The sequence below is a fragment of the Frigoribacterium faeni genome, assembly GCF_007988805.1.
GTDB classification, from domain to species: domain Bacteria; phylum Actinomycetota; class Actinomycetes; order Actinomycetales; family Microbacteriaceae; genus Frigoribacterium; species Frigoribacterium faeni.
The window spans coordinates 1-56,741 of sequence record NZ_BJUV01000020.1 but is presented as its reverse complement, the minus strand read 5'-3'; the positions used below and the strand labels follow the sequence as shown (position 1 = coordinate 56,741).

The following is a 56,741-nucleotide window of genomic DNA, read 5'->3' as shown; positions in this document are numbered from 1 at the left end:
AGGGCCCCGTCGTTGAGCACCGCCACGGAGTCGTCGGCGAGCTGGATCGTCACCCTCTCGGCCTGCGCGTGGCGCAGCAGGTTCGTCGTGGCCTCGCGCACCGCGTGTCCGAAGAGGTCGTCGGCGGGGTGCCCGACGGGGGCCGTCCCCTCGACCGTCAGGTCGATGCCGGCCGCGCGGATGAGCTCCGTCGAGTTCGCGAGCTCGCCGGCCAACGTGAGCCGGCGTTCTCCGAAGGCCAGCCGCCGCGTCTCGGCGATGGTCTGGACGATCAGCTGCTCGGCCTCGCGCAGGTGGGCCCGGGCGGCCTCGGGGTCGCGGTCGAGCGTCTTGTCGGCCAGCTGCAGCTGGAGCCGGCTGACGTGGAGCGCCTGACCCTGGATGTCGTGCAGGTCGACCGAGAACCGGTAGCGCTCGCGCACGACGGCCAGCTCGGCCGTGGTCTCGCGGGCGGCGTCGATCTCGAGGTAGAGGTCGAAGGCGTAGCGGTTGAGCCGGAACACCACGTAGATGCTCGTCATGACGGCGGCCGTCACGATCAGGAGGAACGACAGGGTCCCGACGTCGTCGCGCTCGGCGACGACCACGGGTGCGACCGCGACGGCGAGCCCGATCGCGAACCACCACCACGACGCGAACGGCGGCGTCGTCGTGGTCAGGCCGACCGCCACCCCGAAGTAGAGCAGGAGACCCGCGGTCTGACCGTCGAACGGGACGAGCAGCCAGAGGGCGGCCGACGAGATCAGCGACAGGGCGGTGAGCCACCAGGGTCCGCCGCGCTCCCAGAAGGCGGCATGGACCGCCACGACGACGGACACGGCGATCATCGCCGCCACGACCCCGATGGATCCGCCGTCGCCGACGAGGGTCGCCCCGAAGAAGAACGCGAAGAAGGCGACCATCGCCACGAACGATGCCGTCACGTAGCGGCGCATGCGCGTCAGCGCGGGCAGGCGGTCGCGGGTCGAGCGGGGCATGCCACCCACGCTAACGGAGCCGCCCCACCGCCGGACCCGTCCGATGTCACGCCTGTGGATGACCGATGTCACACGGAAGACGTGTCAGAGCGGCACTACGCGCCTCCCCTCGGTCACGGCATCGTCGACGACATGACGAACCCCACCGACACCACGCCCCGTCCGGCCGTCACGGCCGACTCCGCCGAGAGGGCCGACGCCGTGATCTCGACGCTCGGGCTGAGCTGCGCCTACGGCTCGTTCACCGCCGTCGACGGCGTCGATCTGGTCGTCCGCCGCGGCGAGCTCTACGCCCTGCTCGGCACCAACGGCGCCGGCAAGACCACCACGCTGGAGGTGCTCGAGGGGCATCGCGCTGCCAGCGCCGGCCGCGTCGAGGTGCTCGGCGGCGACCCGGCGGACCGCCGCCGCACCCGACCGCGCATCGGCATGATGCTGCAGGACTCCGGGCTCGCACCCGAGCTGACCGTGCGCGAGAGCGTGGCGCTCTCCGGCGCCGTCTCGGGCCGCGACGACGACGTCGACCGCGTGCTCGGTCTGGTCGGCATCGACCACAAGGCGCGGGCCCGGGTCGCGCAGCTCTCCGGCGGCGAGCGCCGCCGCGTCGACTTCGCGGCGGCGGTCTGGGGAACCCCCGAGCTGGTGTTCCTCGACGAGCCGACCACCGGGCTCGACCCCGCCGCCCGCGACGCCCTCTGGGCCGTCGTCTCCGAGCTGCGGGAGGCGGGGGTCACCTTCCTCCTCACCACCCACTACCTCGAGGAGGCCGCCGAGAACGCCGACCGGATCGGCCTGATGCACGCCGGCAGGATCAAGCGCGAGGGCACGGTCGCCGACCTGACGGCCGGCACGACGACGAGCATCCGCTTCGTCGCGCCGGGTCCGCTCGACGAGCTGCCGGTGCGGCCGACCCGCACCGAGAACGACCTCGTCGTCGTCGAGACCGACGACGCCCAGCGAGACGTCACGGCCCTCATGACCTGGGCGGCCGCCGCCGACCTCACCCTGGCCCGCTTCACGGTGCACGAGTCGGGACTCGACGACGTGTTCCGCGACCTCGGCCGCGCCTCCTGACCTCCTCCGACGCACCGTCCTCGAAAGGACCCCTCATGACCTCCGCGACCACCGCCTCCCCGTCCTCTCCCGGTACGACCGACCCGGTCGGCCCCTCGCCGCGCGGCACCGGCGCGTCCGCACCGCTCGCCATCGGCCTCGCCGAGCTGCGGATGCTCGTGCGCAACCGCACGGTCGCGCTCAGCGCCCTCCTGCTGCCGCTCGCCTTCGGCGCCATGACCTTCGCCTTCGACGTGTACGGCACGGGCGGCATGCTCGCCGGCGTGCAGACCATCGGCATGGTGGGGCTCGGCGTCTACGTGACCGCCACGACGACCCTGGCCGCACGACGCCAGTCGCTTTATCTCAAGCGGCTGCGGAGCGGTTCGGTCTCCGACGCCGGCATCATCGGCGGGCTCGTGCTGCCGATCGTCGCGGTGAGCGTCGCGCAGCTCGTGATCGTGCTGGGCGTGCTCGCGTTCCGCGAACCCCCGGTGCACGCGTGGCTGCTGATCGTCGGCGTGGTCGTCGCCGAGGTCATGTTCGCCGCGTTCGCCCTGGCGACGGCCGGCGTCAGCACCTCGCCCGAGCACGCGCAGTACACCACGATGCCGGTCCTCCTCATCACTCTCGGCGTCGCCATCTGGTGGTCGATCACGGGAGCCGACGATCTGCTCTGGATCAAGCGGATCCTGCCCGGCGGCGGGCTGATGGAGCTCATCACGGTCGCCTGGAGCGGCGGCGACCTCGGGCTGATCCCGGTGCTGCTCGCCCCGACGCTGACCTGGGCCGCCATCGCCGTCGCGGCCGCCATCCGGATGTTCCGGTGGGAGCCCCGCCGCTGAGCGGCGCTCCGAGGCCCCGCCCGGCCGCTCCCGGCCGCCCGGCTCAGAACCGGGGGCGCGACACCGCGGGCACGCCGACGGCGACCGAAGCCGGCGGCACGTCCTTCGTCACGACGGCGTTCGCCCCGACGATGCTCCCGTCGCCGACGGTGACGCCGCCGAGCACGGCGGCCCCGGCGCCGATCGTCACGCCGTCGCCGATCGTCGGGTGACGCCGGCCGCGGGCTCCCCCGCGGCCCTTGCCGCCGAGGGTCACGCCGTGGAACAGGGTGCAGTCGTCGCCCACCACGGCGGTCTCGCCGATCACGACGCCCATGCCGTGGTCGATGAACAGCCGACTGCCGAGGGTGGCCCCGGGGTGGATCTCCACCCCGGTCAGCGATCGGGTCAGCTGCGAGAGCACCCGGGCGACGAACCGGGATCCGAGGAGACGCGGCGCACCTCCCGCACGCCACAGCCGCGAGGTCACGCGATGCGCCCACACCGCGTGCAGGCCCGAGTAGACCAGGGCCGTCTCGAGGCGTCCTCGAGCAGCCGGGTCGCGCCTCCGGACGGTGTCGAGGTCTTCGCGGAGGCGCGCGACCAGTCGCACGCTAGGCGTCCGCGAGGCCCTGGTACAGCACCGTCGACAGGTAGCGCTCACCCGTGTCGCAGACGATCGCGACGATGCGCTTGCCCGCGTTCTCGGGTCGCTTCGCGATCTCGAGGGCGGCGTGAACGATGGCTCCCGACGAGATGCCGGAGAAGATGCCCTCGCGCGCCGCCAGGTCGCGGGCGACGCGGAGCGCGTCGTCGAGCTCGACGGGGAACACCTCGTCGATCTGCGAGCGGTCGAGCACCTCGGGCACGAAGTTGGCGCCGATGCCCTGGATCTTGTGCGGGCCGGCCGTGCCCTTGCTGAGCAGGGGCGAGTCGGCGGGCTCCACGGCGACGACCGTGACGCCGGGGACCTGCTCGTGCAGCACCTGGCCGACGCCCGTGATGGTGCCGCCCGTGCCGACGCCGGCGACGAAGAAGTCGATCTTCCCGTCGGTGTCGCGGAGGATCTCCTGCGCGGTCGTGCGACGGTGGATCTCGGCGTTGGCGACGGTCTCGAACTGCTGGGCCCAGATGGCGCCGTCGGTCTCGGCGACGATCTGCTTCGCGCGCTCGACGGCGCCCCTCATGCCCTCGGGTCCGGGCGTGAGCACGATCTCGGCGCCGTAGGCCTTGATGACGGTGCGTCGCTCGACGCTCATGGTCTCGGGCATGGTGACGATCACCTTGTAGCCGCGGGCGGCGCCGACGAGGGCGAGCGAGATGCCGGTGTTGCCGCTGGATCCCTCGACGATGGTGCCGCCGGGCTTCAGGTCGCCCGAGGCCTCGGCCGCGTCGACGATGGCGACGCCCAGACGGTCCTTGACACTGGCGCCCGGGTTGTAGAACTCGAGCTTCGCGAGCACCTCGGCGCCGCCCTCGGCGGGGAGGCGGTTCAGCTTGACCAGGGGCGTGTCGCCGAAGGCGGAGGTGATGTCGGCGTGGATTCCGGGCATGAGGTTCTCTTCCGTGAGCGAGGTCTGTGCGTTCGAATCGAGCCTCATCCTAGGTCGCCCCGCTGTCCGTCCGCCCGACATGACGCCCCGCGGCGACCGCCCCGCCTCCGCACCGGAAAACGGACACCGCACCAGGTCTAGTCCCGGTGCGGTGTCCGTTTAGCGGTGCGGAGGGCTCGACCCCGGGCGGAGGGCTCGACCCGGGCGGGGGGCGCTACGCGCCGGTCACCTTGCCGGGGTTGAACACCCGCCCCGGGTCGGCCGAGTCGAACAGGCCCTGCATGACCGCGACGCCCTCGGGCGAGACGTCCTGGGACATCCACGGCTGGTGCTCGAGCCCGACGCCGTGGTGGTGGCTGACGGTGGCGCCCGTGTCGATGAAGGCCTGCTGGATCGCGTGCTTCACGACGTCGTACTGCGCCTCGGCGTCGTCGCCGTGCTCGAAGGCGAAGGTGAAGTAGAGGCAGGCGCCCGAGTGGTACGAGTGCGACAGGTGCCCCATGATCCAGCCCTGGACGCCGATCCGGTCGAACGCCTGGTTGGCGGCGGCGTAGACGCGCGACGAGACGTCGCGGAGTTTCGACCAGGGGGCGGCGGTCTCGGAGACGTCCGCCGCGCCTCCGTGGTCCATGAAGAAGTCGCGCAGGTAGGGCGTGTCGAACTTCTTCTGGTCGTAGAGCTTGCCGGGGCCGGTGCCGACGGCCATGCCGCGGTTCGCCTTGACGATCCTCCCGACCGTCTTCTGCGTGCGCGCGACGTGCTCGGGCCCGCCCTCGTAGCCGATGAACGACAAGCACATCGCGTCGACGTCCCAGCCCTTCGCCTTGAGCAGGGTCGGGAGCAGGTCGGTGATCTTCTGAGAGATGCCCTTGCCCGGCTTCGACGTGGCGAACGAGAAGGCGGTCTCGTGGGAGTCGCTGACGCGCGTGACCGAGGGGCTGGCGTCGCTCTCGGCGATCGCCTGCATGGCGGCGAGGCCGTCGTGCCACGACGGGAAGAGGTAGGCGAGGATCTCGCGCTTCTCGGGCAGACGGTGCACCTGGGCGGTGACCTCGGTGATGACGCCGAGGCGCCCCTCCGAGCCGATGATCATCTCGCGCAGCGACGGGCCCGTGGAGGCGCTCGGCACGGCCCGGATCGCGAGGACTCCACCGGGGCGCACGACGCGCAGCCCCTTGGTGATGTCGGCGATGTCGCCGTACTTGTCGCTCTGCATGCCCGACGAGCGGGTCGCGACCCAGCCGCCGAGGGTGGAGTGCGTGAAGCTGTCGGGGAAGTGGCCGAGCGTCCAGCCGCGGGCGTTGAGCTGCTCCTCGAGGTCGGGGCCCTGTCCGCCGGCCTGGATGCGGGCGAGGCCGCTGTCCTCGTCGATGTCGAGCACGCGGTCGAGGCGGCCCATGTCGAGGGAGACGATCGTGCGCGTCTCGGCCGGCAGCGGCTCGAGGCTGCCGACGATGTTGCTGCCACCGCCGAAGGGGATCACGACGAGGTCGGACGCGACCGCCAGATCGACGATCTGCTGCACCTGGGCCTCGTCGGCGGGGTAGACGACCAGATCGGGGACGCGGGCGAGGATGCCGGCGCGGATGCGGATCAGGTCGCGGATGCTCTTGCCGTAGGTGTGCACGACGCGGTCGTGGTCGTCGGTCGCGACGGCGTCGGCGCCGACGATCTGCACGAGCGAGTCGACGACCTCGGGCCCGGCGATCGAGGCCGGCACGGTGAGGTCGTCGAACTTGAGGCCGGTGTCGTGCTGCCCGCTCGAGAGCTCGACGCCGACGATCTTCTTGACGAACGGCGCGAAGGCCGGCTTGTCGTCGTGGTGGAACGCGACGCCCTCGACGCCCCAGCCCCACCACTTCATGTGCTTGACGGCTGCGACGGAGTCGCTCTTCTGCTGCTGGACGTCGGTCACCGATGTGCTCCTTCGGACGGGTTGTCAGGGCCCAGGATACGGGCCGAGTTCGCGTCGCGGAGACGCAGGACCTCGGTGCGCACGCGCAGCGAGAAAGCGGCGGGGCTCTCGCCCTCGACGGGCCGCATCGGGTCGCCGAACGCGACGCCGACCGGCAGACGACCGGGCCGGGGCCAGTTCGCGCCGCGCGGCTGGGCGATGTGGGCGCCGATCAGCGCCAGCGGGACGATGGGCACGTCGCAGGCCAGGGCGAGGGCGGCGGCGCCCGGCTTGAAGTGCGCGACGGTGCCGTCCTTGCTGCGGGTGCCCTCGGGGAAGACCAGCACGGGGTAGCCCCGCTGCAGCAGCGAGCGGGCGCTGACGGTGGGCTGACCCGAGCGTCCGCGCGCGGCGGCCTTGGCGGCGGCGCGACGCCGCGCCGAGCTCCCGGGGGTCGACCCGGCCGAGGCCCCCTCCGAGGAGGCGCGGGTCGCGTCGACCGCGGAGGCCGGCGCCCCGGAGCCCCGCTGCACCGGGAAGGCGTTGAAGAACAGCTCGGTCAGCTGACGGCGCCAGCGCACGTCGAAGAAGTAGTCGGCCGCGGCGCCCGTCGCGAGGTACCGGGCGAGGCGCCGGGGCAGCGCCCCGAGGATCAGCGGGGCGTCGAGGTGACTGGAGTGGTTGGCGACGACGATGAAGCCCCCGTGGAGGTCGTCGAGACGGTCGCGATCGATGACGGTGACGTCGGTGATCGACCAGATCGTGGGCTTGAGCACCATCCGCTGGGCGACGTAGCGGGCCATGGCGTGGCCACGCGAGCTGAACCGGTCGCGCACGTCGCTCGCGACGTCACCCGCACGCTGGGCGACCGCGTCGAGACGAGGGTGGTCGCGACGATCGTCGCGGCTCACTGCTCGACGGGCTTCCGACGGCTGGACGAGATCGCGCCCGAGGCGGCTCGCACCGCGCTGCGGGGGGCATGCCGCACCAACCAGAAGAGCACCCGGTACCGAACCGTGGGCATGGAGATCACCTTCCCTTTGTCGACGTCGCGCAGACACGCGGCCACGAGGTGTTCGGCGCTGAGCCACATCGCGTTCGGTATCGACGACGACCGGATGCCGGCGCGCTGATGGAACTCCGTCCGCACCCAGCCCGGCAGCAGAGCGGTGACGCCCACGCCGGTCCCCTTCAGCTCGACCGACAGGCTCTCGCTGAACGACGTGGCCCAGGCCTTGACGGCGCTGTAACCACCCATGGTCATGTAACCCGCCGTGCTCGAGACGATGATGACGCGACCGCGGCCCCGGAGGCGCATTGCACGAGCGCCCGCGCCCGACAGCACCAGCACGGCCCGGCACATCACCTCGAATGCGGCGTCGTGCGCGGCGACGTCGGTCGACGTCAACGGCGTGTGCACGCCGAAGCCGGCGTTGTTGACCAGGAGGTCGATCGGCTGCGCCGGGTCCTCGAGGCGGGCCGCCACCCGATCGACGTCGGCGCGGTCGCCGAGGTCGGCGGACAGGACCTCCACGCGTCGACCGAGCCCCCTGAGCTCGGCCGCCGTGGCGTCGAGTCGGGAGAGGTCTCGGGCGACCAGGACGAGGTCCCAGCCACGCGAGGCGAGTTGACGGGCGAATTCGGCTCCGATGCCGGACGTGCCCCCGGTGACGAGCGCTGTTGCCATGCCGCTTACGATACGGTCTTGAGGGCTCGTCGCGTGCATCGTGCCCCGTTCGACCACACGACAGCGTCACGAGAGGATCACAGGTCTTGAGCATCGACGGTGACCCCTACGACACGACCGACTTCGACATCCGCGAGTTCACCCTCACCGCCCAGGGCAACCTGCGCGGCGAGCTGGACCTCGCCCCGTTCGAGGCGACCCCGCTCGACGACGACGCGCTCCGTCTGCTGCGTCATCTCGGTCGGCTCGAGAGCGCCACGATGGAAAACCTCCGCAACCTCCTCGTCACGGCGACCCATAAGGACGCCCGCGTCACGGCGTTCCTGGTGAGCTGGGCGTTCGAGAAGTTCTGGCTCGCCGATGCGATCGACGCGGTCCTCCAGGCGCACGGTCGGCCCCGCCTGAAAGAGGTGGCGGAGGGTCCGCGTCGGCACACGCCGTCCGAGGCCGTCGAGCGCCGCGGCCCGATCACCCGCGCCATCGAGGCGATGGGCAAGGGCGTCCCGATCGTCGCCGTGCACATGACCACCGGCCTCGTCGACGAGTGGGTGATGGGCGACGCCTACGACGTCCTCGTCGAGCGCGCCGCGAACCCGGCCCTCACCGCGATCGTCGAGCGGATCCGATCGATCAAGGCCCGGCACGAGCGCTTCTTCGGAATCGAGTCCCACTGGCGTCTCGAGGACTCGGCCCGCGCCGTCAAGCAGACCCGCGCCTCCCTGACCACCGCCGTCTGGCCGGTCGGCGCCGTCGAGCGCGCCGACAGCGAGCGCACCTTCTTCGACGCGACCGTCTACGGCGGAGCCGACGGCCACGTCCGCGCCGACGCCCTCGGCGACCGCGTGTCCGCCCTCCCCGGCATGGACGCCGCGATCGGCTCCGCCGTCACACGAAAGCTCACCGCATGACCACTGCGCTCCCCTCCTCCGTTCCCGGATCGACCGAGACGAGCCTCGGGTCGGCGCACGTGCTGCTCACCGGCGGCACGGGCTTCGTCGGTCAGGCGATCCTCGAACGACTCCTCTCGACGCACCCCGACACGACGATCACGCTGCTGATCCGCCCGAAGGCCGGGACCCCCGCCCTCGGCCGCCTGCGGCACCTGCTGAAGAAGCCCGTCTTCGCCACCTGGCGCGACCGGGTCGGCCCCGCCGAGGTGGAGCGCGCCCTGACCGAGCGGCTCCGCGTCGTCGAGAGCGGGCTCGGATCGCTGCCCGCCCTGCCGAGCGACCTCGACGTCGTCATCCACAGCGCGTCGACGGTCTCGTTCGACCCGCCGATCGACCAGGCGTTCGACACCAACGTCGGCGGCGCCGTCGGTCTCTACGAGGCGCTGCAGCGCGCGGGCGGCGACCCGCACGTCGTGCACGTGTCGACCGCCTACGTGGGCGGGATCCGCAAGGGCGTGTTCCCCGAGGCCGCCCTCACGCACGACGTCGACTGGCGCGCCGAGTACGCCGCCGCGCGCGACGCCCGTGCCCGGGTCGAGGCCGCATCGCGCCAGCCCGAGACCCTGCGCAGGTTCCTGGCCGAGGGTCGCGCCGGGCACGGCAAGACCGGCCCGCAGGCCGTCTCCACCGCCGCCGAGGAGGCGCGGGTCGCCTGGGTGGCCGCGCGTCTGGTCGACTACGGGCGCACCCGGGCCGAGACCCTCGGCTGGACCGACGTCTACACGCTGACCAAGGCGTTCGCCGAGCGCGCCGCGGAGGAGCTCTGGGCCGCCGAGGGGCACCGCCTCTCGGTCGTCCGCCCCGCGATCGTCGAGAGCGCCCTGCGACACCCGTTCCCCGGCTGGATCGACGGCTTCAAGGTCGCCGACCCGCTGATCATGTCGTACGCCCGCGGCCTGCTGCCCGAGTTCCCCGGAGTGCCCGACAGCGTGCTCGACGTCGTGCCGGTCGACTACGTGGTGAACGTCATCCTGGCGGTCGCGGCGAACCCGACCCGCGCCTCCTCGGCTCCGGTCGACGACACCGCCGAGAGCGGCTCGACCCCGGCCGATGCGGCACCGGGCGACGCCCAGTACTTCCACGTGGCGTCGGGCAACAGCAACCCGTTCCCGATCCTGCGGATGTTCGAGAACCTCAACACGTTCTTCACCGCCAACCCGCTGCCGCGCGACGAGCACACGTCGATCCCCGTGCCGACCTGGAACTTCCCCGGCGTGCGCAAGGTCGAGGGCGCGATCCGCATGAAGCAGCGTACCAACGACTGGCGCGAGAAGGTGCTGACCCGCCTGCCGTCCAACGCGCGGACGCGCACGGCCCTCAGCGACGTGCAGACCCGACGCGCCGACCTCGAGTCGCTGCAGAGCCTCACCGACCTCTACCGGCATTACGTGCAGTCCGAGATCATCTTCGACGACCGGCGCACGCGCGCCCTGCACGACGGGCTCCCCGAGGGGGCGCCCGCGAGCATCGGCTTCGACGTCACGGACATCGACTGGGAGGACTACTTCCAGACCGTGCACTTCCCGTCCATCACGGCGATGACCCGGGCCTTCTCGGTCCGGCCCGCCGCGGCCGGCGCCGTGCTCGACACGAAGGCCCTCCCCCGTCGGGACGACGTCGTGGCCGTGTTCGACCTCGAGGGCACGGTGCTCGACTCGAACATCGTCGAGCAGTACCTCTGGGTGCGCTCGAACGGGTTCCGCAAGGCGGCCTGGCCGGGCGAGGTGGCCAGCCTGCTGACCGGCCTGCCCGCCTACCTGCGCGCCGAGGGCCGTGACCGGGGCGAGTTCATCCGCTCGTTCCTCCGGCGCTACAGCGGCATGCCCGTCGCCCGTCTGCAGAACGTCGTCTCGTCGTCCGGCTACGGCGAGACCGTGCGTCGGCACACCCTGCCCGACGCCCTCGCCCGCATCGCCGAGCACCGGGCCGCCGGTCACCGCACCGTGCTCGTCACCGGCTCGATCGGCACGCTCGCCGCACCCCTCGCGGACCTCTTCGACGAGGTCGTGGCCAGCACGATGCACCAGCGCGACGGCGTCTACACCGGCTACCTGGCCCAACCGCCGCTCGTCGACGAGGCCCGGGCCGCCTGGCTCGAGCAGTACGCCCGTGAACGGGGTGTCGACCTCGCAGGTTCGTACGGATACGGTGATTCCCACGCCGACCTCGTCTGGCTCGAACTTCTCGGCAACCCGTCTGCCGTGAACCCCGACGCCAATCTCGCACGCGAAGCGCTCCGAAGAAGATGGAGCATCCGCGACTGGACTCGTGGCGGCATCACAGCGAAAGGAGACGGAGGCAGGGCCTGACGCCCGAGCCTCCTGAACACGGCATGGCATTCGACATCGACAAATTCGCCGCGACCAGCGAGCGCATCACGTGGGACGACCTCGACCTCGACCACTTCAAGAAGAACCCCCTGTCGGCCGACTCGCTGCGCACGCTCCGCTACATGGCCGACGTCGAGTACCACACGGTCTGCTACACGCGCGATCTCCTGACGACGCCCTCGCACAAGGAGGACGACGTCTCGACCTTCATGACGATGTGGAACCGCGAGGAGTTCTGGCACGGCGAGGCCCTCGCCGCGATCCTCGAGGTGCACGGGGTCAAGGTCGACTACGACCAGCTGCGGGCGAACCGTCTGAAGCTCGGCTGGCGCGACCGCCTCGACCCGGTCAAGCAGGGTCTGCTCGGCAAGTTCGTCGGCTCGGACTTCGTCGCCGTCCACATGTCGTGGGGCGCGGCGAACGAGTACTCGGCCGTGGCCGCGTACAAGCGCATGGCCGAGCTCGAGCAGGACCCGGTGCTCGCCGAGCTGCTCAAGCGCATCGCCAAGCAGGAGGCGCGTCACGTCGCCTTCTACGTCTCGCAGGCCCGCGAGCGCCTGCTGAAGAGCAAGAAGGCCCAGAAGCTGACGAGGTTCCTGCTGTCGAAGGTGTGGGCTCCGGTCGGCTCGTCGATCATGGAGCTCGACGACGTCCGGTTCGTCTTCGGTCAGCTGATGAGCGGCGTGGACGGACGCAAGGCCGCCGCCAAGCTCGATCAGAACATCTCCAACCTGCCCGGCATGAGCGGTCTCACGATCTTCCAGAAGGCGCTCGACGGCCTGGGCGTGCGCGCGGACGGCCAGGGCTCCGGCCCGGTCGGCGGTTCGGTCGCCACCGCGTGAAGACCAGCCATCTGAGGCACTTCCTCGTCGCGGCCGAGGTGCTGCACTTCCCGGTCGCGGCCGACAAGCTCGGCATCTCGCGACAGAAGCTCGAGTCGTCGATCGAGGCGCTCGAGCTCGAGTTCGGGCAGAGGCTGTTCGATCGCGACGCGTCGCCCTACCGGCTGACGAAGGCCGGTCAGGCCGCGGTGCTCGTCGCCGAAGACGAACTCTCCAGCCCGTCGACGCCCCCCGAGCCGCCCCGACCGCCGGCCGGCGGCAAGGCGAAGGCCAGCAAGGGCAAGGGGCGCGCGCCGGCCGTCAAGGGCCAGCCGAAACCGTTCAAGAAGCGCCAGGGGCGCTGACCCGCACGACGCCGCGCCTCAGTGCGCGAGGAGTCGACGCCCGTCGGTCTCGCCCTCGGCCTCGTCGTCCGGGCGGACCCGGAGCTCGCGCTGCACCGCGAGGGCGAGCTCACGCAGCAGCACCAGGTCGACGCTGTCGGCCGTCCGCGGCTCGGCGTCGACCACGCAGAGGGCGCCGATCCGCACCCCGTCGTCGGTCTCGATCGGATGCCCGGCGTAGAACCGCACCGCGGGGTGCGACACGAACCGGTCGTCGCGCCACGCGTCCGGCACGACGAGCGGACGCCCGCTCTCGATCGTGTGGGCGCAGAAGGAGTCGACCAGCGGCATCTCCGTCCGCGAGGATCCCGCGACGGCCTTGTTCCAGTGCCGGTCGTCGGTGATCAGCGAGAACGCCGCCCCCTGGGCGCCGAGGAGGGTCCTGACCCGCTCGACGATGTCGTCGAACCGCTTCTCGGCGGGCGTGTCGAGCAGTCCGAGGGCCCTGATCGCCTCGACCCGGCGCTCGGCGCTCTGCGGGGCGTTGCGGGTGGCCCGAGCGCTCCGACCGGCGAGCACCGCCGCGTCGAGGCGCGGGGCGACCAGCTCGGCCAGTGCTCGACCCCAGGCCTGATAGCGGGCGGCGTCGCTCGAGCGGTCCTCGCTGCCGCCGGGCAGCGTCGGCGCCGGCATGAACCGCACGTGAGGCCGTCCGACGCAGAGGTCCCGCGTGCGCTCGTTGAGCAGCTCCGCGTGGCGGTCGACGACGCCGCCGGGGGTGGCGCCGAACCGCGGGACGGTGCTCGGCGGCTGGATGCCGGCCACGACCAGCTGCCCCGACGGACCCGTCGACCGCTCGATCGCGTCGAGCAGCCGCGCCATGCCCCGTGTCCACTTCTGCGGGGTCACGAGGCGGAAGGCGTCGCTCATGCCGATGACGACGACCACCACGTCGTAGCCGCAGAGCTCGCGGCCGCGCAGTCGGTCGGCGGCCGTCGCGATCGTCACGTCGGGGTCGCCGTCGACGTCGACGTCGGCACCCCGCCCGGTGGTCGCCGACAGCCGACGGGCCAGCTGACCGGGGATCGCGAGGTCGTGGCTGCGGACACCCCAGCCGACAGCGGGGCCGTTGCCGAAGACGAGCAGGCGGTCGGGGTCGACCCCGGGGGCGTGGACGTGCGGGGCGTCCTCCGGGCGCGGGCGGCTGGTGAGGTCGTCGACCACCCGGTACTTCCCGCGGAAGAACGCGCGGAGGGCACGGGTCGCGATGCTGGTCATGCTCTGATCTCCCGATTCCCGGTTCGGCCGGGCCGATCTGAGGACGCGGAGCGGTGACATCCGGGTCGTGAAGAGATCACTCTCCGCCGTCCCCCGGTCCGCGGCAAGCCCCCGCTCGGGGGATTGCCCCGGTCAGGAGGCGCGTCGACCGTCGCCACCGGGCCTCTCGGACCCGGATCGGTCGACCCGGCGATCGGCCTTGCCGGCGTCGAGCGCGGCGAGGTCGTCGCCCAGCCCCGCCAGCCGTGCCGACCTGTCGTCGAGATAGGCGGCGTCGACGACGACCTGCCGGGCACGCACCCGGGTCACCACGGCGGAGCCCACGTCGCCCCAGGCCCGCTCGACCGCCGAGGCGACGATGCCGTCGACGTAGTCGGGGTCGTCGCGGAGCGCGTCCAGCCGGTCGGCGACGCCGACGTAGGCGTTCTCGCGGAACCACAGCGTCACGTCGTCGTCCGGCCGGTAGTCGTGCTGATGCCGGGAGCGGCCTCGGGCCCGGAGCGCCTTGGCACGCTCGCCGGCGATGCGGGTGTTCTGCGAGCGCTGCTCCTCCGCGAGCCGGTGCAGCGTCCGACGGACGGCGGCGGCGGTCTCGTCGTGATCGAAGACGTCGCCGTCGCGCAGCGCGTGGACGACGATGCGGTTCGCGACCGTCACGACGGCGGCGGCCCGGGCGATGAGCAGGGCCTCGCTGACAGCCCGGTCGAGGGCCCCAGGATCCACCGGAGCCGGCGTCGACGATTCGTGTCGCGACTTCCCCCACTTCATGGCGGGACTCCTCCTCGTGTCGTCGCGTCGCGGGGCGACGGCATGGTCCATTAAAGACCTCCCGCCCCGACGGCGACGAATCGCGTCGGGGCGGGGCGGGATCGGGTCGATCGGGCCGGTGTGCGCCGGCGGCCGGATCAGTCCGAGGAGGGCTCGCGGGCGGCGAGCGCCGTGGTGACCTCGCGGACGAAGTCGTCGAGGTCGTCGGGGGTGCGCGACGTCACGAGGGTGAAGCCCTCCTCGACGTCGGTGACGACGGACCGGTCGACCCAGGAGCCGCCGGCGTTCCGGACGTCGGTGGTGAGCGACGGGAAGGAGGTCAGCTCCTTGCCCTTGACGAGGTCCGCCTCGACGAGGAGCCACGGGCCGTGGCAGATCGCGGCCACGGGACGGCCCGACGTGGCGAACGCCGTGACGAGCGAGACGGCGTCGGCGTCCTGCCGGACGGTGTCGGCGTTGATGGTGCCGCCGGGGACGAGCAGCAGGTCGAAGCCGGACGCGTCCGCCTCGCCGATGGTCGTGTCCGGGCGGACGGATTCGCCCGGGTCCTTGTCGCCGACCAGCGTGACGATCGGCTCGGTGGACTGGGCGGCGACGACGACGGTGGCTCCCGCGTCGCGGAGGGCGCGGGTGGGGACGACGAGCTCGTCCTGCTCGACGCCGTAGTTGGTGACGATCGCGAGGACGCGACGTCCGGTGAGATCGGTGCTGGCCATGGTGTTCCTCCTAGATGGCCCGTGTCTGCGGGCCGTTCGACTACCCGCCCCGTCTACGCCCCGGGGCTGGAACGTCGCTCGGCGCCTGTCCCCCGGGTGGCCGATCCTGCGCCTCCTCGATGCTCCGGCACCGCGGGTCAGCTCGCCAGGAGGGCGCGCGCCGTCCCCTCGTCGATGATCAGGTCGGTGACGAGCCCGGCGGCGAGGGTGCCGCGCACGGCGGCGACCTTGGCCGTGCCCGCCACGACGCAGACCCGACGGGGCACCCGCCTGATGGTGGCGAGGTCGGGTCCGCTCCCCCGCTGATTGAGGGCGATGTCGACCGATGAGCCGTCCTCCCGGAAGAACACCGTGGCCACGTCGCCGACGACGCGGTCGTGCTCGAGGCTGGCCTGGTCGCTCTCCTCCAGGTAGGCGCCCGAGTACACGTGGCTCGGCACCAGGGCGCCCCGCGCCCCCACTCCGAAGACGACGAGATCCATCCGCTCGTGCAGCTCGAGCACCCGCCGCGTGCTGCGTTCGCGCCAGAGGGCGCGCTTCGTCGCCGGGTCGTCGAAGAAGGCCGGCACCGGGAACTGCTGGATGACGGCGCCGTAGGCGTGGCCGAACCGTCGCAGGATCTCGCTGGCGTACTCGATGCCGGTGGTCCGCGTGTTCGCCGCACCGTTCAGCTGCACGATCAGCGAGTTGTGCGTCGCCTTCGGCACGAGGTGGCGGCTGATGGCGCTGAGCGTCGACCCCCAGGCCACCCCGATCACCATGTTCGAGTCGACGTAGGGCGTGAGCGTTCGTGCAGCGGACAGGGCGACCCGATCGAGCCGGTCGACGTCGCCGGCCTGATCGGGCACCGGCACGACGTGCGCGACGACGCCGAAGCGGTGCTGCACGGCCTCTCCGACCACCGTCGCCTGGTCGAGGGGCGACTTGATCTGGATGTCGACCAGCCCGGTGTCCCTCGCGGACTTCAGGAGGCGCGAGACCGACGAGCGGGACGTCCCCAGCTCGTGGGCGATCGCCTCCATCGTGAGGTCCTGCATGTAGTAGAGGTGGGCGGCCCGGAGCGCCTCCTGCGTCTTGTCGGGCGAGAGCAGATCGGTCACGACGGCCTCCGTGCACGTTTGTGCAGATACGTTGCACCCATGGGATCAGGGGTCGAGCATGGATGTTACCGGCGAGAGCTGCCGGCCGACACCGTCGGACACACGCAACGCGAAAGAAGCTCCCAGTGACTGCGTCAAAGAAGACTGACAACGTGCGACCCAACGTCGCCCGCATCATGGACCGACCCACCGCCAAGGTCGTGATCGTCGGTGGCGGCATCAACGGCATCGCCACCTTCCGCGACCTCGCGCTGCAGGGTGTCGACGTCGTGCTCGTCGAGCGCAACGACTACGCCTCGGGGGCCTCCGCCGCCTCGTCGCACATGATCCACGGCGGCATCCGCTACCTCGAGAACGGCGAGTTCCGCCTCGTCCGCGAGAGCGTCGAGGAGCGCAACGGCCTCCTGAAGATCGCCCCGCATTACGTGAAGCCGCTGCAGACCACCATGCCGATCTTCTCGACCTTCTCGGGCATCCTCAACGCCCCCCTCCGCATGCTGACCCACAAGCAGCGCTCCACCAAGGAGCGCGGCGCCCTGCTGATCAAGGTCGGCATGACCCTCTACGACTCCTTCTCGCGCGACGGCGGCTCGGTGCCCCGTCACCAGTTCCGTCTCGGCAAGGCCGCCCTCGCCGACATGCCCGCGCTCAACAAGGGCGTCAAGTACACCGGCACCTACTACGACGCCTCGGTGCACGAGCCCGAGCGTCTCGCCCTCGACGTCCTGAAGGACGGACTCGCGACCGGCGATCACGCCCGGAGCGCCAACTACGTCGAGGCCGTCGGCACGCGCGACGGCGGCGTGCTGCTGCGCGACGTCGTCAGCGACACCGAGTTCGTCGTCCAGGCCGACGTCGTCATCAACGCGTCCGGCCCCTGGACCGACCTCACCAACGCGGCGTTCGGCGGAGAGTCGGCCTACATGGGCGGCACCAAGGGCTCGCACATCGTCGTCGACAACACCGAGCTGCTCGAAGCCACCAAGGGCCGAGAGATCTTCTTCGAGAACGACGACGGTCGCATCGTGCTGATCTACCCCCTCAAGGGCCGGGTCCTCATCGGGACGACCGACATCGACGCCGACCCCTCGCAGCCGGCCGTCTGCACGGAGGAGGAGGTCGACTACTTCTTCGACCTCGTCAAGCACGTGTTCCCGCAGATCGACGTCACCCGCGAGCACATCGTCTACCGGTACTCGGGCATCCGCCCGCTGCCGCGCCACGAGGACACCGCCCCCGGCTTCGTCTCCCGCGACTACCGCATCGTCGAGACCCCCATCGAGGGTCTGCCCTCGTCGACCGTCCTCAGCCTGGTCGGCGGCAAGTGGACGACGTTCCGCGCCCTGTCGGCGCACCTCTCGACCGAGGCCACGAACCGCCTGGGCGTCACCCGCTCCGTCGACACCTCGGGCATGGCCATCGGCGGCGGCAAGGACTTCCCCACCACCGACGCGGCCCGCACCACCTGGGTGGCGGCGCACGCCGACGGTCTCGATCGGGCGCAGGTCGACCGTCTGCTCACCCGGTACGGCACCCGCGCCTCCTCGGTGATCGACGTGCTCCTCGACCAGCCGTCCGAGCCGCTGGCCAGCCACCCCGAGCTGACCCGCGCCGAGATCGCCTACTTCGCTCAGCACGAAGACGCGGTGCACCTCGCCGACGTCGTGCTGCGACGCACGAACCTGGCGTTCGTGGGCGGAGTCACCATCGAGCTGCTGACCGAGATCGCCGACGTGCTGGCCGAGACGCTCGGCTGGGACGCCGACCGCCACGAGGCCGAGATCGAGGCGACGCTCGAGGTGCTCCGCACCGCGCACGGCGTCGAGGTGGCGTCCCAGCACGTGCCGAGCGCGACGGGCTCCTCCGCGGCGAAGTAGACCGCGCCCGCGTCCGACCACGAGACCCGCCCACCCGATCCGTCGCGGTGGGCGGGTCTCGTGCGTCACGGGGCAGGACGCCTGCGGGGCCGGACCGTCCGACTCGGTTAGAGTCGTTCCCACACGCCTGTGATGAATGGAGCCCGCATGCCGATCCCCAGCTCGCCCCCGGCCGCCGAGCGGCAGCTGCTGCGCGACACGGTCCGAGCCCGAATCCGCGACGCCATCATCGACGGCACGCTCGAGCCCGGCGAACGGCTGCACGACGAGGAGCTCATCGCCTGGCTCCAGGTCTCCCGCACCCCTATCCGCGAGGCACTCGGCGATCTGGTCCGAGCCGGCCTCGTCGAGATGGCCCCCAACCGCTACACCCGGGTCGCCACGCCGCAGGCCGACGAGGCCGTCGAGGCCATCCAGACGCTGGGAGTCCTCTACGGCGGGGCCGTGCGCCTCGCCGTGCCCCTGCTGTCGTCGAGCGTCCTGAAGCAGATCACGAAGGCGATCGACGGCTGCCTCGTCGATCTCGAGAACCAGGACGGCCCCGCACTGAACGCGCACTCCGTCGCCCTCTTCGCCCTCTACGTCGACCAGTGCGGCAACGGTTCGCTGCAGAAGGTCTGCCGTGACGTCACCGACGGCCTCGCCTACCGGTTGCGCGTGCCGAACATCGTCGAGGTGCTCAACTGGGCCGAGATGCCCGCATCGTTCCGGCTGCTGCGCGAGGCGACCCTGGACCGCGATCCGATCAAGGCCGAGCTCGCCGCGGAGGCCCTGCACGAGCTGCCCGGGGCGCGCCCGGTCTCGTAGACCGTCGGGGGCGCCGACGACGAGCGGCCGGTCGACTCCTCGACCGGCCGCTCGCTCGTGTCGTCAGACGGTCGTCGCGTCGTCGACCTGCCCGACGAGCTCCTCGATGATGTCCTCCAAGAAGAGCACGCCGGTCGTGCGGCCCATCGTCGACACGGCACGCGCCACGTGGGCGCCGCTGCGGCGCATGGAGGCGAGGGCGTCCTCGAGATCGGCGTCGTGCGGGACGGCGCCGAGGCGGCGGATGCGCTTCTCGGGCACCGGGGCGTCGAACGCGTCGGGGGTCGTGAGGTCCATGACGTCCTTCAGGTGCAGGTACCCCGTCGGCTCGCCCTCGTCGTCGGTCAGCACGTAGCGCGAGTAGCCATGGGCGGCCACGGCCCGCTGCACGTCCGCCGGCGTCGCCCCGGGCTCGAGGCGCACCATCTCGTCGATGGTGACCTCGACGTCGCTGACCTTGCGCGTGGTGAACTCGAACGCGGCGGTCAGGGTGCCCGAGGCGTCGCGGAGCACCCCCTCGCGGGTCGACTGCTTGACGATCGTCGCCACCTCGTCGAGCGTGTACGAGCTCGTGGCCTCGTCCTTCGGCTCGACCCGGAACAGACGCAGCACACCGTTCGCGATGCCGTTCAGCGACCAGATGACGGGTTTGAAGACCGTGGCCACGAAGACCAGCGGCGGCGCGAGCAGCAGGGCAGCCCGGTCGGGCACCGAGAAGGAGAGGTTCTTCGGGATCATCTCGCCGACGACCACGTGCAGGAACGTGACCAGCACGAGCGCGATGACGAACGCGACGACGCCGATCGCCTCGGCCGACAGGCTCGTCAGCCCCAGCGGGATCTCGAGGAGGTGATGGATGGCCGGCTCGGACACGTTCAGGATCACGAGCGAGCAGACGGTGATGCCGAGCTGGCTCGTCGCGAGCATGAGCGTGGCGTGCTCCATGGCCCAGAGGGTCGTCTTCGCCGCTTTGCTGCCCGCCTCGGCGCGCGGCTCGATCTGCGACCTCCGGGCGGAGATCACGGCGAACTCGGCTCCGACGAAGAAGGCGTTGACCACCAGCAGGACGACCAGCCAGAGGATTCCGGGCAGATACTCGCTCATCGGGTGAGGTCCTCTCGGAGGCCGGCGACGACCCGGTCGTGGTCGGTGGCGGGGACGGAGGCGCTGGTCGCCTCGGACGGCCGCGGCACGAACCGCAGGCGCTCGAGTCGCTGTCCGACCACGCGCTCGACGCGGAGCGTACCGGTCTCGATCTCGACCTCGTCGCCCACCTCGGGCAGACGGTCGAGTCGTTCGGCGACGAAGCCGGCGACGGTCTCGTAGTCGCCGTCGTCGGGCACGCGCACGGCGGCCCGGTCGAGGAGCTCGTCGGGGCGGAGGGAGGCGTCGAAGACGACCGTCCCCTTGGAGCGGACGATGCCCACGCGGGCGCGATCGTGCTCGTCCTCGAGCTCGCCGACGAGCTCTTCCACGAGGTCCTCCAGGGTGACGAGTCCCGCGGTGCCGCCGAACTCGTCGGTCACCACGGCGATCTGGTAGCCCTCTCGGCGCAGGAGGCCGAGGAGGGTGTCGATCCCCATGGACTCGGGCACGAACCGCGCGTCCGACACGAGAGTCGAGACCGGGACGCCGTCGCGTTCGACGACGGGGAGGGCGAAGGCCTGCTTCACGTGCACCACGCCGACGATGTCGTCGCTGTCGTCGCCGATGACCGGGAACCGCGAGAAGCCGCTGGCCAACGAGGCCTCGACGATGTCGGCGGCGGAGTCGGTCGCTCGCACGGTCGTCATGCGGACCCGCGGGGTCATCACGTCGACCGCCGTGTGCTCCGAGAAGCGGAGCGTCCGGCCGAGGAGCGTCGCGTGGTCCTGGTCGAGCAGACCCTCGAGAGCGGACCGGCGGACGAGCGAGCTGAGCTCATCGGCCGAGCGGGCGCCCGAGAGCTCCTCCTTCGGCTCGATGCCCATCGACCGGATGACCGCGTTGGCCGTGTTGTTGAAGAGCACGATCACCGGACGGAAGACCGTCGTGAAGGCGGCCTGGAACGGGACGACCAGCTTGGCGGTGGCGAGGGGCAGGGCGAGAGCGAAGTTCTTGGGGACGAGCTCGCCGATCACCATCGAGAAGAGGGTGGCGAGCGCGATGCCGACGACGGCGCCGATGCCCGGCACGATCGCGCTCGGGACGCCGAGACCCGTGAGCGGCCCGGACAGCATCGAGCTGATCGCCGGTTCGAAGGTGTAGCCGGTGAGCAGGGTGGTGAGCGTGATGCCGAGCTGCGCACCCGACAGGTGCGTGGACGTGATCCGCAGCGCCTTGATCGTCGGGGCGAGACGCTTCTCCCCGCGGGCCTCACGGGCCTCGAGCTCACTGCGGTCGAGATTGACGAGCGAGAACTCGGACGCGACGAACAGACCGGTGCCGACGGTGAGGATCAGACCGATGCCGAGCATCACCCACTCATTCATGGAGCCCCTCCCGATCCGACGGAGCCGTTGGCTGGATCAGAGCGCGGAGAGGCGAGGGCATGTGAGAGGGAGGGTCATCCATGAGGCGTGAGGTTAGAGGCCCCGACCGCGCGCAACCTGAGAACGTGCAGCCTGTGCAGCGCGGCGACCGGCGACGGTGCGGATGACTACTCTGGGTTCCGACCGATTGGACACCACCCCAGTGACAGACATGAGCCTCCGGCTGCCGACGACCCGCTTCCGGGCCGTCTTCGCCCTGGGCACCCGCCCCGCCGCCACCCTGCCGCTCCCGACGACGCTCGGCAAGCCCAACCTCTACGGCGAGTACGACGACGAGACCGGGCAGAGCACGCTGTACGTCGGCTTCGGCACGGGGCAGATCCACCTCGAGTCGGCGCCGACCGGAGTCGAGTTCCACTATCACGACGCCGGGGGCGACGACACCGATGTCAGCCCGTGGAACCCCTCGGACACCGCCTCGCTCGTCGACTGGTCCACCCAGCTCCTCGGCGACTTCCACCGCCTCCTGCCCGATCTCCTCGACGACGTCGACGACGCGGCGGCGTGGCACGACGCCGGTCTGGATCTCTGGGTGTGCGAGGTCGAGGAGCCGACCAAGCTCGACCTGATCGAGGTCGACATCGAGGGCGAGCTGCTCACCCTCCCCTGGCTCGGCGCCGGTCACGTCGAGCACGACCACGTCGACGAGTCCGCCCACGGTGCGCTCGACGACTCGGCGGACGACGACCGGGAGCACCCGATCGCCCTGCTGTGGGCGGCCGACCCGACGTCCAGCCCCGATCGTCCGATCGCCGAGGCCTGGCTGGTGCCCGGCACCGAGCAGCCGGTCACCCGCGCGCTCCCCGGCGTCGACTGGGACGCGGTCGGCTGGCCCGCCGACGAGGTCCTCGCCTGGCTCGAGGGCATCTACCTGAACCATCACGTGCTTCCCGACCCGGCCGGCACCATCCTCACCGGCGTCCTCGAGCGACTGGGCGGCATCGACGGCACCGACTGATCGTCGGCCGCGCACCCCGGGCCGCGGGCATCCATTCGACTCGACGCGACCGCGCGCACGGTGGCGTGAAGTCGGCAATTCGGGTCGCCGAATACCTCTGATCAGGGCTTTTTCGGTCGTCGAGTCGCCCTGGGCATGGCAGGATCGTCAGGTCCGTCGGCACCGTCGCCGCGCCTCCTCGACTCCATGCGTCCTCCCCGGCGCATGGTCGCGCGCCCGCGCGCCTGCTGAAAGGTCGTCCCGACCCGTGTCTTTCTGGGCCCTGTTCCTCATCGCCGTCGGCGTCTCCGCCGACGCCTTCGCCGTCGCCCTCGGCAAGGGCCTGCACATGCGCCGGTTCTCGCCGCGCAACGCCATCGTCATCGCCGTCACCTTCGGCGCGTTCCAGGCGCTGATGCCCCTCATCGGCTGGCTCCTGGGGTCGGCCTTCGCCTCCTACATCCAGGACGTCGACCACTGGATCGCCTTCGGCCTGCTGGCCCTGATCGGCGGCAAGATGCTCTACGAGGCGTTCTCGGCGAAGGAGGACACCGACGAGGACACCGACCGGCTCCCTCTGCGCGAGCTGCTGCTGCTCGCGATCGCGACGAGCATCGACGCCCTCGCGGTCGGGGTGACGTTGGCGTTCCTGCCCGTCTCGATCGGCGGGGCCATCGCCCTGATCGGCGTCACGACGGCGGTGCTGACCTTCGTCGGGGTGGTCGTCGGGCGACGCGTCGGCTCCCGGTTCGGCAAGCCGGCCGAGATCGCCGGTGGCGTCATCCTCATCCTGATCGGGCTGAACATCCTGCTCGAGCACCTCGGCGTCTTCGGCTGACACCGCGCCCGTCCCAGCCCAGCGTGAAACCACGTCGCTTCGTGGTTCGACGCGAGGATCGTGGTTCCACTCCCGCGTCACGTGCGGCACGGCACCCCCGCTCCGTCATGGGCCAGGCGTCGAGCCTGGCGAATGGCAGGCGCGGGGTGCGGATCCCGTCGTCGAGGCTGTGGAGGACACCACGATGTGCGGACATGCCGCAGCCGGCGGAGACGGCGACGGCCCGCGCCTCCGGCCGCTGATGCGCGGACGAGGAGGCGCGGGCCGAGGCTCGCAGAGCGGTTCTACTTGGCGAGGAACGCGAGCACGTGCTCGTTCCACTCGTCCTTGTGCGACACGGTGACGCCGTGCGGGGCGCCCTCGATCACGACGAGCTCGCTGCCCGCGATGGCCTCGTGCGTGCGCTTGCCGCTGACCTCGAAGGGGACGATCGCGTCGGAGTCGCCGTGGATGACGAGCGTCGGCACGGTGATCTTCGTGAGGTCGTCACGGAAGTCGGTCGTGGCGAACGCGACGGTGCAGTCGAGGGTGCCCTTGGGCGAGGCCATCTCGGCGATGGCCAGGTTGTAGGCCATCTGCTCGTCGCTGACCTTCGGCTTGTTGATCAGCGACGGGTTCCCCGCCGTGAAGAACATCGTCAGGAACTGCTTGAGGAACGCGGGACGGTCGCCGGTGATGCCGTCGTGGAACCAGGCGGCGAGGTCGTCGTCGACTCCACCGTCGGGGTTGTCGGACGACTTGTAGAGGTAAGGCGGCACGGCGCTGGCGAAGACGAGCTTCTCGATGCGGTCCTGACCGTAGAGGCTGACGTAGCGGGCGAGCTCGCCGCCGCCCATCGAGAAGCCGACGAGCGTGACATCCGTCAGGTCGAGCGCCTCGAGGAGCGCCTTCAGGTCGGCGGCGAACGTGTCGTAGTCGTAGCCGTCCCAGGGCTGCGACGACTGACCGAAACCGCGGCGGTCGTAGGTGATGACACGGTGACCGGCCTCCACGAGGGCGGGGACCTGCCCCTCCCACGAGCGGCCGCTCAGCGGCCAGCCGTGGATGAGCACGACGGGCTTGCCCGTGCCGGCTTCCTCGTAGTGGAGTTCGACGTCGGCGCCGGACGGGTCGGGGACGGTGATGAAAGGCATGGGGGCTCCTTCGGTGGGTCGGGTGAACTGCCTCCGACCCAACCCCGCCCGCCTGGACCCGACCTCAACGTGGTGTCCCCCGCAGAGGGCCCGACGTCAGGGCCGACGGCTGCGCGTCAGCGACGCCACCACGTGTCGAAGGGCGATGCGGGGGTCCGACGCTTGTGCTCGGTGGCGAGGTAGCGGGCCTCGATGGCCTCGGCGATCTCGTCGGAGACCTCGCCGCCCTCGAGGTACGTGTCGATGTCGGCGTAGGTCAGCCCGAGGTTGGCCTCGTCGGTCTGACCGGGGGTGTCGTCGAGCAGGTCGGCCGTCGGCGCCTTCTCGTAGAGCCGGGCCGGCGCTCCGAGATGCGCCAGGAGGGCCTTGCCCTGCCGCTTGCTGAGACCGGTGAGCGGCACGAGGTCGACGCCGCCGTCGCCGTACTTCGTGAAGAACCCGGTCACGGCCTCGGCCGCGTGGTCGGTGCCGACGACGAGCAGGCGGCGTTCGCCGGCCAGCGCGTACTGCGCCACCATGCGCGTGCGGGCCTTGACGTTCCCCTTGGTGAAGTCGCTCAGCTCGGCCCCGGTCGCCTCGGCGTAATCGCGGGCGAGCCCGTCGACGCCGTTCTGGATGTTGACCGTGACCCCCTCGGCACCGGCGATGAACCGCAGGGCGAGCTGCGCGTCGTCCTCGTCGGCCTGGACCCGGTAGGGCATGCGGACGGTGACGAGCTCGGCGGATCCGCCGTCGGCGCGGACGCCCTCGATGGCGAGCTGGCAGAGCCGCCCGGCGAGGGTGGAGTCCTGTCCGCCGCTGACGGCGAGCACGAAGCCGGCCGCGCCGGTCTTCTCGAGGTAGTCGCGGAGGAACGCGACGCGCGTCTCGACCTCGACGGCGGGGTCGATCTCGGGACGGACGGACAGCTCGGCGACGATCTCGGCCTGGAGTGGTCTCATGCCAGAACGATACCCATCACCGCCGACGACGGCACGAGGAGGCACGGGTCACTTCGAGCGGCCGAGGGCGACGAACGAGGCGATGACGAGCACGAAACCGACGACGGTCATGGCGCTGATGAGGATGGTGAAGAATTCGGCCACGGGTTGGTCTCCGCTCGATCGGGGTGGGCTTCTCGAACGATCTTGCCACGGCGCGCATGATAGAACGGAGGGCCCTGCCAACGAGAGGCTCCCGTGCAGTCGACCCGCACCTCCTTCCGCCTGCCGTTCGCGCTCGCCGTCGGCGTCGCGTCCGCCGTGGCCCTGGCGGGGTGCTCCACGGCCGACGAGCCGTCGCCGACGATCGGAGCCGACGACCTCGCCGAGCTGCTGCCGACGCTCGACGAGGTCGTCGCCGCGACGGACGTCGACGGCGCTGCCGGGACGTGGACGCTGGCTCGGTCCTCGAGCGACGCCGGGACCTCGTCGCCCAGCGGTGTCTCCGCGGACGGCGGTCCGGCGGACGGCGACCTGGGCCTGTGCGCGATGGACTTCCGCAGTCTCACGTCGGATCGGTCGCTGCCCTCGGCGACGGCGGTCTTCACCCGGGATCGACAGCAGTTCACGACGGGCGTGGTCTCGCGCGACGACGCCGACGCTTACGTCGACGCTCTGCGCGACGAGCTCGAGGGGTGCCCGGCGACGACGACGGCGGGTGTCAGCGGCCAGGAGAGCACGTTCACTCTGACGCCTTTCGAGGGGAGACTCGTCGAGAGCGGCGACTCGTCCGCCGTGTGCTTCACGTACGCGGCGTCGTTCGGGGGCGCACCGGCACGGGGGCATGCCTGCCAGGTGGCGCAGGACGATCTGGTGACGTTGTCGTGGGTGGCGAGTCCGACCGATCGCGAGGGCCTCGAGGCGGATGACTTCGCCCGGCTGGTGGATGTCGCGACGGTGGCCGCCGCCGTCTGACCGCCGCCGGGCGCGGCACGGCCCCTGAGACACGACATGCCGCGCACCGGGATCGGTGCACGGCATGTCGAGCCCTCTCGGGTGGGCCTCTACTCGGCCCCGTTCATGCGGATCCGCTCGCTGCCGGTGTCGATGCCGGCGCGGGTGCTGGTCACGGTGAAGGTGACCGGGTCGGTGCCGACCCAGCGACGCACCGACCACGAGCCGTCGTACTGCACGGTCGCCGTCGAGGGGAGCGCGTCCGTCCCGTCGGTGATCGACACCTGCGACCACGTCGTGCCCGTGCCCCGGAAGGTGACGAAGCCCGCCTCCTCCTGGATGCCGCCGTCGACGGGGCTGGTGACGGTCAGGGAGCCGGCCGGGACCTGGTCGGAGAACAGGCGGAGCGTCTGCTCGGTCGGGTCGCCGGTCACCGGGGTGTGGACCACGGTGAAGGTGATGAACCCGTTGCCGAGCCACCGGTCGAGCGACCAGTCGCCGTTCCTGTCGACCTCGGCGACGAGGGGCGCGAGACCCGGTGCGGTCATCGTGACCGTGTCGCCGGTGGAGGCCTTGCCTCGGAAGGTGACGTTCCCGGGCGTGAAGGTGCCGCCGTCGGCGTGGCTGTCGAACGTGAAGTCGCCGACGGTGTCGCCCTCGTTGAAGGAGATCGTCTCACGGCCGTTCTCGACGCCCGCCCGCTCGCTGGCCACAGTGAAGGTGACCGGGTTGATCCCGACCCAGCGACGCACCGACCACGTGCCGTCGTACTGGACGGTCGCCGTCGACGCACCGCTGAGACCGTCCGCGATCGATACGGTCGACCACGTGGTGCCGGTGCCACGGAACGTCACCCAGCCCTGCTGGTCGTGGCCGTCGCCGTCGACGGGGCTGTCGACGGTGAGCGGACCGGTGGTGGCCTGATCGGAGAACAGACGGAGCGTCCGCTCCGACGGGTCCCCGTCGACCGGGGTGTGGGTGACCGTGAAGGTGATCTGTCCGTTGCCGAGCCAGCGCGGGATCGACCAGGCGCCGGCCGCGTCGACCGTGGCCTCGAGGGGCGACAGACCCGGTGCGGTCATCGTGACCCGGTCACCGGTCGAACCGGCGCCCCGGAAGACGACCGTGCCGGGCGTGAAGGTGCCGCCGTCGGTGTGGCTGTCGAACGTGAAGTCGCGCCCGGAGACGCCCGTGTTGAACTCGAGCGTCTGCCGGCCGTTCTCGACGTCCGCACGGGCACTCGTGACCGTGAAGGCCGTCGTGGCGGTGCCGACCCAGCGGCGGGCGGTCCAGTACCCGTCGTACTGGACCGTCGCCGTCGTCGGAGCGGCATCCGTGCCGTCGGTGATCGACACCGTCGACCACGTGGTGCCGGTACCCGAGAACGTCACCCAACCGGCCGCGGTGTGACCCGCACCCGCGGCGGGAGCCGTCACCCGGAAGTCGCGCTGGGCGGCCTGGTCGGAGTAGAGCCGGATGTTCTCGATGGTGTTCTGACCGTTCTTCGCGACCTGGGTCACCGTGAAGGTGTACGCGGCGTTGCCCAGGTAGCGCACGGCGCTCCAGGTGCCGTCCTCGCGGACCTCGGCCGACACGGAGCCGCCGACCGTCGGGGCGACGGTCACCGTGGCACCCGGGGTGCCGGTGCCGGTGAACTCGACGTCGCCCGGGGTGAACGCGTCACCGTCGGCGTAGTTGTCGAGCGTGACGTCGGCGTAGGCGCTGACCACGGACACCGGACTGGATCCCGCGACCCGGAAGGCCCCGCTGTTCGACGTGCCGGACTGCGACAGCTCGAGCGACCGGCCATCGCCCGCAGCGGCATCGGCGGGCGTGCTCACGACGGTGTCGAACTTCAGACGCGACCCCTCGGGCAGCTGGAACCCGGAGTCAGAGGTGTCCGCCGTGTACCGGAGGGTCGTGCGGTCGTCGGAGAGGACTCCGGCGGTCAACCGCAGGTAGGCCGAGGCCCGCCACTCGGTGGAACCGGGCTGCAGATACCGGACGGGACGCTCGTCCGCGTCGGCGAAGGTCGTGCCCTCGGGCGCGGTCAGCGTGACCGTCGACGACAGCGCCGACAGCTCCGCCGTCGTCTCGACGACGGCGGACACCTCGGTGTCGGTTCCCCGCAGGAGATCGGTGCTCGGCACCTCGACCGGGACGAACGATCCGACCGACGCCGGGACGTCGACGTCGACGGACGCGGTGCCGTGATCGACGCCGTTGGGCAGCGTCTGCGTGACGACGACCGAGGTCGTCCCCACCGGCAGATCCGACACGGTCAGCGAGTAGACGCCGCTCTCGGGCACCTCGACCGAGACCCCACGGGCCGACACCGTCGCGCCCGTCGTCGCGACACCAGTGATCACCGCGCTCTGAGCGAGGGCGTCCACCTCCGCCTCGGCCGTCAGCGTCCGTTCGGCGGCCATGCCGGCGTCCAGCGCCAACGGATGCTGCGAATCCGCACCCTCGATCGCATGGACGTACGTCCCCGCGCCTCTGACTCCGATGGCCCTGTCGGGGTTGGTCGTCGACGTCAGAGCCTGGTCGAAGCCCTGGCGGGACGTGATCGTGGTCCACTGCCAGTCCTGCGCGGCGGAGCCGTCGCACGACGCGAACATGACGTACGAGCTCGCGGGTGACGAGTGCGCGAGGCACCGGTCGCCCATGTCGCCCACGCCTCGGACGGGACCGACCCTGCCCAGACCCGGGACCGACCAGAAGTCCGCCTCGGCCTGGGCCTGCGTGAGGGACCCGCCAGAGGCGGTGCGCATCGTGTCGGGGTCGGCCCTGAGACCGAACGCGCTGGTCTCCGACGCGATGATGGCCAGAGGCCCCACCAGCCGTGTCGAGGGGACGACGGAATCGTCGTCCACGGTGGTCTGCTGGACGGTCGACGGAGCCGGGAGCGGGGCGGGTGCGGGCGCCGCTATGGCACCCGGTCCGAACGCGAGGCCCGAGACGACGGTCGCCGTCGCGAGCAGGGCGGAGCCGAGGCGCCTCGGCATGGGAGTGTCCTTCATGGAGTGGTGGTGTCCTTCAGTGGGGCCATCGTCGATGGCGGGGGTGGGGATGCGAGTCAGCGGGCGCTGACGTCGACGTCGTCGGCGCCGGTGGGGACGTCGGGGGCGTCGCCGCCGTGGCGGACCGTGTTGCCGAACGAGAGGTTGGTGACGCTCTCGACCGAGTCGACGTCGATGGTGTTGTCGTTGCTCTCGAGGATCAGGTGGGTCACGTCGCCGAGGGTGATCGTGTTGCCGGAGCCGATGATGTCGACGGTCTCGCAGCCGTCGGGCAGGGCGAACTCGGTGTCGTTGTCGACGAAGGTCGCGACGCCGTCGATGCATTCGCCGGTCGGCTTCGGGAAGTCCGTGGCCGAGGCCGACTCGGAGGAGGCCGGGGTCGGGGTGGGCTTCGAGGTGTCGGCCTCGCTGCTGGTGCAGCCGGTCAGCGCCAGGGCTGCGAGGGCGAGACCGGCGGAGATGGACAGGAGGTTTCGGCGCATGAGGAGACTTTCCGTTCGTGGGTGTCGTGGAGAGCGGGCAGCGGTGACGGACGCCGCGGACGCGAGAGCGGCGGGCCGGCGGCCGGACGCCTCGGTCGATGTCGGAGACGGACTCACGACCGAGGTGTATAAATATTAGCATTCATATTTGACATGATCAGCTCTCACGTGTCATGGAATCCTCGACGCCGGACCGATCCGCACCGTTCACCTGCGGGACGCCCACCCGCCCCCCTCCGGTCGCCGCGCCTCCCTACGGTGCCCCTGGGCCGCCCGGTACCCCTTCGTCGCCGTCACGCGCGACGGACCGAGGCCCCGCACCCGAACGGATCCCCATGCTCGACAAGCGCCACGTCGCCGGAGCCGCCACGCTCGCCGCCCTCGCCCTCGCCCTGACCGGCTGCACCGCCGCCGATGCCGGGACCTCAGGAGGCGCGGCCGGCGACGTCGACGCCGCCGCCGCCACCAGCGCCGAGGACTTCGGCGGCATGGACGGCCTCGTGGCCGCGGCCCAGGCCGAGGGCGAGCTCAACGTCATCGCCCTGCCCGACACCTGGGCGAACTACGGCGAGATCATCGACGCCTTCGAGGAGGAGTACGACATCACGGTCAACTCCGACAACCCCGACGTCTCGAGCGCCGAGGAGATCACCGCGGCGCAGAACCTGCAGGGCCAGGACGGCGCCCCCGACGTCTTCGACCTCGGTTCGGCCGTCACGCTCGAGAACCTCGACCAGTTCGCCTCCTACAAGGTCACGACCTGGGACGACATCGCCGACGACCGCAAGGACGCCGACGGGAAGTGGGTCTACGACTACACCGGCCTCATGTCGGTCGGCTACGACGCCGACGCCGTGCCCGAGCCGACCAGCCTCGACGATCTGCTGGGCGACGACTACAAGGGCAAGGTCGCCCTCAACGGCGACCCGACCCAGGCCGGCGCGGCCGCCGCGGCCGTCCAGTGGGCCGCCTTGCAGAACGGCGGCAGCGCCGACGACATCACGGCCGGCGTCGACTTCTTCGACGAGCTGAACGCCGCGGGCAACTTCCTGCCCACCGACCCGACGCCCGCCACGATCGCCTCGGGAGAGACCCCGGTGGTCTTCGACTGGAGCTACAACAACCTCGCCGCGGCCGCCGACGCCGGCGGGCGTGACTGGCAGACCGCCGTCCTGCCCGGCACGGCCCTCGCCAGCTACTACAACCAGGCCATCAACGTCGACGCACCGCACCCGGCGGCCGCGCGCCTGTGGCAGGAGTTCATCATGGGCGACACCGCCCAGAACCTCTACCTCGCGGCCGGCGCCTACCCCGTCCGCCTCGACGCCATGGTCGATGCCGGAACCGTCGACCAGGACGCCCTCGACGCCGTGGGCGAGCAGCCCGCCGACACCGTGCAGCTCACCAGCGAGCAGACCGAGGCCGCCTCGGCGGTCCTGGCCGAGCGCTGGGCCGCCGTGATCGGCTGATCGTGACGACCGTGGCGAGGAGGTTCCGGGCGACGACCCGCGCCTCCTCGGCCTCCGACGGCGTCGACCCTCGCGGGGGTCGGCGCCGTCCGGCGGCCTGGTGGGGACTGACGCCCTTCGCGCTCTACGTCCTCGCGTTCCTCGTGCTGCCGTGCGTGCTGGCGCTCGCCACCGGCTTCATCGGGGGCGACGGCGGCGTGACGCTCGACAACCTCTCGGCCCTGGCCGAACCGAGCGTGCTGCGCGCCTTCGGCAGCTCCGCCCTGGTCTCGGGGGTCACGGCCGTCGTCGGCGCCGTGATCGGAGCCGTCGTCTGCTGGGGACTCACGGCGCTGCGGCCCGACGGCGTGGTCCGCGGCCTGATCGACTCGGCCGCGAGCGTGCTCGCGCAGTTCGGCGGGGTCATGCTCGCGTTCGCCTTCATCGCCACCATCGGCATCCAGGGGGTCGTGACGCAGCTGCTGCTCGACGCGTTCGGGGTCGACGTCTTCGCCGGAGGCGTCTGGCTCTACCAGGTGCCCGGCCTCCTCCTGCCCTACATCTACTTTCAGGTGCCGCTCATGGTCATCACGTTCATGCCCGCCGTCTCGGGACTGCGTCCGCAGTGGCAGGAGGCGGTGGCCACCCTCGGAGGCACGGGTCGGCAGCACTTCTCGACGGTCGTCGTGCCCGTGCTCGCCCCCGCCTTCGTCGGCAGTCTGCTGCTCCTGTTCGCGAACGCCTTCTCGTCGTACGCCACGGCCGCCGCGATCATCAGCCAGGGCGCCCAGATCGTCCCGCTGCAGATCCGGGCGGCGCTGGTGAGCGAGACGGTGCTCGGTCGCGAGAACGTCGCCGGCGTCCTGGCCCTCGGCATGGTCGTCGTCATGGCCGTGCTGATGTCGCTGTACTCGATGCTGCAGCGGCGGACCGAGCGGTGGCAGCGGTGACGGGCGCGACCCGCGGCTCACTGGCGGCCCGTCGGATCGCGCTGACCGTCGTGGGCCTCGTCTTCGCCGTCCCGATCGCGGCGATGGTCGCGTTCTCACTGCGCAGCGCCGACGGCACGGGGCACGACCTGAATCACTGGCTCGCCATCGTCGACCCCGAGAACGAGCGCGCGTACCGCAACCTCGTCGAGGGCGTGACCAACTCGCTCGTGCTGGCCGTCGTCGCCGCGGTGCTCGTGCTCGTGCTGCTGGTGCCCGCCATGGTGCTCGTGCACCTGCGCTACCCCCGGCTCGCGCGGCCCCTCGAGTTCGTCTGCCTGGTACCGATCACCGTGCCCGCGATCGTGCTCGTGGTCGGGCTCGCCCCGGTGTACTCGGCGGTGACCCGCGTCGCCGGCTCGGGAGCCTGGACGCTGGCCTTCGCCTACGGCATCACCGTGCTGCCCTACGCCTACCGGGCGGTGCAGTCGGACCTCGCCGGGACCGACCTGCGGACCCTCACCGAGGCGGCCCGCACCCTGGGCGCCGGATGGCCGCAGATCATGCTGCGCGTCGTCGTGCCGACGCTGCGCCGCGGGCTGCTGGCCGCCGCGTTCATCACGGTGGCGGTCGTGCTGGGCGAGTTCACCATCGCGTCGCTGCTCAACCGCGTCACCCTGCAGACCGCCCTCGTCCAGGTCTCGAAGAGCGACCCCTACGCCGCCGTCGTCTTCGCGCTCCTGGCCCTCGGCTTCGCGTTCGTGCTGCTCGTCGTCATCGGGCGCATCGGCTCGCGCGCACCCGGAGGGCGTGCCGGGCGGGCCACCCCGATCGCGGCGACGGTCTCGACGACCGCACCCGTGCCTCCTGCGCCCTCCGCTCCTCCTTCCGCCCCCGCTCGAAAGGCACTCTCGTGACCGCCACCCTCCCCGCCCCGATCCACGCCGAGGCGACGGGCGGCGCCGCCGTCGAGTTCCGCTCGGTCGTCAAGGAGTACGTCGGGCACCGGGCGCTCGGCGGGGTCGATCTGTCGCTCCGGCCCGGCGAGCTGGTCGCGGTGCTGGGACCGTCGGGCTGCGGCAAGACGACCGCCCTGCGCAGCCTCGCCGGACTCGAGACCGTCACGAGCGGCACCATCACCGTCGACGGTCGGGACGTGGTGGACGTCCCCACGCATCGACGCGACGTCGGCATGGTGTTCCAGGCGTACTCGCTGTTCCCCCACCTGAGCGTGCTGCAGAACGTCGAGTTCGGCCTCCGGATGCGCCGCGTCGACCGGACCGAGCGGCGTGCGCGCGCGTCGTCGATGCTCGACCTCGTCGGACTCGGCGACCTCGGCGAGCGCTACGCGCATCAGCTGTCGGGCGGCCAGCAGCAGCGCGTCGCCCTCGCCCGCGCCCTCGTCACCCGGCCCCGGGTCCTCCTGCTGGATGAGCCGCTCAGCGCGCTCGACGCCAAGGTGCGCGTGCAGTTGCGCGATGAGATCCGGCGCATCCAGCGCGAGCTGTCGATCACGACGATGTTCGTGACCCACGACCAGGAAGAGGCCCTCGCGGTCGCCGACCGGGTGGCGGTGATGCGGGCGGGCGGCATCGAGCAGATCGGCACGCCCGAGGAGCTCTACACGGCACCGGCCACCCCCTTCGTCGCCGAGTTCGTCGGGTCGAGCAACCGGCTGCGCGCCGAGGTGGTCTCGGGTCTGGTCCGTCTGGCGGGCTGCCGCGAGGTCGACGCCGTGGGCTCCCCCGCGGACGGTGCCGTCTGGGCCTGGATCCGACCCGAGGACGTCGTCTTCACGGACGACCCGCACGGGATCGCGGGCGTCGTCGAGTCGGTGTCGTTCCGTGGCGCGGTGTCGCGCTCCGTCGTACGCACCGGGACGGACACGCAGGTCGTCCTCGACCACCGGCCCGACCTCGGGAGGCGCGTGGGCGAGGACGTGCTGGTCGCGTTCGTCCCCCGGGCCGTGCCCGTCGCCCCGATCGGCTGACCTCAGCGCGGTCGGCTCCTCTCGCCGACCACGCGGTCGAGCCGCTCGAGGCGCCAGAGCGGAACCGGCTCGAACGCCCGCCGCATCAGCCTCAGCACCGGGCCCGTGTGCTCCATCGTGTGCGTCACCCGCGTCCCGCCCGACGCCAGCGGCTCGAGCAGCCAACTGCCGAGTTCGACTCCGCCCGGCACGTCGAGCCGGTGGCGGACCTCGAGCGACGGCGCCTCGAGGAACGTGAGAGTGCCCCGCACGACGCCCCGGATGCGCGTCGGCAGACCGCGACCGACGGGAGCGGGGCCGGGCGGCGACTCGACGGACGACAGCGCCGGATTCCACTCCGCCGCCCGGGAGGCGTCGAGGAGCACGTCGAGGATCGACGACGGCCCGTGCCGCATCGACACGTCCGCCGAGTGCCGGATCGGGATCACGAGACCGCCCCCTCGGGGCGCGGACGAGATGCCGGGGCGGACCCCGGTCCGGGCGCGGACCCCGACTCGGGGGCGGCTCCCGGTTCGCCGGTGAGCTCGGCGAGCAGACGTCGAGCCCGGGCGGTGCGCCGGTCATGGTGCGGGTGCGCGACCGGAGTCTCAGCGATCACCTGCCGGAGCAGCTCGGCCGCCTGCTCGTCCTGTCCGAGCGCGACGCGCGCCGACGCCGCTCCCATGGCCGCACGGGTCGGATCGTCGGAGTACCGGGTCGCCGTCGCGAAGTGCGGCAGGGCGCGTCTCGCTCCGCCGCCGAGCAGGCTCGGCATCGCGAGGCACCAGCGTCCGGCGAGGTAGTTCGCGAGCCCGTGCGTCGGAGACTCGTCGAGGAGGCGCGACACGCGTCGCCGGAGGAGCAGCGCGCCCACGAGACGGAACGGTCCCATCAGTCGAGCCGCACGCAGCGCCGCGAGCCGCGCCCGCTGGACCCGCAGATCGAGATCGGCGCCCTCGTGCCGCGCGACGAACGACCACAGCCAGCGGAGACGCCGGAGGTCGCGTGCCCCGAGCCGGCCGTCGTCGCCGAGCGCGTGCACGACGGCGCGATCGAGGGCGACCGCGGACGAGACACGGGGAGTCTGCGCGGGTCGGAGCGTCGAGCCCCGAGCCGGTGCGGCGGCCCGACTGCGGGCGGCGGCCCGTGCGGCGGCGCGCTCGACGAGAGCCTCGACGACGGCGCGGCCGGTCGACGCCAGCTCGGCTGCGGCCCGGGGCTTCGGGAGCGACGGGTCGACTTCGAGCGGGTCGCCGAACACGACGTCGACCTGTCCGCGGCGGAACCACCGGTCGCCCTTGCGGAGCACGTCGGCGCTGCCGTGCAGGCCCACGGGCACGATGGGGACGCCGTGGGCCAGGGCGAAGCGGAACGCACCGGGTCGGAACTCCCGGAGCGGTCCGCCGTCGCCCCGAGTCCCCTCGGGATAGACGCAGAGCGCATCGTCCGACGTGAGCACGCGGCGGACCTCGCGCAGCGTGTCGGGGGCCGGCGCCTCACGATCGACGGGGATGCCGTACCAGGCGGTCGCCCACGGACGGGGCAACCGGCTCTCGAAGCTCTCGCGCTTGGTCAGGAACCAGACGGGCGTGCCGCGCAGGCTCTGCACCAGCACCTGCACGACGAAGTGGTCGAAGTAGCTCGAGTGGTTCGGGACGAGCACGATCGGCCCGTCCTGCGGGAGGTTCTCGAGCCCCTCGATCTCGCCGAACCGGCGGCGGGCGATTCGCCAGACGACCCATCGGGTGGTGCCCCGGATCGCCGGGAGGAGGATCATGCCGTCGCCGCCTCGGACTCGGCGAGCAGGTGCTCTCGCAGGATCTCGATCGTGGTCAGCACGAGACCGTGCCGCGCCGCGAAGACGCGGAGGTCGTCGAGACGGAGCATCTCGCCGTCCGGACCGATGATCTCGACGATCACCCCGGCCGGGGTGCACCCCGCGAGACGCGCCAGGTCGACGGAGGCCTCGGTGTGACCGGGTCGTTCGAGGACTCCCCCGGGCCGAGCGACGAGGGGGAAGACGTGACCCGGTCGAGCGAGGTCGTCGGCTCGCCCCGTGACCGCCAGGTGGATGGTCGTCGCCCGCTCGGACGCCGAGATGCCGGTCGTGACGCCGTGGGCCGGGGTGCCGTCGATCGAGACGGTGAACGCGGTCGACTGGTGGTCCTCGTTACGGGCGACCATCGGATCGAGCCGGAGATCGGCCGCCCGACGCTCGTCGAGCGAGAGGCAGACCAGACCGCGGCCGTGGGTGATCATGAAATTCACGATCTGCGGCGTCGCGTGGTCGGCGGCGACGACGAGGTCGCCTTCGTTCTCGCGGTCCTCGTCGTCGACCACGACGACCATCTCGCCGCGGGCCACGGCCGCGACCGCCTCGCGGGCGGAGCTGATGCGGGCGGCGTCGGGAGCGTCTGGTTCAGCCGTCGCGTCGAGGGCGTCGGTCGTGTCGGTGGTGTCGTTCTGCTTGGTCATGGGGCTCCTCGGATGGTGGTGTTCCGTGACGGGGGTCGTGGTCACCGAGCCAGAATGTCAGATGTATGAGATGACAACAAATGATGTGACATCGATCATCGCGACGACGCCCGGATCGCGCCTCGAGCCGATGCGTGATACAACATGCATGTTCCATCATCCACCGGCGTCGATCGACGCCTGACGGGAGACCGCCATGCCACGCCCACCCTTCTCGATCCGACGGGCCCCGCGCCTCGTCCTCAGCGCCTGGGTCGCCCTCGTCGCCGTGGCCGCGATCCTCGCGCTGCAACTCGACGGAGCCCTCTCGGGCGGAGGATTCACCGCCCCCGAGGCCGAGGCCCTGGTCACTCAGGCCGAGATCGAACGAGACTTCGGCGACGCTCCCAATCAGGTCGTGGTGGTGCTCGACTCCCCCGAGCCGATCGCGTCGTCGACCGTGTCCGCGGCGGCCGACGTCCTCGCCGCTGCGGGGGCAGACAGCATCACCACCCCCGTGGAACGTCCCGACCGAGCCTCGTCCGACGGACGCACGGTCGTCATCACCGCGGGCTTCGACGGAGACAACACCGCCGTGCAGAACGCCACCCCCGACCTCCAGACCGCGGTCGACGACCTGGCGGACGGCGTCGCGGGCTACGTCACCGGACAGCCCGCCCTCGACTACCAGCTCAACGCGCACTCCAAGGAGGACGCCCTCCGCGCCGAGCTGATCGTCTTCCCCCTCCTGATCATCGTGCTGCTCGTCGTCTTCCGATCGGTCGTCGCGGCACTCGTCCCCCTGCTCATCGCCGGCTCCTCCCTGGCCCTGGCCCTGGGCGCCGGGTTCCTGATCGCCCGCGAGACCGACGTGTCGAACCTCTACTCGAACATCGTGTCGATGATCGGCCTGGCGGTGTCCGTCGACTACTCGCTGTTCATCGTCAAACGGTTCCGCGAGGAGCTGCAGCGCGGGCTGTCGGTCCGCGACGCGGTGGACGTCGCGATGGCGCGCGCCGGCCACTCCGTGCTGTTCTCGGGCGCCGCCGTCATCGTGGCCCTCGCGGCCCTCCTCGTCCCCGATGTCATGGCGTTCACGAGCATCGCGCTCGGCGGCATGATCGTGACCTTCGTCGCTCTCGTCCTCACCCACACCGTGCTGCCGGCGCTCCTCGGCCTGCTGGGGCACCGCATCGACTGGGGCCGCGTTCCGCTCCCCGCACGACGTCGACCGGCGTCGTCGACCGGCGCCGACGACGGCCGCGGGCGGCGCTCGACGAGAGTCCCCGGCCGCCTGACGTCCGCGGTCGTCGCGCTCGTCGGCGTCGCCGCCCTGATCGGCGTCGCGGCGCCGGCACTGGGCCTCTCGCTGCAGTCGCCCGTCGCCAGCGCGACCGTGCTCCCGGCCGACGACGCGGCCCGCGTCGGGCTCGAGGTGGCGGACGAGAGTCTCGGGGTCGACGACCTGTTCCCCCTGCAGGTGGTCGTCTCCGCCGACGACGCCGACGAGCTCGTGACGGACGCCGTGACCGCCACCCGGTTCCTCGACGGGCACGACGACGTCCGCTCAGTCACGGCCGTGACCACGACGGGGCTCGACGACGCCACCCTGCGCTCCGTGCTGTCGGGCCCCGAGATCCCCGACGAGTTGAGCGCACTGTGGGCCGAGGGCCCCTCCGGGCCGGTCACGCGACTCCTCGTCACCACCACGGAGGGACCCGACTCGACATCGGCGCACGACCTCGTACGCGAGATCCGCGACGATCTGCCGAGCGAGCTCGGGGCGAGCTCCTCCGTGGGCGTCGCCGGCGCCACCGCGCAGGGCCTCGACTTCGACGAGACCCTGATCCGCTCGCTGCCGACCATCGGCGGCCTCGTGCTCGCGGCGACGTTCGTCCTGCTCGTGGTCGCGTTCCGCTCGATCGCGCTGTCCGCGCTCGCGCTCGCCTTCAACGCCCTCGTGGTCGGCGCGAGCCTCGGTCTCCTGACGCTGGTCCAGTCGCTCACCAGCGACTCGCCGCTCAACTCGGTCACCCCGGTGCTGCTCTTCGCCGTGATGTTCGGCCTGAGCATGGACTACATGGTGATCATCATCGCCCGGATCGCCGAGAGCTTCGAGCACGGCGGCCCCTTCTCGGCCGCCGTCACCGACGGCCTGCGAGCCACGCGGCCGATGATCAACAGCGCGGCGCTGATCATGATCGCGGTGTTCCTGTCGTTCATGACCGGGCGGATCAGCATCGTGCGGGAGATCGGCCTCGGCCTCGCGATCGCCGTCGCCCTCGACGCGCTCGTCATCCGGACGATCGTGCTCCCCGCGGTGCTGCGCGCCATCGGACCGATCGTCCTCGGCCGGTCCCGTCGACGGCGGCGGACGGGCGGACCCGTGATCGCGTCGACGACCGGCGACGGCCGGGTCTGACAGGCCGCCGGGCCGGTGCCCCAGGAACCGCGGGCACCTGCCTGATAATCTCGTGACGTGACATCTTTCGGCGCGACACCCGCAGCGCTCGCGCCCTCCGAGCTCCGCTATCTGGTGCTCGCAGCCCAACGCGAAGGCAACCGGGCGGTCGCCGATCGGCTCGCTCCGCTAGGTCTCACCCCGTCCCAGGCCGAGGTCGTCGGCGTGCTCGACGAGTTCGGGCCCCTCAGCCTGAAGGCCCTCGGCGAGCTGATCGTCTGCGAGACCGGCAGCCCCAGCCGCATCGTCGACGCGCTCGTCCGCCGGGGCCTCGTCGTCCGCGAGACCAGCCCGAACGACCGTCGCGCCGTGCTCCTGACGCTCACCGCCGACGGCCGGGCCCTCGTGCCCGGCGTCCGCGAGGTCGACGCCGGCATGGACCTCCCCCAGGGGCATGCCTCGGCTGCCGACCTCACCGGCCTGGTGACCGTGCTGCGCGCCTATCTCGACGGCACGCCGAGCGCCGAGGTGCTCGACAGACGATTCGGAGAGACCCGACGGCGCCTCGACGGCGGGCGCGACACCCGCTGAATCCGACCGGGGGTTGCGCGTTCACCTCGGTGGTCGACAATGACCCTGTGAGCAAAAAGATCAAGACCGCCCTGAGAGATCTCGTCGACGCACTCGAGAAGCACGCGGCCGTCACGGCCGAACGCCCCTCGTCGTCCAAGCGGGCCGGACGCGCGACGGCGAAGGTCCGCACCGCCGCAGCCGCGTACACGGCCATCGTCGCCGACAAGACGGGGCAGCCGAACCCGTTCGTCGACTTCCTCGACGAGGAGACCGTCATCTCCCTGCGAGCCGAGCGCGACGCGGTCGCCCGGAAGCACGGCGAGAAGAAGTCCGGGTCGGCTCCGACGGCCTCCTCCGAACCGTCGTCGGGCAAGAAATCGAAGAAGGGCGACGAGTCCGAGGCCGGCAGGAAGTCCGGCAAGAAGTCCGGCGGCGAGAAGTCGGGCGGGAAGACCGACGGCGAGGCCCGCGCGAAGGGCGACGCTCCCGCCCCCGCCGCGACGGTGACGACGGCCGATGCCACGGCGGCGACCCTGTTCACTCCCCCGCTGCCTCACGCGGTCACGGCCGACCCCGAGGTGGCGGGCGACACCGCGACCGACCCCGAGCGCGACCTCACCGCGATGACCCTGGTCCAGCTCCGCGCAATCGCACGGGAGGCCGGTCTCTCGGGCGTCTCGAAGGCGACGAAGGCCCAGCTCATCGAGCACCTGCACGCCGGGGCGACCCCCGGAGCCTGACGGCCGGGACGACCGACAGGAGGCGCGGGTCGACTCGACCCGCGCCTCCTCGGCTTCACCGCCGGTGCCGTCCCGAGGTCAGTCGACCCGGATCGTCATCATGCCCTGCTTGTTGCTCTGCAGCACCTGGATGGTGGTGCCCGAGCCGGCGACCTTGACCGAGCCCTGCGGATTGGCCGCGCTCCAGTAGGCCAGCGGGTCGCTGTCGTCGAACATCGACACGGCCGGTCGCGCCTTCGAGGTCAGCGTCGTCGAGGTGCCGGCGAGCTCACGGTGCAGGCTGATCGGATCCGTGCGCTGGATGCCGAACGTCGCGTCGAACGACTGGATGCGGTTCCGGGCGACCGTGCCGTCGGACCAGGTCAGCGGCGTCGGATTGGCGTCGATCGGCAGGGCCAGCCCCGCGCCGGGGTGCTGCGCCGTGTTGTTGTCCGTCTGGGCCGTGTCCCAGTAGGTGATGCTGAGGCCGTCCTGGTACGGGAAGTGCTCGACACGGTCGGGCTGCGACTCGAGCCAGCCGAAGTTGTACGGCCCCGTGCGCAGGGTGTCGTCGTAGCCGGCGTACTGACGGTTCTCGGCGATGTAGAACCTGGGGTTGCCCTGCTTGTCGAAGGGCAGCGTGACGACCACGGCCTGCGGCTTCTTCGTGGCGTGATACGACGGACCGATCTGGTGCGTCGACTTCGCCGCCTTCGGGCCGCCCACGGCGATCTCGTAGTCGAGCCAGCCGAGCTGCAGCTTCTCCCACGCGCCCATCTGGTTCGGGGTCGTGCCGATCGCCCCGTCGCCGTGACTCAGCCACGAGCCAGAGCTCATCAGCGTCCAGAAACCGGTGCCGTTCTCGCCGCCGCTGGTGTCGTAGAGGTCGGGCAGACCGAGGTCGTGACCGTACTCGTGGGCGAAGACGCCCAGGCCGCCGTTCTCGGGCTCGGTCGTGTAATCGCGCACCCAGAAGTCGGTGTCGCCGATCTTGACGCCGCCGAACGGGTTGACGGCCGGACCGGCCGTGCCCTCGGCGTCCTGCCCGACCGCCCAGCGGTGCGACCAGATGGCGCTCGAATCGGCGCCGGCCTCCTCGCCCTCGCCGGCGTGGATGGCCTGGAAGTGGTCGATGTAGCCGTCGGGCTCGTCGAAGACGCCGTCGCCGTCGTAGTCGTAGCGATCCCACTGGTCGAAGGTCTGCAGGTACTCGGTGATCTGCTCGGGGGTCTTCCCCCGCTCGATCTGGTCGTCGTACCAGGCGTCGGCGGTGTCCTGCACGAAGCGGGTCATGTCGGTCTGGCTCTCCGTCTCGCCGTAGCTCGCCGACGAGTAGGGCACGGTGACCCAGTCGCTGACGTCGCCGTCGACGGTGTACCGGCCGCTCGACATCTCCTCGTAGACGCCCTTGAGCGACTCGCCCTGCTGACCGAAGAACATGTCGAGGTAGTGCCCGCGGCTGAAGTCGTTCGTCCAGTAGGTCGAGTTGTCGTTCGCCTCGTCGGGCTGCGCGATCTCGTTGTGGACGGGGCCGGCGGCGGCGTCCGGGTAGCGGGGGTCGACCTCGTCGCCGAAGTCGACCAGGAACGACAGGATCTGATCGCTCGACTCGACGCCGTACTGGGCCCACTGCCCGGGCTTCACCTGGACCGATTGGGTGTCGCTCCGGGCGCTGCGCTGCTGCGGCTCGGCCTGGCCCGACACCACCTGGGCGACGGCGTCGCGGTTGAGGTCGCGCTGCGCCTCGGCGGCCGGGTCGGGCCGGTCGTCCTTGCTACGGGGGGCGACCTGGCCGTCGGCGCCGGCGGCCGATGCCGCGCCGGCCGCGGTGGTCGTCGCGGCGGCGGAGCCGAAGGCGGCTCCGGCCGGGGCGGATCCCGTGGATGCGGCCACGGCCGGTGTGGCGAGAGAGGCGACGAGGAGCGACGCGAACGCCACGCCCCCGATCGCGGTGATGCGGCGGTTCTTCACGAAGTGGACCCCTGTCGTTCATCCGAGAAAGCTCTTGGGAAGAACATAGGGAGCGGACAGGGGCCCGCACAGTGGGCACTTCAGGGGGTCGGACCTGTCCCCCGAACGAGGGGGTCCGGTCAGCGGCCGGCGAGGCCCCGCACGAGGGCGAGCGTGACGTCGGCGGAGCGACCCGCCGTGAGCGCGAGGTTCTCGTCGTGCACGTCGTGCGCATCGGGCCCGGCGAGGTCGCTGATGCCGCGCACCGAGACGAACGGCACGTGGTGGACGTGGCAGGTCTGCGCGATCGCCATCGACTCCATGTCGACCGCGTCGACGTCGACCACGTCGGCGAAGGCCGTCCGCACGCCGATCACCCGTTCGGCCGTCATGAACGCGTCGCTCGACGCGATCAGCCCCGGGCGGACCGCCCAGCCGTCGGGCTGCGCGACGGACCCGCCGTAGGCGAGCGCCGCCTCCATCAGGGCCTCGTCGGCGTGGTAGCTGGCGGGCATGCCGGGCACCTGGCCGAGCCGGTAGCCGAAGACGCGGGCGTCGGCATCGAGGTTCAGGTACTCCGCCCCGGCGACGACGTCGCCGATCTCGATGCCCGGGCCCATGCCGGCCGCGGTGCCGGCGCTGATCACGGTCGGCACGACGCCGTCGAGCGAGCCGGCCCGCACGATCGCCGAGGTCGCGGCCCCGGCGGCGTTGACGAAGCCGATGCCGCTCTGCACGAGCAGGATGCGGATGCCGTCGATCTCGATCTCCCGCTGCAGCGAGCCGCCCACCGCGAGCGGGTCGTCGACCCGCGAGGCCCGCGCGACGAACGGCGCCGCCTCGTCGCTCATGGCGACGATCACGATCACCGCGGGGACGGCGGGAGGCGCGGCGTCGGCCGGGCTCATCGGGTGACGGTCGACCACTGGTCGCGGGCGGCGAGGAACCCGCGGGCGACCTCCTGCGCGGCCTCGAGCGAGTGGTTCGCGCCCCAACCGCACTGCACCTCGTTGGCCGCCGGGACCTCGGTGGCGGTCGTGATGTCGGTGAGGGTGCCCTCGATCAGCGTCATGACGTCGTCGATGTCGGGCGTGCCCTGCAGGATCAGGTAGAAGCCCGTCTGGCACCCCATCGGCGAGAAGTCGATGACGTCGCTCGACCGGTTGCGGGAGTGCTCGGCGAAGAGGTGCTCGAGCGAGTGCACGGCGGGCATCTCGAGGTGGGCCTCGTTGGGCTGCGTGAAGCGCACGTCGAACTTGGTGATCGTGTCGCCCTTCGGCAGCGTCTTGTGGTCGGCGACCCGCACGTAGGGGGCGGCGACGGTGCGGTGGTCGAGGTTGAACGACTCGACGTTCATCTTGGGCTGGGTCACGATGTCTCCTCTGCGCCGTCGGGCGCGATCTCGGTGGGCCGGGGCGGCCGGACGTGCCGGTCGGCCTCGCGGGCTCGTCGCCCACGGGTGCAACGCCCGTACGAACCTAGGCCATTCCCCTGACCTGCGACCCCGTGTGACGGCCGGGCCGTCGACGCGGGCGCCGAGGGGTCCGGACACGCCCTCGCCGAGCCGGGGCGCGCGGCACGCCGCGACCCCTCGGGGCGGGTCAGGGGAGGATCGCGTCGACGTAGCCGCCGTCGACGCGCAGCGCCCCGCCGGTGGTCGCCGAGGCGTAGCGCGAGCTGAGGTAGACCACCATGTTCGCGATCTCGTCGGGCTCGATCAGACGCTGGATCAGCGACTGCGGCCGGTGCTTCAGTATGAACTCGTGCTGGGCCTCGTCCCACGGCAGATCGTCCCCGACCAGCTCGCGGACGAAGTCCTCGACCCCGCCCGTGTGCGTCGGCCCGGCGATGACGCTGTTGACCGTCACACCCGACCCCGCGGCGGCCTTGGCGAAGCCGCGCGAGACGCCGAGCAGCGCCGTCTTCGACACCCCGTAGTGGATCATCTCGACCGGCGTCACGATCGCCGAGTCGCTGGCGATGTACTGCACCCGGCCCCAGCCGCGGCGCATCATGCCCGGCAGGTAGGCGCGGGTCAGCCGCACCGCCGACAGCACGTTGGTCTCGAAGTAGCGTCGCCACTCGTCGTCGTCGATGGCGAGGGCGTCGGCCGAGCCGAAGATCCCGAGGTTGTTCACGAGCACGTCGACGTCGGGGTGCTGGAACAGCGCGGTGCGGGCGCCCGCCTCGGTGGCGAGATCGGCCGCGAGGGCGACGACCCGCGCCTCCCTGGCATCGTCGTCGAGGGCGGCGAAGTCGGCATCGCCGGCGAGGTCGTCGAGGAGGCGCGCCCGGGCCGCCCCCGTGGTCTCCGTCGAGCGTCCGTTGACGATCACGCGGGCCCCCGCCGCGGCGAGTCCCCGGGCGATCGCGTACCCGATGCCCTGGGTCGATCCGGTGACGAGTGCGGTGAGTCCGTCGAGTTCGATCTTCATGCCCTCCATCCTGCCCGCACCGGGCAGGGCGGGGGGTCAGGAGGCGCGACGGCGCGGGACCACCAGGGGCGAGCCGGTCACGGGGTCCGGCACGACGAGACAGGGCAGGTCGAAGACGTCGGTGACCAGCTGCTCGGTCAGCACGTCGGCGGGGGCGCCGGTCGCGACCACGTCGCCGTCGCTCATGACGATCAGGTCGGTCGCGTAGCGCGCCGCCTGGTTGAGGTCGTGCAGCACGGCGACGACCGTGGTGCCCTGCGCGTGCAGCCGGGCGAACAGGTCGAGCAGGTCGTACTGGTGCGCGATGTCGAGGTAGGTGGTGGGCTCGTCGAGCAGCAGCACCGGCGTCTGCTGCGCGAGCGCCATGGCCACCCAGACGCGTTGACGCTGCCCTCCCGAGAGCTCGTCGACCGGGACGTCGACCAGATCGGCGAGATCGGTCTCGGCGAGGGCCGCGTCGACGGCCTCGCGGTCGGCGCCGGTCCACTGGCGGAACAGCCCCTGGTGCGGGTAGCGGCCGCGGGCCACCAGCTCGGCGACGGTGATGCCGTCGGGCGCCGTCGAGGTCTGCGGCAGCAGGCCCACGGTGCGCGCCGCCTCCTTCGCCGGAACGGTCGCGAGCTCGCGACCGTCGAGCAGCACCGACCCCGACCGGGGCTTCAGGAGGCGCGCGAAGGCCCGCAGCAGGGTGGACTTCCCGCAGGCGTTCGGCCCGACGATCACCGTGAACGAGCCCTCGCGCACCTCGGCGTCGACGGCCTCGCTGACCGTGCGCCGGTCGTAGGCGAGATGCGCCTGCCGCGCGACGAGCCGGGCGTCGACGGCCGTGCCGGAGGCCTCGACGGCGCCCCCGGACGAGGCCGTGGACGACGAGACGGACGGGCGGGTGGCGTCTGCGTTCACGCGGACCTCCGGGATTCTCCGACGAGCAGCGTGATCAGGTAGATCCCGCCGATGACCAGCGTGACGAGCCCCACCGGCACCGGGTTCGCGGCGATGTGCTGCGCGACCAGGTCGGCGACGAGCAGCAGCACGGCCCCGGTGAGCGCGGAGCCGACCAGCGGGACGCCGGCCGAGCGCACGAGCCGGCGGGCGAGCTGCGGCGCGGCGAGCGCGACGAAGGCGATCGGCCCGGTGCTCGCCGTCACGACGGCGGTCAACGCGACGCCGACGACGACCAGCGCCAGCCGGGAGCCCTCGGCCCGCAGCCCGTGCGATCGGGCCGCGTCGTCGCCCAGCTCGAGCTGACGCAACGGGCGGGAGAGCACCATCACGAGGGGCGTCAGCACGACCAGCAGGACGATGGCCGGCACGAGCTGCTGCCAGGCCACCAACGCGAGCGAGCCGGCGCCCCAGAACGAGGCCGTCAGCGCGACCTCGGCCTGGGCCCGCAGCAGCAGCCAGCTGTTGACCGAGTGCAGCAGGGCCGTCACGCCGATGCCGACGATGATCAGCCTCAGCCCGTTCACGCCCCCGCGGTAGGCGAGGAGGTAGACGGCCAGGGCGGTGACCAGACCGCCGGCGAGCGCCCCGCCGGCGGTGCCGAGCGTCGAGGAGGCGCCCGACACGATCACGACGATCGCCCCGGTGTAGGCGCCGGTCGAGAAGCCGATCACGTCCGGCGAGCCGAGCGGGTTGCGGGTCAGCGACTGGAAGATCGCCCCCGAGACGCCGAGGGCGGCGCCGAAGACGAGGGCGGCCAGCACCCGCGGCATCCGCCAGTTCAGCACGATGGTCGACGCGAAGCCGTCGCCGCCGAACAGGGCGCGCACCACCTCGGGCGGACTGAGCGGGTAGTCGCCGATGCCGAGTGCGACGATCGCGACGACGATGGCGACGACCGCCAGCACGAGGGTCGCGAGACGGCGCCGGCTCATGCGCCGCCGACCTTCCGTCGGCGGGCGATGGCGATCAGCACGGGCGCTCCGATGGCGGCGGTGACGAGTCCGGCCGCGATCTCGCCGGGAGGCGCGATCACGCGACCGAGCACGTCGGCGAGCAGCAGCAGCACCGGCCCGAGCACGGCCGAGAGCCCGGTGATCCAGGGCTGACTCGGGCCGACGAGGCCGCGGGCCGCGTGCGCGACCATCAGCCCCAGGAAGGCGACGGGACCGATCACGGCGGTCGCGCCTCCGGCGAGGAGGGTCACGATCACGAGCGACACGACGCGCACGGCGGGCACCGAGACGCCGACCGAGGCGGCGTGCTCGTCGCCGAGGGCGACGGCGTCGAGCGGGCGCGAGGCGATCAGCGCGACGACGACCCCCGCGGCGACGAACGGCAGCACCGTGAGCACGGGGTCCCAGCCGCGGTCGGCGAGCGAGCCGACCTCCCACGCGCGCACGGCGTCGAACCGGCGCGGATCGGCGAGCACGATCGACGAGGTGATGCCCGCGAGCACCGACCCGAGCGCGAGGCCGGCGAGGGTCAGGCGGGCCGGACCACCGCCTCCTCGGCCCGCCCCGCCGATCAGCGAGACGGCGACGGTCGCGACGCCGGCGCCCGCGAACGAGAACCAGACCCAGCCGCTCGCCGAGGTGACACCGGCGAAGCCGACGGCCACGGCCACCGCGAAGGCGCTGCCCGAGGTGACGCCGAGGATGCCCGGATCGGCGAGCGGGTTGCGGGTCACGGCCTGCACGACGGCCCCCGCCACGCCGAGGCCCGCCCCGGCGACGATCGCGGCGGCGGTGCGCGGCAGCCGCAGATCGAGCACGGCGGCGGCGTCGGCCGAGTCGCGACCCGCAGCACCGCCGAGGATGCGCAGCACGTCGTCGAAGGGCACCGGGCGGGCCCCGACGGCGAGGCCGAGCACGATCGCGAGGGCGAGCAGCGCGAGAGCGGCGACGAGGACGAGGAGGCGCGTGCGGCGTCGCCGGACGCCGGAGGTCGGCCGCGGGGCGCGGTCGACCCTGAGCGCTCGGGGCATCGCCATGATGATTAGCTTAGGCTACCCTCACCTGTAGTCGACCCGAGTGTCGTCGCGGCGGTGCGCCCCCGCGATCCTCGGCCCCCACCGACGACCCGCCCCCTTCCGCTCACAGCACTGAGGACCCCATGCGCAAGACACTCACGATCGCCTCCCTCCTGGCGGTCTCCACCCTCGCCCTCGCCGGCTGCTCGGCCGACGCCGGCAGCGACTCCGACGGCGACTCGACCGGCGGCGGCAGCGCCTCCGGCGCGTTCCCCGTGACCGTCGAGACCAAGTTCGGCGACGTCACCATCGACGAGAAGCCGCAGCGCGTCGTCGCTCTCGGCTGGGGCGACGCCGAGACCGCGCTCGCCCTCGGCGTGCAGCCCGTCGGCGCCTCCGACTGGCTGGCCTTCGGCGACGAGAACGACGGCGTGGGCCCGTGGGCCCAGGGCCTCTACGACCAGTCGCCCGAGATCATCGGCACGCTCGACCCCTCGTACGAGGCGATCGCCGCCCTCGAGCCCGACATCATCTTCGACACGAAGAGCTCGGGCGACCAGGAGCGCTACGACCGGCTGTCGAGCATCGCCCCCACCGTGGGCGTGCCCGAGGGCGGCGACAACTACCTGACCGACTTCGACGACCAGATGGACCTCATCTCGACCGCCCTGGGCGAGGAGGCCGAGGGCGACCGCCTCGTCGACGAGAACGAGGCCGCGGTCGACGCCATCGCCGCCGACCACCCCGAGTGGGACGACATGACCATCACGGCCGCGACCAAGACGAGCGAGGGCTGGGGCGCGTACATCGAGGGCGCCGAGCGCGTCGACCAGCTCGAGGCCCTCGGCTTCGACCAGAACCCCGGCATCGAGGCTCTGACCCCGAACGCCGGCGGCTTCTCGGTCTCGATCTCGAGCGAGCAGCTCGACGTGATCGACTCCGACGTGATCGTGGCGTTCCCGATCTACATCGACACCACCGAGATCACCGACGACCCGCAGTGGAAGGCGCTGTCGGCCGTGAAGGACGGCCACGCCGTCGTCATCGACGGCGACGTCTCGGCGGCCTACTCGCTCGGCTCCGCTCTCTCGCGGCAGTACGCGCTCGACGCCCTCGTGCCGCTGCTCGAGGACGCGACCAAGAGCTGACCCGCCGGACCGATCGGATCGACCGCATGACCGAGACCCCCTCTCCGGGAACCGACGCCGCGCCTCCCGGGCGCACCGCCCGACCCGTCCGCTCTCAGCACGTCCTCGTGGTGGAGCGGACCGAGCGGGTGTCGCCGCACCTCGTGCGCGTGCACCTCGGCGGACCCGCCTTCGACGGGTTCGTCGAGGCCGGCGAGGTGCAGCTCGCCGCCACCGACACGTACGTGAAGCTGCTCCTGGCGAGGCCGGGTCTCGGTCTGCAGCCGCCCTTCGACCTCGACGCCCTGCGCGCGGAGCTCGCTCCGGACGACCTGCCGGTGCGCCGCACCTACACGATCCGCTCGGTCGACCGGGCGGCCCGCACCATCGCCATCGACTTCGTCGTTCACGGCGACGAGGGGGTCGCCGGCCCCTGGGCGCTGTCGGCGCGCCCCGGCGACCGCCTCTCGATGTCGAGCCCGGGCGGCCTCTGGGCTCCCCACCCGGGCCCCGACGTCGAGCACCTGCTGCTCGGCGACGACTCGGCCGTCCCCGCCATCGCGGCGGCCCTCGAGGCCATGACGGCCGATGCCCGGGGGCTCGCCCTGATCGAGGTCGACACGGCCGCCGACGAGCTCGCCCTCGCGCGCCCCGCCGGGGTCGAGCTGCGCTGGCTGCACCGCGAGGGCACGGCCACCCCGGGGGTGCCGCTCGTGGCCGCCCTGCGCGCGCTCGAGCGGCCGGCCGGCCGGATCGCCGTCTTCGCCCACGGCGAGCGGGGGGCCATGAAGGAGGCGCGGGTCGTCTTCCAGGACGAGTGGCACCTCGATCGCGCCTCCCTCTCGCTGTCGGCGTACTGGGCGCTCGGCCGGGCGGAGGACCGCTTCCAGGCCGAGAAGCGCGAACCGGTCGGCGTGATCTTCGCCGACTGAGGCCCGTCCTCCGGCCCGCGGATCGATTCACGGCGACGGGTGTCGGTGAGCCGGGGGCGGCGAACGGGTGCAGGATGTCTCCGTGCAGAACGTGCAGAACGACCTGATGTCCCCCGAGCAGAACGTCCAGCGGATCATGTGGACCGGGACCCTCTGGTTCATGGCCGCGGTCGGCAGCGCCGCCGTCGGCCTCGGCCTCCTGCTCGCCTCCGGGTGGCGCCCGAGCGTGCTCCCGACCGGACTCGCCGTCCTGTTCTGGACGGCCTTCGGCATCGTCGCGCTGAGCATCGGCATGATCGGCTGGTCGGGCTGCCCCATCCTCGAGGTGGACGTGCCGACGGCCGACCGCAACAAGACGCTCACGATGCAGGGCGGCACGCTGTTCTTCATCGTCGGGATGACGGCGGCGACCGCGGCCGTGCTGCTGGGCCCGGCCGGCTGAGAAGGCGACGCCCGTCGCCTGGCAATCCCCTGACGAGCCCCCTCCGGGTCTCGCTCGGAACCGAGTCGGACCGTACGGTCGATGACGATGGCGACACGAGACCGACGACCCACGGCCCCCTTCCCGCGTTCGATCACCCACCCCGGCGGCGCACGAGCCGAGCTCCTCGGAGCGCTCGCGTGAGCGGTCGGACGACCCGCGCCTCCTTCGCGTCGCGGACGGGCGGCGCCCTCGGCGCGGTCGCCGGGATGGCCGGGCTGTCGGTGCTGGCCGGCGTGATGGTGACCATCCTCGTCACGCCCGTGATCGCCGTGGCGGGAAGCGGGGCGAGCTTCGGCGTCCAGGCGTTCAACACGATCCCCGAGGAGCTCGAGATCGGCGAGCAGGCGCAGACCAGCGAGCTCTACGCGACCCGCGGCGGCGAGCCCGTCAAGCTGGCCGAGTTCTTCTCCCAGGACCGCCGGGAGGTCGGGTGGGACGACATCGCGCAGAGCGCGAAGGACGCCGCGATCGCCACCGAGGACCCGCGCTTCTACGAGCACGCCGGCGTCGACTCGTTCGCCGCCGTCCGGGCGGTGTTCCAGAACGTCTCGGGCGGCGACATCGAGAGCGGCGCCTCCACGATCACGATGCAGTACGTGCGGAACGTGCTCGTGCAGCAGGCCGAGAAGCAGCTCGAGTCGGGCGACCCCGAGGTCGTCGCCGCCGGCGAGGCCGCCTACGAGGAGGCCACCACCACGACGCTGCCGCGCAAGCTGCGCGAGATCAAGATGGCGATCGGCGTGGAGGAGCGGTTCGACAAGGAGCAGATCCTCACGGCCTACCTGAACATCGCCAACTACGGCGGACGGGTGTACGGCATCGAGTCCGCCGCGCAGTACTACTTCGGGGTCTCCGCCGCGGAGCTGACGCCCGCGCAGTCGGCGAGCCTGGTCGCGACCGTGAACTCCCCCGCCGCGCTCCGCATCGACGCCGAGGAGAACATCGCGGCGAACACCGAGCGCCGCGACCTGCTGCTGGCCAACATGGACGAGCAGGGCATGCTCACCGACGACGAGTACGCGACGGCGGTCGAGACGCCCGTGAGCCCCGTGATCACCCCGTCGACCAGCGGCTGCGCGAACACGCAGCCCGCCTCGGCCGCCTACTTCTGCGACTACGTGCGCGCCGAGGTGCTGAACGACCCGGCCTTCGGCGAGACGGCCGACGAGCGTGCCGCCCTGCTGAACCGCGGCGGACTGCAGATCATCACGACGCTCGACCTCGACGTGCAGGAGGCCGCCGCGGCGACCCTGCAGGCGCAGGTGCCCGGCAGCGTCGGGTTCGCCGACCTCGGCGGCTCGCTCGTCTCGACCGAGGCCCGCACCGGGCGCATCGTCGCCATGGCGCAGAACACCGCCTACGGCAGCAGCCAGGAGGGCGACGGCGTGACCCAGGTCAACTACGCCGCCGACGCGAGCCACGGCGGATCGACCGGGTTCCAGGTCGGCTCGACGTACAAGGCCTTCACGCTGGTCGACTGGCTGGAGAACGGCAACTCGCTCTACGACCGCGTGCAGGCGTCGAAGAACGCGTGGAACACCTCCGAGTTCTCGTCGTGCCAGGGCGGCTTCGGGGCGTCGTCGTACGACGTGACCAACGACACCGGGGGCCGGGCGAGCGACATGACCCCGCTGCAGGCGACGACGCGCTCGGTGAACACGGCCTTCATCGCCATGGCCTCGCAGCTCGACCTCTGCGACATCGCGGGCGCCGCCGGCGACCTCGGCGTGACGAACGCCGACGGGCGCGAGCTCAGCATCTTCCCGTCGGACATCCTCGGGTCGGGCGCCAACGCGATCGCCCCGCTGCAGATGGCGTCGGCCTTCGGCTCCATCGCCAACGGCGGCACGGCGTGCAGCCCGATCGCCATCGACAGCGTCACCCGCCCCGACGGCTCGACCGTCACCCCGCCCTCGGCCGACTGCCGGCAGGCGATCGACCCCGCGGTGGCGTCGACGACGGCGTTCGCGCTCGAGTCGGTCCTCGCCCCGGGCGGCACCGGCACCGCGTCGAACCCGGGCGACGGCATCGACCTGCTCGGCAAGACCGGGACCACGGACAACGCCAAGGACACCTGGATGGTCGGCTCGACCACCGAGGTCGCGACGGCGGTCTGGGTCGGCAACGTGCAGGGCGAGGTGAGCATGCGGCAGAACGCCCTCCCCGGCGGCGGAGCCGACACGGCGCGGCACCGGGTGTTCCAGCCGTACATGCAGGCGGTCAACGCCCTCTACGGCGGGCAGCCGTTCGCCGCCCCGAGCGCCGAGCTGACCGAGCGGCCCGCTCCCCCGCCCGCCCCGGCGCCCGCCCCGTCTCCGGACTCCGCCTCGCCCGGCCAGACGGGTGCTGGGGACGGCGACGGTGACGAGCAGGGTGCCGGGAACGAGGGGGCCGACGAGCAGAACACCCCCGGACGGCAGCAGGACGGCGACGAGGGCCGCGGAGGCGGTGGAGACGACCGGTCGGGCGGCGACGAGGGCGACTCCGACGAGGGATGACGCCCACCGAGGACGATCAGCCGACGGTGGGCCCGGTCTCGCCTCCCGACCTCCACGTGATGACCTTCAACGTGCGACGCCGCCTGCCGGGGCTGCGACGCGACCGGCCCGACAGCTGGAGCCGGCGCGCACCGCTGGTGACGCGCCTCCTCGGCGCCGAGGCACCGACCGTGCTCGCCCTGCAGGAGGTCATGCCCGACCAGTCCGACGTCATCGCGGCGGGCCTCGGGCCGCGATGGACCTCGATCGGCAGCGGTCGCGATCGGCACCGCGGCGGCGAGCGGGTCGAGCTGCACGTCGACACGACGCGACTGGACGTCGTCTCGTCTCGGGTCTGGTGGTTGTCGGACCGCCCCGACGAGCCGGGATCACGGGGACCGGGCGCCCTGTTCCCCCGGGCCGTCGTGCAGGCGGAGCTCGCCGACCTCACGACCGGCGGACGGTTCCACGTGCTCGCGGTGCACATCGACCCGCTCTCGGCGCGGGGGCGTCTCGACTCCGCCCGCCGACTGCGTGCGGTCGTCGCCGCCCTCGACGGCCCCGCCGTCGTGCTGGGCGACTTCAACGACCGTGACGACTCGGCGGCGCACGGCGAGCTGACCCGCGACGGACTGCTGGCCGACGCACGCGAGACGGCCGCGCGACTCCTCGACCCGGGATGGGGCAGCTGGTCGCACTACGGTCCGCCTCGTCCGGGCGGGCGGCGGCTCGACTGGATCCTGGTGAGCCCGGGAGCGCGGGTCTCGGCGGCGGGGGTCGGGGCGCCGCGGTTCGACGGCGCCGCGGCGTCGGACCACGATCCCGTGCACGCCGTGCTCGAGTGGAGCGACGAGGCCCGGTAGGGATCTCGGGAGGCGCGGCCGGCGCCGGTGGGCCGACCCGCGCCTCCTCGGCTCGGCCCGCTCTCGTCGCCGTGCCGTCCCCCGCCGGTGACGGGTCGGGGGACGAAACGACAACGATCCGGCGTCGGTCGCGGGCGCGACTCGAAAGGGGGGCCGTGCAGCGACCGGTCCGTCGCCTAGGTTCGGTCCCGTGCGCCTGCCCGAGGCGCCCAGACCGTTCCAGGGGGAACACGCATGTCCAGATCACACCGACTGCGGACGGGAGCCGGCACGGCCGCGCTCGTCGCCGCCATCGTCCTCGCCCCGACCACGGCGTTCGCCGCGTCGGCGTCCGACGCCTCCGCCGCGCCCGCCTCGGCCGCGCCCGTCGAGACCCCGGTGGAGGCGACGCCGAGCGCCGAGCCGACCCCCGCCGTCGAGACGCCCGCCGTCGAGACGCCCGCCGCGGAGACCCCCGCGACCGGCACGGGCACCGACGTCGTCCTCGGCCAGCGCCCCGCCGCCGTGGAGCCCGCGCCCGCCGCGGAGACCCCGGCCACCGCCGCGACGCCCGCTCCGAGCGCCACGCCGACGCCCGCGCCCACGTCGGTCGTCGTCGTCCCCGGCCCCACGGCCGAGCCGACGGTCGAGCTGTACTCGTCGTACGTCACGCCCGGCGAGACCACGACGGCCGACGCCTACGGCTTCACGCCGGGCGACGCCGTGACCGTCACGGTCGACGGGCCCGCCGTCACCGACGACACCGTGTTCACGGTGTACTCGTACGAGAAGGACTTCGTCTTCGACTCCGACGGCTACGTCACCTTCGACATGGACATCCCGGCCGATCTCGCCCTCGGCACCATCACGATCTCGGTCTCGGACGCCAGCGGCCTGTCGACGTCGACCGACGTCGAGGTCCGCGAGCCCATCCCGGCGCCGACCCTCGTCGCGCCGAGCGGCGCCACCGCCGGGATCGTGCCGATCGTGGGTTCCGACGCGGCCCCCGGATCGGCCGCGCTCGTGCTCGTCGCCGACGCCGACCTCTTCGAGGACTCGATCGCGTTCTCGTCCCTGTCGAGCGACGTGACGGCCCCCGGCGACGGCGCCTCGGCGGCCGTCGCACGTGCGGTAGCCGCCGCCGAGGCGGATGCCGAGGACGACGAGGACATCCCCTACGACACCGAGCCCGTCGAGTACGACCCCGACTTCGGGTTCGCCCTCGGGATCGTCCCCGTCGCGGCCGACGGCACCTTCTCGGTCGACTTCGATCTCCCCGAGGGCGAGTACGGCACCTCCGGGCTGTTCATCATCGAGGACGAGTTCGGATCGATGTCCGAGGCGTCGGACCCGGCCCTCTTCAGCGTCGGCGCGGCGGTCGTCGCCCCGACTCCGGCCGACCCGACCCCGGGCGCGACCAGCCCGGTCGTCCCGGCCGGCAACACGACCGTCGTCCAGCGCCCCGGCACCCTCGCCTACACGGGTTCCGAGCAGGGCGCGTGGCTGGCCGGCGCCGCGGCCCTGCTGGCGCTGGGGACGGCCCTGGTCGCCGCACCGCGCCTCCGTCGTCGCCTCGGTCGCTGACACCGGCGGCCCTCAGCCGCACCGGCCCGTCGGCCGGACCTCGGACGGCCAGGTCCCCTGTTCCACGCTCACGTGGCCCGGGGGCCTGGCCGTCCGGGCGTCGTGGGCGCGGATCCCCGCGGGCGAGTGAGATGGAGCCATGATCGAGACGTTCCTCCGCAGCCCGACACGACCGACGGAGTTCGCCGCCGACGCGGTGCGCATCGTCGCCGCGCTGAGCGTCGTCGTCGCCGGCGTCGGCTGGGGCTTCGTCGAGATCGCCGTCATGATGCTCGCCCTGGCCGCCGTCCTCGCGCCGCGGGCCCTCGGCGTGCGCGCCGGGCTCGACCTGGCGACCGGGGCCACCGTGCTCGTCGCGGCCTGGAGCAGCGTGTTCGAGCTCTACACGAGCGTCGTCGGCTGGGACACCGTCGTGCACCTCGTGCTGAACGGGCTGCTCGCAGCCCTCGCCGTCATCACGGCCCAGCGCGCCGGATTCCTCCCCGAGCGCGGACACCGTCTCGGGCTCGTCGTCGCGACCGTGTGCGTGGGGCTCGCGGCGGGGGTCCTCTGGGAGATCGGCGAGTGGCTGGGGCACACGCTGATCGACGAGGCGATCTTCGTCGGCTACGACGACACGATCGGCGACCTGGTGGCCGGAGGCCTGGGTGCGCTCAGCGCCGGCCTGCTGCTGCCCGTGCTCGCCGGCCGGAGCGCGTGGCGGGGACGTCCTCGCTCGGAGCAGCCGATGACGACGGCGGGATCCCGGGAGGCGCGGGCTCGCTGACCGGGGCGGGTCCGGTGACCGCCGCGGGCAGGTGACCGCCGCCGGCGGCGACCTCGTCCGAGCTGATCTCGGTCGTCCAGCCGAGACGACGGAACAGCCCCGCGGGGTCGGCACGCAGCCACCGCCACCACGGTCGGCCGTCGACGCCGTGCACGGTGAACGAGTGCAGCGCCCGGTAGGTGCGGAGCCACGGTCTGTTGCCGGGATCGAGGGGGCGGGCGGAGATGCCCGTCACCACGTCGCTGCGATAGGCGATCCGCCCCTGCCCGGCGAGCTGGAGGTCGCCGAGGTGGACGGCGAGATCCATGTCGTCGTGCAGCAGACGATCGTGGCGGTGGACCACGTCGCGGACGCTCAGCCAGGCCGTGCGGCGCATCATCATCGTCGAGCCGAACAGGGGCCAGTGCGCCAGGGCCGCCCCGACGATCAGGTGGTAGGCGCCGACGTAGAGAGCCGAGAGCACGGTGCCCGTGCCGACCGGGGTGTCGTAGAAGCGGGCGTTCGTGCTGACGGCGAGCACGTCGTCGTCCTGCTCGAAGGTCGCCACGAGCTCGGCGACCCAGGTTCGGGGCAGCACGCTGTCGGCGTCGCAGCGGCCGATCAGGTCGGCGGTCGACGAGTCGTAGCCGGTGCTCGCCGCCGCGGCGATGCCCACCTCGGACTCGGCGACGACGCGGGCGCCGTGCCGTCGAGCGACCTCGACGGTGTCGTCGGTGCTGCCGTTGTCGACGACGATCACCTCGTCGGGCAGGCGCGTCTGACGGGCGAGCGACCTCAGGCACGCATCGAGCAGAGCGCCGTCGTCACGAACGGGGACGACCACGCAGACGTGCACCCGTCCATTCAACCCCGACCGGGCTGAGTCGGGTCCGGGCGCGCGGAAAACCCCACCTCGCCGGGGCGGGGTGGGGTTCCACCGGGAACGCGGGCCCCGGCCCCC

The 56,741-nt window shown here is 72.0% G+C and carries 52 protein-coding genes (1 of these 52 running past the window's edge); 25 read left to right on the top strand and 27 right to left on the bottom strand.

Going from position 1 to position 56,741, the window contains the following annotated elements:
• A protein-coding gene (locus FFA01_RS10640; protein ID WP_146855895.1) for a sensor histidine kinase crosses the window boundary here: on the bottom strand, positions 1-977 show its 5' portion. The gene continues 178 nt to the left of window position 1, outside the view; the window shows 977 of its 1,155 coding nt (coding positions 1-977); it begins with the start codon at positions 975-977; its stop codon lies off the left edge, out of view.
• Positions 978-1,109: 132 nt separating this feature from the next.
• Between FFA01_RS10640 and FFA01_RS10635 the strand changes: the two genes are divergently transcribed.
• Positions 1,110-2,051: an ABC transporter ATP-binding protein gene (locus tag FFA01_RS10635; RefSeq protein WP_146855919.1), complete on the top strand. Its 942-nt coding sequence runs from the start codon at positions 1,110-1,112 to the stop codon at positions 2,049-2,051.
• Positions 2,052-2,086: 35 nt separating this feature from the next.
• Positions 2,087-2,875 carry an ABC transporter permease gene (locus tag FFA01_RS10630; protein ID WP_146855893.1) on the top strand — a complete coding sequence of 263 codons (789 nt, stop codon included), beginning with the start codon at positions 2,087-2,089 and terminating at the stop codon, positions 2,873-2,875.
• A 43-nt stretch (positions 2,876-2,918) separates the two neighbouring features.
• Here FFA01_RS10630 and epsC read toward each other — a convergent pair whose 3' ends face one another.
• From epsC to FFA01_RS10605, 5 genes are all read right to left on the bottom strand, one after another.
• Complete coding sequence (epsC, locus tag FFA01_RS10625) at positions 2,919-3,467, bottom strand: serine O-acetyltransferase EpsC (protein ID WP_244289804.1); 549 nt, start codon at positions 3,465-3,467, stop codon at positions 2,919-2,921.
• A 1-nt stretch (position 3,468) separates the two neighbouring features.
• Entirely contained in the window at positions 3,469-4,407 is a 939-nt protein-coding gene (gene cysK, locus FFA01_RS10620) for a cysteine synthase A (RefSeq protein ID WP_146855889.1), read from the bottom strand.
• 214 nt (positions 4,408-4,621) lie between these two features.
• Complete coding sequence (locus FFA01_RS10615; RefSeq protein WP_307725048.1) at positions 4,622-6,322, bottom strand: FAD-binding oxidoreductase; 1,701 nt, start codon at positions 6,320-6,322, stop codon at positions 4,622-4,624.
• Entirely contained in the window at positions 6,319-7,212 is an 894-nt protein-coding gene (locus FFA01_RS10610) for a lysophospholipid acyltransferase family protein (protein ID WP_146855887.1), read from the bottom strand. Before FFA01_RS10610 ends, FFA01_RS10615 begins: the two co-directional genes overlap by 4 nt.
• Positions 7,209-7,988: an SDR family NAD(P)-dependent oxidoreductase gene (locus tag FFA01_RS10605; protein ID WP_146855885.1), complete on the bottom strand. Its 780-nt coding sequence runs from the start codon at positions 7,986-7,988 to the stop codon at positions 7,209-7,211. The genes FFA01_RS10610 and FFA01_RS10605 overlap by 4 nt, the downstream gene beginning before the upstream one ends.
• 86 nt (positions 7,989-8,074) lie before the next feature.
• Between FFA01_RS10605 and FFA01_RS10600 the strand changes: the two genes are divergently transcribed.
• Genes FFA01_RS10600 through FFA01_RS10585 form a run of 4 tightly spaced genes read left to right on the top strand, consistent with a single transcriptional unit; the run spans position 8,075 to position 12,454 of the window.
• Positions 8,075-8,896 carry a hypothetical protein gene (locus FFA01_RS10600; protein ID WP_146855883.1) on the top strand — a complete coding sequence of 274 codons (822 nt, stop codon included), beginning with the start codon at positions 8,075-8,077 and terminating at the stop codon, positions 8,894-8,896.
• Complete coding sequence (locus FFA01_RS10595; protein ID WP_146855881.1) at positions 8,893-11,247, top strand: SDR family oxidoreductase; 2,355 nt, start codon at positions 8,893-8,895, stop codon at positions 11,245-11,247. Before FFA01_RS10600 ends, FFA01_RS10595 begins: the two co-directional genes overlap by 4 nt.
• Before the next feature lie 23 nt (positions 11,248-11,270).
• Positions 11,271-12,110 carry a ferritin family protein gene (locus tag FFA01_RS10590; protein ID WP_146855879.1) on the top strand — a complete coding sequence of 280 codons (840 nt, stop codon included), beginning with the start codon at positions 11,271-11,273 and terminating at the stop codon, positions 12,108-12,110.
• Positions 12,107-12,454 (top strand): helix-turn-helix domain-containing protein, encoded by a 348-nt coding sequence (locus FFA01_RS10585; RefSeq protein ID WP_146855877.1) that lies wholly within the window; start codon positions 12,107-12,109, stop codon positions 12,452-12,454. The genes FFA01_RS10590 and FFA01_RS10585 overlap by 4 nt, the downstream gene beginning before the upstream one ends.
• A gap of 18 nt (positions 12,455-12,472) precedes the next feature.
• Here FFA01_RS10585 and FFA01_RS10580 read toward each other — a convergent pair whose 3' ends face one another.
• The 4 genes from FFA01_RS10580 to FFA01_RS10565 all read right to left on the bottom strand — a co-directional run bounded on the left by FFA01_RS10580 (position 12,473) and on the right by FFA01_RS10565 (position 16,232).
• Complete coding sequence (locus FFA01_RS10580) at positions 12,473-13,711, bottom strand: GAF domain-containing protein (protein WP_146855875.1); 1,239 nt, start codon at positions 13,709-13,711, stop codon at positions 12,473-12,475.
• 132 nt (positions 13,712-13,843) lie between these two features.
• A complete protein-coding gene (locus tag FFA01_RS10575; protein ID WP_146855873.1) occupies positions 13,844-14,479 on the bottom strand; it encodes a hypothetical protein in 636 nt (211 codons plus the stop codon).
• Positions 14,480-14,616: 137 nt separating this feature from the next.
• Positions 14,617-15,195 (bottom strand): type 1 glutamine amidotransferase domain-containing protein, encoded by a 579-nt coding sequence (locus FFA01_RS10570; RefSeq protein WP_146855871.1) that lies wholly within the window; start codon positions 15,193-15,195, stop codon positions 14,617-14,619.
• A gap of 137 nt (positions 15,196-15,332) precedes the next feature.
• Complete coding sequence (locus tag FFA01_RS10565) at positions 15,333-16,232, bottom strand: sugar-binding transcriptional regulator (RefSeq protein WP_146855915.1); 900 nt, start codon at positions 16,230-16,232, stop codon at positions 15,333-15,335.
• A gap of 239 nt (positions 16,233-16,471) precedes the next feature.
• Here FFA01_RS10565 and FFA01_RS10560 point away from each other — a divergent pair, with 239 nt between their 5' ends.
• A complete protein-coding gene (locus FFA01_RS10560) occupies positions 16,472-18,172 on the top strand; it encodes a glycerol-3-phosphate dehydrogenase/oxidase (RefSeq protein ID WP_182501118.1) in 1,701 nt (566 codons plus the stop codon).
• 147 nt (positions 18,173-18,319) lie between these two features.
• Complete coding sequence (locus FFA01_RS10555; RefSeq protein ID WP_146855867.1) at positions 18,320-18,979, top strand: GntR family transcriptional regulator; 660 nt, start codon at positions 18,320-18,322, stop codon at positions 18,977-18,979.
• Positions 18,980-19,042: 63 nt separating this feature from the next.
• On the opposite strand, the gene FFA01_RS10550 is transcribed toward FFA01_RS10555, so the two are convergent.
• Positions 19,043-20,083, bottom strand: coding sequence for a hemolysin family protein (locus tag FFA01_RS10550; protein ID WP_146855865.1), 1,041 nt, complete (start codon positions 20,081-20,083; stop codon positions 19,043-19,045).
• Positions 20,080-21,450, bottom strand: coding sequence for a hemolysin family protein (locus FFA01_RS10545; protein WP_146855863.1), 1,371 nt, complete (start codon positions 21,448-21,450; stop codon positions 20,080-20,082). Before FFA01_RS10545 ends, FFA01_RS10550 begins: the two co-directional genes overlap by 4 nt.
• Before the next feature lie 211 nt (positions 21,451-21,661).
• On the opposite strand from FFA01_RS10545, the gene FFA01_RS10540 reads away from it, so the two are divergent.
• Positions 21,662-22,468: a hypothetical protein gene (locus FFA01_RS10540; RefSeq protein ID WP_146855861.1), complete on the top strand. Its 807-nt coding sequence runs from the start codon at positions 21,662-21,664 to the stop codon at positions 22,466-22,468.
• Positions 22,469-22,715: 247 nt separating this feature from the next.
• Positions 22,716-23,285 carry a manganese efflux pump MntP gene (locus tag FFA01_RS10535; RefSeq protein ID WP_146855859.1) on the top strand — a complete coding sequence of 190 codons (570 nt, stop codon included), beginning with the start codon at positions 22,716-22,718 and terminating at the stop codon, positions 23,283-23,285.
• A 284-nt stretch (positions 23,286-23,569) separates the two neighbouring features.
• On the opposite strand, the gene FFA01_RS10530 is transcribed toward FFA01_RS10535, so the two are convergent.
• Positions 23,570-24,418, bottom strand: coding sequence for an alpha/beta fold hydrolase (locus tag FFA01_RS10530; RefSeq protein WP_146855857.1), 849 nt, complete (start codon positions 24,416-24,418; stop codon positions 23,570-23,572).
• Positions 24,419-24,534: 116 nt separating this feature from the next.
• A complete protein-coding gene (gene nadE / locus FFA01_RS10525) occupies positions 24,535-25,359 on the bottom strand; it encodes an NAD(+) synthase (RefSeq protein ID WP_146855855.1) in 825 nt (274 codons plus the stop codon).
• A 237-nt stretch (positions 25,360-25,596) separates the two neighbouring features.
• On the opposite strand from nadE, the gene FFA01_RS10520 reads away from it, so the two are divergent.
• Positions 25,597-26,313 carry a hypothetical protein gene (locus tag FFA01_RS10520; RefSeq protein WP_146855853.1) on the top strand — a complete coding sequence of 239 codons (717 nt, stop codon included), beginning with the start codon at positions 25,597-25,599 and terminating at the stop codon, positions 26,311-26,313.
• A gap of 89 nt (positions 26,314-26,402) precedes the next feature.
• On the opposite strand, the gene FFA01_RS10515 is transcribed toward FFA01_RS10520, so the two are convergent.
• Both FFA01_RS10515 and FFA01_RS10510 read right to left on the bottom strand, forming a co-directional pair.
• Positions 26,403-29,315 carry a hypothetical protein gene (locus FFA01_RS10515; protein WP_146855851.1) on the bottom strand — a complete coding sequence of 971 codons (2,913 nt, stop codon included), beginning with the start codon at positions 29,313-29,315 and terminating at the stop codon, positions 26,403-26,405.
• A 56-nt stretch (positions 29,316-29,371) separates the two neighbouring features.
• On the bottom strand, positions 29,372-29,797 hold the full coding sequence (locus tag FFA01_RS10510) for a DUF3060 domain-containing protein (protein WP_146855849.1): 426 nt from the start codon (positions 29,795-29,797) through the stop codon (positions 29,372-29,374).
• 335 nt (positions 29,798-30,132) lie between these two features.
• Between FFA01_RS10510 and FFA01_RS10505 the strand changes: the two genes are divergently transcribed.
• Genes FFA01_RS10505 through FFA01_RS10495 form a run of 4 tightly spaced genes read left to right on the top strand, consistent with a single transcriptional unit; the run spans position 30,133 to position 34,164 of the window.
• The gene (locus FFA01_RS10505; RefSeq protein WP_146855847.1) at positions 30,133-31,266 is read left to right on the top strand and encodes an ABC transporter substrate-binding protein; all 1,134 of its coding nucleotides are present in this window, start codon (positions 30,133-30,135) and stop codon (positions 31,264-31,266) included.
• A 2-nt stretch (positions 31,267-31,268) separates the two neighbouring features.
• The gene (locus tag FFA01_RS10500; RefSeq protein WP_371859203.1) at positions 31,269-32,195 is read left to right on the top strand and encodes an ABC transporter permease; all 927 of its coding nucleotides are present in this window, start codon (positions 31,269-31,271) and stop codon (positions 32,193-32,195) included.
• A complete protein-coding gene (locus FFA01_RS16265; RefSeq protein WP_244289802.1) occupies positions 32,192-33,091 on the top strand; it encodes an ABC transporter permease in 900 nt (299 codons plus the stop codon). Before FFA01_RS10500 ends, FFA01_RS16265 begins: the two co-directional genes overlap by 4 nt.
• A complete protein-coding gene (locus tag FFA01_RS10495) occupies positions 33,088-34,164 on the top strand; it encodes an ABC transporter ATP-binding protein (RefSeq protein WP_167627348.1) in 1,077 nt (358 codons plus the stop codon). The genes FFA01_RS16265 and FFA01_RS10495 overlap by 4 nt, the downstream gene beginning before the upstream one ends.
• 2 nt (positions 34,165-34,166) lie before the next feature.
• Here FFA01_RS10495 and FFA01_RS10490 read toward each other — a convergent pair whose 3' ends face one another.
• From FFA01_RS10490 to ribB, 3 genes are read right to left on the bottom strand one after another with little or no spacing between them, the layout of a single operon-like run.
• A complete protein-coding gene (locus FFA01_RS10490; protein ID WP_146855843.1) occupies positions 34,167-34,592 on the bottom strand; it encodes an SRPBCC family protein in 426 nt (141 codons plus the stop codon).
• Complete coding sequence (locus FFA01_RS10485; protein ID WP_146855841.1) at positions 34,589-35,920, bottom strand: lysophospholipid acyltransferase family protein; 1,332 nt, start codon at positions 35,918-35,920, stop codon at positions 34,589-34,591. The genes FFA01_RS10490 and FFA01_RS10485 overlap by 4 nt, the downstream gene beginning before the upstream one ends.
• The gene (gene ribB, locus FFA01_RS10480; protein ID WP_146855839.1) at positions 35,917-36,618 is read right to left on the bottom strand and encodes a 3,4-dihydroxy-2-butanone-4-phosphate synthase; all 702 of its coding nucleotides are present in this window, start codon (positions 36,616-36,618) and stop codon (positions 35,917-35,919) included. The genes FFA01_RS10485 and ribB overlap by 4 nt, the downstream gene beginning before the upstream one ends.
• Before the next feature lie 196 nt (positions 36,619-36,814).
• Between ribB and FFA01_RS10475 the strand changes: the two genes are divergently transcribed.
• The 3 genes from FFA01_RS10475 to FFA01_RS10465 are packed head-to-tail and all read left to right on the top strand — an operon-like array spanning position 36,815 to position 40,311.
• The gene (locus FFA01_RS10475) at positions 36,815-39,019 is read left to right on the top strand and encodes an MMPL family transporter (protein ID WP_146855837.1); all 2,205 of its coding nucleotides are present in this window, start codon (positions 36,815-36,817) and stop codon (positions 39,017-39,019) included.
• Between the two features lie 57 nt (positions 39,020-39,076).
• On the top strand, positions 39,077-39,589 hold the full coding sequence (locus tag FFA01_RS10470; protein WP_146855835.1) for a MarR family winged helix-turn-helix transcriptional regulator: 513 nt from the start codon (positions 39,077-39,079) through the stop codon (positions 39,587-39,589).
• A gap of 47 nt (positions 39,590-39,636) precedes the next feature.
• On the top strand, positions 39,637-40,311 hold the full coding sequence (locus FFA01_RS10465; RefSeq protein WP_146855833.1) for a Rho termination factor N-terminal domain-containing protein: 675 nt from the start codon (positions 39,637-39,639) through the stop codon (positions 40,309-40,311).
• Between the two features lie 78 nt (positions 40,312-40,389).
• On the opposite strand, the gene FFA01_RS10460 is transcribed toward FFA01_RS10465, so the two are convergent.
• The 7 genes from FFA01_RS10460 to FFA01_RS10430 form a co-directional block, all read right to left on the bottom strand.
• The gene (locus tag FFA01_RS10460; RefSeq protein WP_146855831.1) at positions 40,390-42,261 is read right to left on the bottom strand and encodes an immune inhibitor A domain-containing protein; all 1,872 of its coding nucleotides are present in this window, start codon (positions 42,259-42,261) and stop codon (positions 40,390-40,392) included.
• A 119-nt stretch (positions 42,262-42,380) separates the two neighbouring features.
• Positions 42,381-43,148 carry a 5'-methylthioadenosine/S-adenosylhomocysteine nucleosidase gene (gene mtnN, locus FFA01_RS10455; protein ID WP_146855829.1) on the bottom strand — a complete coding sequence of 256 codons (768 nt, stop codon included), beginning with the start codon at positions 43,146-43,148 and terminating at the stop codon, positions 42,381-42,383.
• A complete protein-coding gene (locus FFA01_RS10450) occupies positions 43,145-43,597 on the bottom strand; it encodes an S-ribosylhomocysteine lyase (RefSeq protein WP_146855911.1) in 453 nt (150 codons plus the stop codon). The genes mtnN and FFA01_RS10450 overlap by 4 nt, the downstream gene beginning before the upstream one ends.
• 244 nt (positions 43,598-43,841) lie before the next feature.
• Complete coding sequence (locus FFA01_RS10445; protein ID WP_146855827.1) at positions 43,842-44,675, bottom strand: SDR family NAD(P)-dependent oxidoreductase; 834 nt, start codon at positions 44,673-44,675, stop codon at positions 43,842-43,844.
• A gap of 36 nt (positions 44,676-44,711) precedes the next feature.
• Positions 44,712-45,578 (bottom strand): ABC transporter ATP-binding protein, encoded by an 867-nt coding sequence (locus FFA01_RS10440; RefSeq protein WP_146855825.1) that lies wholly within the window; start codon positions 45,576-45,578, stop codon positions 44,712-44,714.
• The gene (locus FFA01_RS10435) at positions 45,575-46,552 is read right to left on the bottom strand and encodes a FecCD family ABC transporter permease (RefSeq protein WP_146855823.1); all 978 of its coding nucleotides are present in this window, start codon (positions 46,550-46,552) and stop codon (positions 45,575-45,577) included. The genes FFA01_RS10440 and FFA01_RS10435 overlap by 4 nt, the downstream gene beginning before the upstream one ends.
• Positions 46,549-47,610 carry a FecCD family ABC transporter permease gene (locus tag FFA01_RS10430; RefSeq protein ID WP_244289801.1) on the bottom strand — a complete coding sequence of 354 codons (1,062 nt, stop codon included), beginning with the start codon at positions 47,608-47,610 and terminating at the stop codon, positions 46,549-46,551. The genes FFA01_RS10435 and FFA01_RS10430 overlap by 4 nt, the downstream gene beginning before the upstream one ends.
• Positions 47,611-47,732: 122 nt before the next feature.
• On the opposite strand from FFA01_RS10430, the gene FFA01_RS10425 reads away from it, so the two are divergent.
• The 7 genes from FFA01_RS10425 (at position 47,733) to FFA01_RS15935 (ending at position 55,801) form a co-directional block, all read left to right on the top strand.
• Positions 47,733-48,737, top strand: coding sequence for an ABC transporter substrate-binding protein (locus FFA01_RS10425; RefSeq protein WP_146855821.1), 1,005 nt, complete (start codon positions 47,733-47,735; stop codon positions 48,735-48,737).
• A gap of 26 nt (positions 48,738-48,763) precedes the next feature.
• Positions 48,764-49,648 (top strand): siderophore-interacting protein, encoded by an 885-nt coding sequence (locus tag FFA01_RS10420; RefSeq protein ID WP_146855819.1) that lies wholly within the window; start codon positions 48,764-48,766, stop codon positions 49,646-49,648.
• Positions 49,649-49,730: 82 nt separating this feature from the next.
• The gene (locus tag FFA01_RS10415) at positions 49,731-50,090 is read left to right on the top strand and encodes a hypothetical protein (protein WP_146855816.1); all 360 of its coding nucleotides are present in this window, start codon (positions 49,731-49,733) and stop codon (positions 50,088-50,090) included.
• Between the two features lie 179 nt (positions 50,091-50,269).
• A complete protein-coding gene (locus tag FFA01_RS10410; RefSeq protein ID WP_146855814.1) occupies positions 50,270-52,630 on the top strand; it encodes a transglycosylase domain-containing protein in 2,361 nt (786 codons plus the stop codon).
• Entirely contained in the window at positions 52,627-53,472 is an 846-nt protein-coding gene (locus FFA01_RS10405; RefSeq protein ID WP_146855812.1) for an endonuclease/exonuclease/phosphatase family protein, read from the top strand. The genes FFA01_RS10410 and FFA01_RS10405 overlap by 4 nt, the downstream gene beginning before the upstream one ends.
• A gap of 234 nt (positions 53,473-53,706) precedes the next feature.
• Complete coding sequence (locus FFA01_RS10400; RefSeq protein WP_146855810.1) at positions 53,707-55,035, top strand: hypothetical protein; 1,329 nt, start codon at positions 53,707-53,709, stop codon at positions 55,033-55,035.
• Between the two features lie 139 nt (positions 55,036-55,174).
• On the top strand, positions 55,175-55,801 hold the full coding sequence (locus tag FFA01_RS15935) for a DUF2238 domain-containing protein (protein WP_167627347.1): 627 nt from the start codon (positions 55,175-55,177) through the stop codon (positions 55,799-55,801).
• Here the strand turns inward: FFA01_RS15935 and FFA01_RS10390 are convergent.
• Positions 55,689-56,636 carry a glycosyltransferase family A protein gene (locus FFA01_RS10390; RefSeq protein ID WP_167627346.1) on the bottom strand — a complete coding sequence of 316 codons (948 nt, stop codon included), beginning with the start codon at positions 56,634-56,636 and terminating at the stop codon, positions 55,689-55,691. The two genes, FFA01_RS15935 and FFA01_RS10390, sit on opposite strands and share 113 nt — an antisense overlap.
• Positions 56,637-56,741 lie beyond the last annotated feature (105 nt).

Coding starts and splice junctions, on each gene's coding strand:
- FFA01_RS10635 (WP_146855919.1), top strand. CDS start 1,110: ATGACGAACCCCACCGACACCACGCCCCGTCCGGCCGTCACGGCCGAC.
- FFA01_RS10630 (WP_146855893.1), top strand. CDS start 2,087: ATGACCTCCGCGACCACCGCCTCCCCGTCCTCTCCCGGTACGACCGAC.
- cysK (WP_146855889.1), bottom strand. CDS start 4,407: ATGCCCGGAATCCACGCCGACATCACCTCCGCCTTCGGCGACACGCCC.
- FFA01_RS10605 (WP_146855885.1), bottom strand. CDS start 7,988: ATGGCAACAGCGCTCGTCACCGGGGGCACGTCCGGCATCGGAGCCGAA.
- FFA01_RS10595 (WP_146855881.1), top strand. CDS start 8,893: ATGACCACTGCGCTCCCCTCCTCCGTTCCCGGATCGACCGAGACGAGC.
- FFA01_RS10590 (WP_146855879.1), top strand. CDS start 11,271: ATGGCATTCGACATCGACAAATTCGCCGCGACCAGCGAGCGCATCACG.
- FFA01_RS10580 (WP_146855875.1), bottom strand. CDS start 13,711: ATGACCAGCATCGCGACCCGTGCCCTCCGCGCGTTCTTCCGCGGGAAG.
- FFA01_RS10575 (WP_146855873.1), bottom strand. CDS start 14,479: ATGAAGTGGGGGAAGTCGCGACACGAATCGTCGACGCCGGCTCCGGTG.
- FFA01_RS10570 (WP_146855871.1), bottom strand. CDS start 15,195: ATGGCCAGCACCGATCTCACCGGACGTCGCGTCCTCGCGATCGTCACC.
- FFA01_RS10565 (WP_146855915.1), bottom strand. CDS start 16,232: ATGCAGGACCTCACGATGGAGGCGATCGCCCACGAGCTGGGGACGTCC.
- FFA01_RS10560 (WP_182501118.1), top strand. CDS start 16,472: ATGGACCGACCCACCGCCAAGGTCGTGATCGTCGGTGGCGGCATCAAC.
- FFA01_RS10555 (WP_146855867.1), top strand. CDS start 18,320: ATGCCGATCCCCAGCTCGCCCCCGGCCGCCGAGCGGCAGCTGCTGCGC.
- FFA01_RS10550 (WP_146855865.1), bottom strand. CDS start 20,083: ATGAGCGAGTATCTGCCCGGAATCCTCTGGCTGGTCGTCCTGCTGGTG.
- FFA01_RS10545 (WP_146855863.1), bottom strand. CDS start 21,450: ATGAATGAGTGGGTGATGCTCGGCATCGGTCTGATCCTCACCGTCGGC.
- FFA01_RS10540 (WP_146855861.1), top strand. CDS start 21,662: ATGAGCCTCCGGCTGCCGACGACCCGCTTCCGGGCCGTCTTCGCCCTG.
- FFA01_RS10530 (WP_146855857.1), bottom strand. CDS start 24,418: ATGCCTTTCATCACCGTCCCCGACCCGTCCGGCGCCGACGTCGAACTC.
- nadE (WP_146855855.1), bottom strand. CDS start 25,359: ATGAGACCACTCCAGGCCGAGATCGTCGCCGAGCTGTCCGTCCGTCCC.
- FFA01_RS10515 (WP_146855851.1), bottom strand. CDS start 29,315: ATGAAGGACACTCCCATGCCGAGGCGCCTCGGCTCCGCCCTGCTCGCG.
- FFA01_RS10510 (WP_146855849.1), bottom strand. CDS start 29,797: ATGCGCCGAAACCTCCTGTCCATCTCCGCCGGTCTCGCCCTCGCAGCC.
- FFA01_RS10505 (WP_146855847.1), top strand. CDS start 30,133: ATGCTCGACAAGCGCCACGTCGCCGGAGCCGCCACGCTCGCCGCCCTC.
- FFA01_RS10485 (WP_146855841.1), bottom strand. CDS start 35,920: ATGATCCTCCTCCCGGCGATCCGGGGCACCACCCGATGGGTCGTCTGG.
- ribB (WP_146855839.1), bottom strand. CDS start 36,618: ATGACCAAGCAGAACGACACCACCGACACGACCGACGCCCTCGACGCG.
- FFA01_RS10475 (WP_146855837.1), top strand. CDS start 36,815: ATGCCACGCCCACCCTTCTCGATCCGACGGGCCCCGCGCCTCGTCCTC.
- mtnN (WP_146855829.1), bottom strand. CDS start 43,148: ATGAGCCCGGCCGACGCCGCGCCTCCCGCCGTCCCCGCGGTGATCGTG.
- FFA01_RS10450 (WP_146855911.1), bottom strand. CDS start 43,597: ATGAACGTCGAGTCGTTCAACCTCGACCACCGCACCGTCGCCGCCCCC.
- FFA01_RS10445 (WP_146855827.1), bottom strand. CDS start 44,675: ATGAAGATCGAACTCGACGGACTCACCGCACTCGTCACCGGATCGACC.
- FFA01_RS10435 (WP_146855823.1), bottom strand. CDS start 46,552: ATGAGCCGGCGCCGTCTCGCGACCCTCGTGCTGGCGGTCGTCGCCATC.
- FFA01_RS10430 (WP_244289801.1), bottom strand. CDS start 47,610: ATGGCGATGCCCCGAGCGCTCAGGGTCGACCGCGCCCCGCGGCCGACC.
- FFA01_RS10425 (WP_146855821.1), top strand. CDS start 47,733: ATGCGCAAGACACTCACGATCGCCTCCCTCCTGGCGGTCTCCACCCTC.
- FFA01_RS10420 (WP_146855819.1), top strand. CDS start 48,764: ATGACCGAGACCCCCTCTCCGGGAACCGACGCCGCGCCTCCCGGGCGC.
- FFA01_RS10405 (WP_146855812.1), top strand. CDS start 52,627: ATGACGCCCACCGAGGACGATCAGCCGACGGTGGGCCCGGTCTCGCCT.
- FFA01_RS10400 (WP_146855810.1), top strand. CDS start 53,707: ATGTCCAGATCACACCGACTGCGGACGGGAGCCGGCACGGCCGCGCTC.
- FFA01_RS15935 (WP_167627347.1), top strand. CDS start 55,175: ATGATCGAGACGTTCCTCCGCAGCCCGACACGACCGACGGAGTTCGCC.